Origin of the sequence: Halomonas pelophila (assembly GCF_040196315.1) — a bacterium.
GTDB lineage: Bacteria > Pseudomonadota > Gammaproteobacteria > Pseudomonadales > Halomonadaceae > Halomonas > Halomonas pelophila.
In genome coordinates this window covers 1-56,541 of the sequence record NZ_JBEGCI010000017.1, presented here as the reverse complement: position 1 = coordinate 56,541, position 56,541 = coordinate 1, and the positions used below count along the sequence as shown (strand labels likewise).

Annotated in this window: 49 protein-coding genes (1 of these 49 only partly in view); 28 read left to right on the top strand and 21 right to left on the bottom strand. The window is 69.0% G+C overall.

Annotated elements, in window-relative coordinates; translation table 11 throughout:
* Positions 1-353, bottom strand: partial view of a gamma carbonic anhydrase family protein gene (locus tag ABE957_RS16110; RefSeq protein ID WP_349759688.1) — the 5' portion only. 196 nt of this gene lie to the left of the window's left edge; 353 of the gene's 549 nt are visible here — the first part of the coding sequence; the start codon lies at positions 351-353; its stop codon lies off the left edge, out of view.
* Positions 354-409: 56 nt separating this feature from the next.
* A complete protein-coding gene (locus tag ABE957_RS16105; protein WP_349759687.1) occupies positions 410-1,750 on the bottom strand; it encodes a sodium-dependent transporter in 1,341 nt (446 codons plus the stop codon).
* Between the two features lie 105 nt (positions 1,751-1,855).
* Between ABE957_RS16105 and prlC the strand changes: the two genes are divergently transcribed.
* The 5 genes from prlC to ABE957_RS16080 all read left to right on the top strand — a co-directional run bounded on the left by prlC (position 1,856) and on the right by ABE957_RS16080 (position 9,644).
* Complete coding sequence (prlC, locus tag ABE957_RS16100) at positions 1,856-3,904, top strand: oligopeptidase A (protein ID WP_349759686.1); 2,049 nt, start codon at positions 1,856-1,858, stop codon at positions 3,902-3,904.
* 188 nt (positions 3,905-4,092) lie between these two features.
* The gene (locus ABE957_RS16095; RefSeq protein ID WP_349759685.1) at positions 4,093-4,338 is read left to right on the top strand and encodes a YheV family putative zinc ribbon protein; all 246 of its coding nucleotides are present in this window, start codon (positions 4,093-4,095) and stop codon (positions 4,336-4,338) included.
* A gap of 7 nt (positions 4,339-4,345) precedes the next feature.
* Positions 4,346-6,064, top strand: coding sequence for a Na/Pi cotransporter family protein (locus ABE957_RS16090; protein WP_349759684.1), 1,719 nt, complete (start codon positions 4,346-4,348; stop codon positions 6,062-6,064).
* A 306-nt stretch (positions 6,065-6,370) separates the two neighbouring features.
* On the top strand, positions 6,371-7,369 hold the full coding sequence (locus tag ABE957_RS16085; protein ID WP_349759683.1) for a TAXI family TRAP transporter solute-binding subunit: 999 nt from the start codon (positions 6,371-6,373) through the stop codon (positions 7,367-7,369).
* 88 nt (positions 7,370-7,457) lie between these two features.
* Positions 7,458-9,644: a TRAP transporter permease gene (locus ABE957_RS16080; RefSeq protein WP_349759682.1), complete on the top strand. Its 2,187-nt coding sequence runs from the start codon at positions 7,458-7,460 to the stop codon at positions 9,642-9,644.
* A 305-nt stretch (positions 9,645-9,949) separates the two neighbouring features.
* On the opposite strand, the gene metF is transcribed toward ABE957_RS16080, so the two are convergent.
* On the bottom strand, positions 9,950-10,798 hold the full coding sequence (metF, locus tag ABE957_RS16075) for a methylenetetrahydrofolate reductase [NAD(P)H] (RefSeq protein ID WP_349759681.1): 849 nt from the start codon (positions 10,796-10,798) through the stop codon (positions 9,950-9,952).
* Between the two features lie 140 nt (positions 10,799-10,938).
* Here metF and ABE957_RS16070 point away from each other — a divergent pair, with 140 nt between their 5' ends.
* The gene (locus ABE957_RS16070) at positions 10,939-11,877 is read left to right on the top strand and encodes an AEC family transporter (RefSeq protein WP_349759680.1); all 939 of its coding nucleotides are present in this window, start codon (positions 10,939-10,941) and stop codon (positions 11,875-11,877) included.
* 22 nt (positions 11,878-11,899) lie between these two features.
* Here the strand turns inward: ABE957_RS16070 and ahcY are convergent, their stop codons facing one another.
* From ahcY to metK, 3 genes are all read right to left on the bottom strand, one after another.
* Positions 11,900-13,309 carry an adenosylhomocysteinase gene (ahcY, locus tag ABE957_RS16065; protein WP_349759679.1) on the bottom strand — a complete coding sequence of 470 codons (1,410 nt, stop codon included), beginning with the start codon at positions 13,307-13,309 and terminating at the stop codon, positions 11,900-11,902.
* Positions 13,310-13,450: 141 nt separating this feature from the next.
* Entirely contained in the window at positions 13,451-15,169 is a 1,719-nt protein-coding gene (ligB, locus tag ABE957_RS16060; RefSeq protein ID WP_349759678.1) for an NAD-dependent DNA ligase LigB, read from the bottom strand.
* A gap of 101 nt (positions 15,170-15,270) precedes the next feature.
* Positions 15,271-16,491, bottom strand: a complete 1,221-nt coding sequence (gene metK / locus ABE957_RS16055) for a methionine adenosyltransferase (RefSeq protein WP_349759677.1) — start codon at positions 16,489-16,491, stop codon at positions 15,271-15,273.
* A gap of 231 nt (positions 16,492-16,722) precedes the next feature.
* On the opposite strand from metK, the gene tkt reads away from it, so the two are divergent.
* Positions 16,723-18,726 (top strand): transketolase, encoded by a 2,004-nt coding sequence (gene tkt, locus ABE957_RS16050; RefSeq protein WP_349759676.1) that lies wholly within the window; start codon positions 16,723-16,725, stop codon positions 18,724-18,726.
* Positions 18,727-18,838: 112 nt separating this feature from the next.
* Here tkt and ABE957_RS16045 read toward each other — a convergent pair whose 3' ends face one another.
* From ABE957_RS16045 to ABE957_RS16035, 3 genes are all read right to left on the bottom strand, one after another.
* Positions 18,839-19,891: a class I fructose-bisphosphate aldolase gene (locus ABE957_RS16045; RefSeq protein WP_349759675.1), complete on the bottom strand. Its 1,053-nt coding sequence runs from the start codon at positions 19,889-19,891 to the stop codon at positions 18,839-18,841.
* A gap of 141 nt (positions 19,892-20,032) precedes the next feature.
* The gene (locus ABE957_RS16040; protein WP_349759674.1) at positions 20,033-20,407 is read right to left on the bottom strand and encodes an Hsp20/alpha crystallin family protein; all 375 of its coding nucleotides are present in this window, start codon (positions 20,405-20,407) and stop codon (positions 20,033-20,035) included.
* 39 nt (positions 20,408-20,446) lie between these two features.
* Positions 20,447-20,905 carry an Hsp20/alpha crystallin family protein gene (locus tag ABE957_RS16035; RefSeq protein ID WP_349759699.1) on the bottom strand — a complete coding sequence of 153 codons (459 nt, stop codon included), beginning with the start codon at positions 20,903-20,905 and terminating at the stop codon, positions 20,447-20,449.
* 169 nt (positions 20,906-21,074) lie between these two features.
* Here ABE957_RS16035 and ABE957_RS16030 point away from each other — a divergent pair, with 169 nt between their 5' ends.
* The 6 genes from ABE957_RS16030 (at position 21,075) to fba (ending at position 25,631) form a co-directional block, all read left to right on the top strand.
* Positions 21,075-21,440 (top strand): CidA/LrgA family protein, encoded by a 366-nt coding sequence (locus tag ABE957_RS16030; RefSeq protein WP_349759673.1) that lies wholly within the window; start codon positions 21,075-21,077, stop codon positions 21,438-21,440.
* Positions 21,437-21,646, top strand: coding sequence for a hypothetical protein (locus tag ABE957_RS16025; protein ID WP_349759672.1), 210 nt, complete (start codon positions 21,437-21,439; stop codon positions 21,644-21,646). Before ABE957_RS16030 ends, ABE957_RS16025 begins: the two co-directional genes overlap by 4 nt.
* On the top strand, positions 21,589-22,146 hold the full coding sequence (locus tag ABE957_RS16020) for an LrgB family protein (protein ID WP_349759671.1): 558 nt from the start codon (positions 21,589-21,591) through the stop codon (positions 22,144-22,146). The genes ABE957_RS16025 and ABE957_RS16020 overlap by 58 nt, the downstream gene beginning before the upstream one ends.
* Positions 22,147-22,237: 91 nt before the next feature.
* The gene (locus ABE957_RS16015; protein ID WP_349759670.1) at positions 22,238-23,293 is read left to right on the top strand and encodes a type I glyceraldehyde-3-phosphate dehydrogenase; all 1,056 of its coding nucleotides are present in this window, start codon (positions 22,238-22,240) and stop codon (positions 23,291-23,293) included.
* Between the two features lie 37 nt (positions 23,294-23,330).
* A complete protein-coding gene (locus tag ABE957_RS16010) occupies positions 23,331-24,494 on the top strand; it encodes a phosphoglycerate kinase (protein ID WP_349759669.1) in 1,164 nt (387 codons plus the stop codon).
* Positions 24,495-24,566: 72 nt separating this feature from the next.
* Positions 24,567-25,631 carry a class II fructose-bisphosphate aldolase gene (gene fba / locus ABE957_RS16005; protein WP_349759668.1) on the top strand — a complete coding sequence of 355 codons (1,065 nt, stop codon included), beginning with the start codon at positions 24,567-24,569 and terminating at the stop codon, positions 25,629-25,631.
* A gap of 66 nt (positions 25,632-25,697) precedes the next feature.
* Here fba and ABE957_RS16000 read toward each other — a convergent pair whose 3' ends face one another.
* Positions 25,698-26,282: a histidine phosphatase family protein gene (locus tag ABE957_RS16000; RefSeq protein ID WP_349759667.1), complete on the bottom strand. Its 585-nt coding sequence runs from the start codon at positions 26,280-26,282 to the stop codon at positions 25,698-25,700.
* A gap of 269 nt (positions 26,283-26,551) precedes the next feature.
* Here ABE957_RS16000 and ABE957_RS15995 point away from each other — a divergent pair, with 269 nt between their 5' ends.
* Positions 26,552-27,589, top strand: a complete 1,038-nt coding sequence (locus ABE957_RS15995; RefSeq protein ID WP_349759666.1) for a sodium:calcium antiporter — start codon at positions 26,552-26,554, stop codon at positions 27,587-27,589.
* An 87-nt stretch (positions 27,590-27,676) separates the two neighbouring features.
* On the opposite strand, the gene ABE957_RS15990 is transcribed toward ABE957_RS15995, so the two are convergent.
* Entirely contained in the window at positions 27,677-29,410 is a 1,734-nt protein-coding gene (locus tag ABE957_RS15990) for a potassium channel family protein (RefSeq protein ID WP_349759665.1), read from the bottom strand.
* 93 nt (positions 29,411-29,503) lie between these two features.
* Positions 29,504-29,887, bottom strand: coding sequence for a DUF6394 family protein (locus ABE957_RS15985; protein ID WP_349759664.1), 384 nt, complete (start codon positions 29,885-29,887; stop codon positions 29,504-29,506).
* A 193-nt stretch (positions 29,888-30,080) separates the two neighbouring features.
* Between ABE957_RS15985 and ABE957_RS15980 the strand changes: the two genes are divergently transcribed.
* Both ABE957_RS15980 and ABE957_RS15975 read left to right on the top strand, forming a co-directional pair.
* Positions 30,081-30,764, top strand: a complete 684-nt coding sequence (locus ABE957_RS15980; RefSeq protein ID WP_349759663.1) for an HAD family hydrolase — start codon at positions 30,081-30,083, stop codon at positions 30,762-30,764.
* 184 nt (positions 30,765-30,948) lie between these two features.
* Positions 30,949-31,323 carry a translation initiation factor Sui1 gene (locus ABE957_RS15975; RefSeq protein WP_349759662.1) on the top strand — a complete coding sequence of 125 codons (375 nt, stop codon included), beginning with the start codon at positions 30,949-30,951 and terminating at the stop codon, positions 31,321-31,323.
* Here ABE957_RS15975 and ABE957_RS15970 read toward each other — a convergent pair.
* Entirely contained in the window at positions 31,304-32,200 is an 897-nt protein-coding gene (locus ABE957_RS15970) for an NAD-dependent protein deacetylase (protein WP_349759661.1), read from the bottom strand. The two genes, ABE957_RS15975 and ABE957_RS15970, sit on opposite strands and share 20 nt — an antisense overlap.
* A 113-nt stretch (positions 32,201-32,313) precedes the next feature.
* Between ABE957_RS15970 and ABE957_RS15965 the strand changes: the two genes are divergently transcribed.
* Positions 32,314-33,213, top strand: a complete 900-nt coding sequence (locus ABE957_RS15965; RefSeq protein ID WP_349759660.1) for a nuclease-related domain-containing protein — start codon at positions 32,314-32,316, stop codon at positions 33,211-33,213.
* Positions 33,214-33,251: 38 nt separating this feature from the next.
* Here ABE957_RS15965 and ABE957_RS15960 read toward each other — a convergent pair whose 3' ends face one another.
* Both ABE957_RS15960 and ABE957_RS15955 read right to left on the bottom strand, forming a co-directional pair.
* A complete protein-coding gene (locus ABE957_RS15960; RefSeq protein ID WP_349759659.1) occupies positions 33,252-34,109 on the bottom strand; it encodes a ribonuclease T2 family protein in 858 nt (285 codons plus the stop codon).
* Complete coding sequence (locus ABE957_RS15955) at positions 34,106-35,458, bottom strand: deoxyguanosinetriphosphate triphosphohydrolase (RefSeq protein ID WP_349759658.1); 1,353 nt, start codon at positions 35,456-35,458, stop codon at positions 34,106-34,108. Before ABE957_RS15955 ends, ABE957_RS15960 begins: the two co-directional genes overlap by 4 nt.
* A gap of 259 nt (positions 35,459-35,717) precedes the next feature.
* Here ABE957_RS15955 and ABE957_RS15950 point away from each other — a divergent pair, with 259 nt between their 5' ends.
* Positions 35,718-37,298 carry a peptide MFS transporter gene (locus ABE957_RS15950; RefSeq protein WP_349759657.1) on the top strand — a complete coding sequence of 527 codons (1,581 nt, stop codon included), beginning with the start codon at positions 35,718-35,720 and terminating at the stop codon, positions 37,296-37,298.
* A 1-nt stretch (position 37,299) separates the two neighbouring features.
* Positions 37,300-39,114 (top strand): aminopeptidase P family protein, encoded by a 1,815-nt coding sequence (locus tag ABE957_RS15945; protein ID WP_349759656.1) that lies wholly within the window; start codon positions 37,300-37,302, stop codon positions 39,112-39,114.
* Between the two features lie 117 nt (positions 39,115-39,231).
* Here ABE957_RS15945 and glnG read toward each other — a convergent pair whose 3' ends face one another.
* From glnG to ABE957_RS15930, 3 genes are all read right to left on the bottom strand, one after another.
* Positions 39,232-40,641: a nitrogen regulation protein NR(I) gene (gene glnG / locus ABE957_RS15940; protein ID WP_349759655.1), complete on the bottom strand. Its 1,410-nt coding sequence runs from the start codon at positions 40,639-40,641 to the stop codon at positions 39,232-39,234.
* Positions 40,634-41,680, bottom strand: coding sequence for a nitrogen regulation protein NR(II) (gene glnL, locus ABE957_RS15935; protein ID WP_349759654.1), 1,047 nt, complete (start codon positions 41,678-41,680; stop codon positions 40,634-40,636). Before glnL ends, glnG begins: the two co-directional genes overlap by 8 nt.
* Positions 41,681-42,300: 620 nt before the next feature.
* Entirely contained in the window at positions 42,301-42,879 is a 579-nt protein-coding gene (locus tag ABE957_RS15930; protein WP_349759653.1) for a DUF4124 domain-containing protein, read from the bottom strand.
* 151 nt (positions 42,880-43,030) lie between these two features.
* Here ABE957_RS15930 and ABE957_RS15925 point away from each other — a divergent pair, with 151 nt between their 5' ends.
* Positions 43,031-43,744, top strand: a complete 714-nt coding sequence (locus ABE957_RS15925) for a ZIP family metal transporter (protein WP_349759652.1) — start codon at positions 43,031-43,033, stop codon at positions 43,742-43,744.
* A 125-nt stretch (positions 43,745-43,869) separates the two neighbouring features.
* Here the strand turns inward: ABE957_RS15925 and glnA are convergent, their stop codons facing one another.
* Positions 43,870-45,276 carry a glutamate--ammonia ligase gene (glnA, locus tag ABE957_RS15920; RefSeq protein WP_349759651.1) on the bottom strand — a complete coding sequence of 469 codons (1,407 nt, stop codon included), beginning with the start codon at positions 45,274-45,276 and terminating at the stop codon, positions 43,870-43,872.
* Positions 45,277-45,862: 586 nt separating this feature from the next.
* Here glnA and ABE957_RS15915 point away from each other — a divergent pair.
* The 8 genes from ABE957_RS15915 (at position 45,863) to ABE957_RS15880 (ending at position 54,364) form a co-directional block, all read left to right on the top strand.
* Entirely contained in the window at positions 45,863-46,402 is a 540-nt protein-coding gene (locus tag ABE957_RS15915) for a glycosyltransferase family A protein (RefSeq protein WP_349759650.1), read from the top strand.
* Between the two features lie 139 nt (positions 46,403-46,541).
* Positions 46,542-48,368, top strand: a complete 1,827-nt coding sequence (gene typA, locus ABE957_RS15910; protein ID WP_349759649.1) for a translational GTPase TypA — start codon at positions 46,542-46,544, stop codon at positions 48,366-48,368.
* A gap of 126 nt (positions 48,369-48,494) precedes the next feature.
* Positions 48,495-48,833 carry a hypothetical protein gene (locus tag ABE957_RS15905; RefSeq protein ID WP_349759648.1) on the top strand — a complete coding sequence of 113 codons (339 nt, stop codon included), beginning with the start codon at positions 48,495-48,497 and terminating at the stop codon, positions 48,831-48,833.
* A gap of 129 nt (positions 48,834-48,962) precedes the next feature.
* Positions 48,963-50,408, top strand: coding sequence for a sodium-dependent transporter (locus tag ABE957_RS15900; RefSeq protein WP_349759647.1), 1,446 nt, complete (start codon positions 48,963-48,965; stop codon positions 50,406-50,408).
* 79 nt (positions 50,409-50,487) lie between these two features.
* Entirely contained in the window at positions 50,488-51,255 is a 768-nt protein-coding gene (locus tag ABE957_RS15895; RefSeq protein WP_349759646.1) for an ABC transporter ATP-binding protein, read from the top strand.
* Between the two features lie 69 nt (positions 51,256-51,324).
* Positions 51,325-52,029, top strand: a complete 705-nt coding sequence (locus ABE957_RS15890) for an ABC transporter ATP-binding protein (RefSeq protein WP_349759645.1) — start codon at positions 51,325-51,327, stop codon at positions 52,027-52,029.
* A 29-nt stretch (positions 52,030-52,058) separates the two neighbouring features.
* Entirely contained in the window at positions 52,059-53,063 is a 1,005-nt protein-coding gene (locus ABE957_RS15885) for a branched-chain amino acid ABC transporter permease (protein ID WP_349759644.1), read from the top strand.
* Positions 53,063-54,364, top strand: a complete 1,302-nt coding sequence (locus tag ABE957_RS15880) for a branched-chain amino acid ABC transporter permease (RefSeq protein ID WP_349759643.1) — start codon at positions 53,063-53,065, stop codon at positions 54,362-54,364. Before ABE957_RS15885 ends, ABE957_RS15880 begins: the two co-directional genes overlap by 1 nt.
* 100 nt (positions 54,365-54,464) lie before the next feature.
* Here ABE957_RS15880 and ABE957_RS15875 read toward each other — a convergent pair whose 3' ends face one another.
* Both ABE957_RS15875 and ABE957_RS15870 read right to left on the bottom strand, forming a co-directional pair.
* Entirely contained in the window at positions 54,465-56,198 is a 1,734-nt protein-coding gene (locus ABE957_RS15875; protein ID WP_349759642.1) for a methyl-accepting chemotaxis protein, read from the bottom strand.
* 145 nt (positions 56,199-56,343) lie between these two features.
* The coding region (locus ABE957_RS15870) for a hypothetical protein (RefSeq protein ID WP_349759641.1) at positions 56,344-56,541 on the bottom strand (198 nt) is incomplete at its 5' end.

The following is a 56,541-nucleotide window of genomic DNA, read 5'->3' as shown; positions in this document are numbered from 1 at the left end:
GCGCCGTCCATCACGATGGCGCCCATGCCGACCAGGATGCGGTTGCCCAGGGTACAGCCGTGCAGGATCGCCTTGTGGCCGATGGTCACGTCGTCGCCGATGGTCAGCGGGAAGCCATCGGGGTTGAAGTCGCTGGCGTGGGTGATGTGCAGCACGCTGCCGTCCTGCACGCTGACCCGCGCGCCGATGCGGATGCGGTGCATGTCGCCGCGGATCACCGTCATCGGCCACACCGAGCAGTCATCGCCCAGCACCACGTCGCCCAGCACCATGCAGGCCGGGTCGATGTAGACCCGCTCGCCCAGCTGCGGTTCATGGCCCTGCCAGGGCCGCAGGCACCTTGCCTCGCTCATCGCTCACCTCTTGTCGTCGGGTCGGGTTGTCGAGTCTTGTTGTTGGATCAGGCCGATCAGATCAGTCCGGCTCCCAATACTACCAGCGTCAGCGGGATCGACACCCAGCGCAGCAGCGCGCGCCAGAAGCGGAAGCCGTTGGGGCCGGCATCCAGCGCCCGCAGGGCGGCCTGCTCGGGCATCACCCAGGCGGCGAAGATCGCGATCAAGAGTCCGCCCAGCGGCAGGAAGATCTCCGGCGGGATGGTGCTGACCAGCTCGAAGGGATTCATGCCGAACAGCACCCGGGTCTCGGCCAGGCTCGAGAAGGAGAGCACCGAGAGCATGCCCAGCCCCCAGACCGCGACGCCTACCGCGGCCGAGGCCTGGCCGCGCTTTAGCCCCCAGCCCTGCAGGGTGGCGACCATCGGCTCGGCAAGGTTGATCGAGGAGGTCCAGGTCGCCAGCAGCAGCAGCAGGAAGAACAGCGACAGCCACAGCGGCCCGCCGGGCAACTCGGCGAAGGCCACCGGCAGCGTCACGAACATCAGTCCCGGCCCCTCGCCCGGGTCCATGCCCTGGGCGAACACCACCGAGAAGATGGCGATGCCGGCCAGCAGCGCCACCGCCACGTCGAGCACCGCCACCGCGGCGGCGGCGCGCGGCAGGCTCTGGTGGTCGGGCATGTAGGCGCCGTAGGCCATCAGCGCGCAGGCGCCCACCGCCAGGGTGAAGAAGGCGTGACCCATGGCCTGCAGCATCACCAGGGGCGTCACCGCCGAGACGTCGGGCAGGAACAGCCAGGAAAGCGCCGGGCCGAAGCCGTCGGTGGTGGCGGCATAGCCCGCCAGCACCAGCAGCAGCGCGTAGAGCATCGGCATCAGCAAGTTGTTGAGCTTCTCGAGCCCCTTGGTCACCCCGGCGGCGACCACCAGCATGGTCATCACCAGGAAGAGGGTGTGGTTGAAGGTCAGCCGCCCGGGGTCGGCGAGGAAGGCGTCGAAGCCGGCGCCGATTTCGGCCGCACTGCGCCCGACGAAGTCGCCGTTGATGGAGGCCACCAGGAATTCGATGGACCAGCCCGACACGACCGAGTAGAAGGAGAGGATGCAGAAGACCGTGAAGGCGCCGAACAGCCCCAGCCATCGCCAGTGACGCGACGCCCCGGCCTGGCTGGCCAGGTGGCCGATCGACTGCATGGGACTGCGCCGCCCGGCCCGGCCGACCAGGATCTCGGCCATCATCATCGGCAGCCCCAGCAGCAGCACGAAGGCCACGTAAAGCAGCAGGAAGACGGCGCCGCCGTTCTCTCCGGTGATGTAGGGGAAGCGCCAGATGTTGCCCAGCCCCACCGCCGCTCCGGTCACCGCCACGATAAAGGCACGTCGCGTGCCCCAGCGTTCCAGCGTCTCGTTCATCGGTCACATCCTGCGAGCCTGAAAAGGGCGCAAGCCTAGCATATTGAAAGCCGGCACGACCGCCCGCATCTACGACACATCCATCATTCCCGATCCGAGGTGCGCATGCCCAGCAACCCCTTGCTCGACTCCCACGACCTGCCCCCTTTCGACGCGATCCGGCCCGAGCATGTGGTGCCGGCCGTGGAGGAACTGCTGGCGGAGAATCGCGCCGCCATCGAGGCGCTCGTGGCGAGCGCCGAGCAGACGCCCCCGACCTGGGAGAACCTGGCCGCCCCGCTGGAGGCCCTGAACGACCAGCTGGCTCGCGCCTGGTCGCCGGTCTCGCACCTCAACGGCACCATGAACAGCCCCGAGCTGCGCGAGGCCTATCAGGCTTGCCTGGGCAAGCTCTCCGACTACAGCACCTGGATCGGCCAGCACGAGGGGCTCTTCCGCGCCTGGCAGGCGCTGCAAAACGGTCCGGCCTGGGAGACCCTCGACGAGGGCCAGCGGCGCACCGTGGAGAACGCCCTGCGCGACTTCCGCCTGGCCGGCGTCGACCTGCCCGCCGAGCGGAAGCAGCGCTACGGTGAGATCAAGGCGCGCCTCTCCGAGCTCTCCAACACCTTCTCCAACCAGCTGCTGGACGCCACCCAGGCCTGGCAGCTGGACCTCGCCGACGACAGCCGCCTGGCCGGGCTGCCCGAGAGCGCCCTGGCGACCCTCAAGGCCAACGCCGAGGCCAAGGGCCTCGCCGGCTATCGCATCACCCTGGACTTCCCGAGCTTCTTCCCGGTGATGACCTACGCCGAGGATCGCGCGCTGCGCCGCGAGGTCTACACCGCCTTCGTCACCCGCGCCTCGGATCAGGGCCCTCACGCCGGCGAGTACGACAACGCCCCGGTGATGGAGGAGATCCTCGCCCTGCGTCACGAGCTAGCCGAGCTGCTGGGCTTCGTCGACTACGCCGACTACTCGCTCTCCACCAAGATGGCCGAGTCCCCCGAGCAGGTGATCACCTTCCTCGAGGACCTGGCCGCACGCGCCGTGCCCCAGGCCCGCGAGGAGTACGCCGAGCTTGCCACCTTCGCCCGCGACGAGCTGGGCATGGAGGCGCTCGAGCCCTGGGACGTGGGCTTCGCCAGCGAGAAGCTGCGCGAGGCGCGCTACGCCATCTCCGATGAGCAGCTGCGCCCCTACTTCCCGGCCCCCCAGGTGGTGGACGGCCTGTTCCGGGTGGTCGAGCGCCTCTACGAGGTCAGCTTCGTCGAGGACGAGACGGCGCCCCGCTATCACCCCGACGTGCGCTACTTCCAGATCCTCGAGCAGGGCACGCCCATCGCCGGCTTCTACCTCGACCTCTACGCCCGCGAGGGCAAGCGCGGCGGCGCCTGGATGGACGAGTGCCGGGTGCGCCGCCTGGAGGAGGGCGAGGTCCAGCTGCCGGTGGCCTACCTGACCTGCAACTTCACCCGCCCGGTCGGCGACGCCCCGGCGCTGCTGACCCACGACGAGGTGACCACCCTCTTCCACGAGTTCGGCCATGGCCTGCACCATATGCTGACGCGCCAGACCGTCGCCGACATCTCCGGCATCAACGGCGTGGCCTGGGACGCCGTGGAGCTGCCCAGCCAGTTCATGGAGAACTTCTGCTGGGAGCGCGAGGGCCTGGACCTGATCGCCGCCCACGTCGACACCGGCGAGCCGCTGCCCGAGGCACTGTTCAAGAAGCTGATTGCGGCCAAGAACTTCCAGTCCGCCATGGGCATGGTGCGCCAGCTGGAGTTCTCGCTGTTCGACTTCCGCCTGCACCGGGACAAGGCCGCGCCCTCGGCCGCCGAGATCCAGGCGCTGCTCGACGCGGTGCGCGACGCCATCTCGGTGGTGCCGCGGGCCGACTTCAACCGCTTCCAGAACGGCTTCGGGCACATCTTCGCCGGCGGCTATGCGGCGGGCTACTACAGCTACAAGTGGGCCGAGGTGCTCTCGGCGGATGCCTGGAGCGCCTTCGAGGAGGCCGGCATCTTCGACCCCGAGACCGGGCGGCGCTTTCGCACCGAGATCCTCGAGCGCGGCGGCTCCCGCGACGCCGCCGAGCTGTTCCGCGCCTTCCGCGGCCGCGAGCCCAGCGTCGAGCCGCTGCTTCGCCACAGCGGCATCAGAGCTGCCTGAGACGGCAGCCTGAGCGACCCGACCGCCGGGGCCTCCCGGCGGTCATCCCCATGGAGACGACACAAGTGTCGTCTCCCGCTTTTTACCGGCGCCATCTACCCGCGCTTTCTGCCCGATCTGCGCCGAGGCAGAATGGCAGCACATCCGCGCCGCCTGAACGCGCCATCCCCCATCGACCGGAGCCCTTCATGACCGTCCAGAAACGCTTTATCGCCGGCGCCATCTGCCCGCGCTGCGCCGAGATGGATCGCATCCGCGCCTGGGAGCAGAACGGCGTGCGCTACCGCGACTGCGTCAGCTGCGACTTCTTCGAGCAGCTGCCCATCGAGGACGAGGCGCCCCCCGAGCTCGAGACCCGGGTCAATCGCGAGCGCGAGGAGCAGCAGACCTCCGACCTGCAGACCGTCAAGATCCTCGACCCCAAGGGACGCTGAGGCGCACATGGGCCAGGGAGCGAGCGCGGCCCTCACCGCCCGGCGCCCGATGCTGGAACTGCTCGGGCTCGCCACCGCGGCGGCCCTGCTGGTCGCGCGACTGGACATCGCCACCCTGGCCGCCGGGCTGGGGCTCTTCCTGTGGGGCATGACCCACCTGGAGCAGGCCATCAAGCGCCTCTCCGGCGGCACCCTGGATCGCTGGCTCCATGCCGCCACCCGGCGCACTTCGCGGGCCATCGCCGTGGGCGCCCTGGCCACCGCCCTGGTGCAGTCCAGCTCGCTGGTCACCCTGCTGGCGATGTCCTTCGTCGGCGCCGGCCTGGTGGCGCTGCCGGCCGGCATCGCCCTGCTGTTCGGCGCCAATCTCGGCACCACCACTGGCGCCTGGCTGATCGCCGGCCTCGGCCTGAAGGCGAGCCTCGCCCAGTACGCCATGCCGTTACTGGCCCTGGGGCTGCTGGGCTCGCGGCTGCTGCAGGGCAGTCGCGCCGGCCTCGCCGGCCTGCTGCTCGGCGTGGGCCTGCTGCTGCTCGGCATCGACTTCATGAAGCTCGGCTTCGAGACCTGGCAGGACGGCCTGTCGCTCGACGGCCTGGCCGGCGAGCGCCTCTGGCACTGGCCGCTGCTGGTGCTGTTCGGCGTCACGGCCACCGTGGTCATGCAGTCCAGCCACGCCACCCTGCTGATCACCCTCACCGCGCTGGCCTCCGGCCAGCTGCCCTACCTGCCGGCGCTGGCCATCGCCATCGGCGCCAACATCGGCACCACCGTGACCGCAGTAATCGGCGCCTTCGGTGCCAGCACGGCCGGCCGCCGCCTGGCCGGGGCCCACGTGATCTTCAATCTGGTCACGGCGGCCGTGGCCCTGGCGCTGCTGCTGCCGATGGCCGGGCTGGTGGACCGGATCGCCGAGCTGATCGGGCTCGCCCCCGACGCCTGGCCGCTGAAACTGGCGCTCTTTCACACCCTCTTCAATGGGCTGGGCATCGTGCTGATGCTGCCCTTCATTCCAAGGCTCGCGGCGCGCCTGGAGCGCCTCTTTCCCGAGCCGGCGCGGCTCTCGCCGTCCCAGGCGCGCTACCTGGACGCCACCGCCCTGCAGCACGCCGATACGGCGCTGGCGGCCATCGAGCAGGAGTGCCGGCGCCTGGAGCGACGCACCTACCACCTGCTCGGTTCGGCCCTGCTGGTACCGAGCGGCGAGGTGATCGGCCATCCGCCCAGCCGTGCCGTGATCGAGGCGCCCATCGATCCCGAGGCCTGGTCGCCGGTGAACACGCGCTACCACGAGCGCATCAAGCCGCTGATGGCGGAGATCCTCGACTTCTACTCGCGCATCGACATGCCCCTCACCGAGGCCCAAGAGGCACGCCTCGAGGCCCTCTATGCCCGCACGCTGCGCCTGGTCGAGGCGGTGCGCTTCGGCGAGGTGCTGCAGCGCAGCCTGCTGCGCCATGCCGCGGCGTCGAGCCCCCTGCGCGAGGCCCATGACGACTTGCGCCTGGCCGTCGCCGAGGGCCTCACCCGGCTGGCCAACGACCCGACCGCCGCCGATATCGGCGCGCCCCTCGAGGAGGTCCGCCGCCACTGGCAGCACGAGCTGGCCGAGCGGCTGCGCCACCAGCGCCTGGATCCCTGGCTCGCCTCCTCGCTGATGAACGACCTCCATCAGGCCAGCCGCCTGACCGCCGCGCTGGCCTCGCCCCCCGCCATCGCGGCCTGACCTCCATTGCGCCCCGCCCTGCCGTGCGGATATCCGCACACTTCGAGGCCCGCCCCGTGCGGGATCCCGGCCCCGACGCGCCTGCCTCGCTTCGACCAAGGTCGAACGACATCTTCTTAAATCACTGAATATAAAATAATAAAACCACTCGGGCACGGCGATTGCTGCTGTAGGGGCGTTGATGCCACACCGGCCTGGATCACGGCAGGTCACCCACCCGGTGACCATACTGGGGCCGACGGCATGCAGCACCGGGACCGAACGCCCGGGCACTCAACAAGAGCAACGCCTAACAGGAGATACGCCATGCGCAACGCAACCTCACGGATCCTCGTCGGCACCCTGGCCGGAACGCTGGCCGGCACCCTGCTGGTGACCGCCTCGGCCTCGGCCCAGTCGGATCGCAGCGACTGGCCGGAGAGCTTCACCGTGGGCACCGCCAGCCAGGGCGGCACCTACTTCGTCTACGGCTCCGGCTGGGCCAACCTGATCGCCGACGAGCTCGGCATCTCCGGCGGCGGCGAGGTCACCGGCGGCCCGACCCAGAACATGGCGCTGGTGCATGGCGGCGACGTCGCCCTGGGCCTGACTACCATGGGGCCGGCCGCCGAGGCACTGGCCGGCGAGAGCCCGCTCGCCCCCGGCCTGTCCATGGACAACGTCTGTGCGCTCTTCCCGATGTATGAGACGCCCTTCTCGATCACCGCGCTGGCCGACAGCGGCATCACCTCGATCGACGACATCCCGGACGGCGCGCGCATCGGCTTCGGCCCGGCGGCCTCCACCTCCGACACCTACTTCCCGGCCATGCTCGAGACCCTGGGCGTGGAGTTCGATCGCCGCAACGGCGGCTGGTCCGACCTCGGCGGCCAGCTGCAGGACGGCCTGATCGACGTCATCGCCTTCGCCGCCGGCATCCCGATCCCGGCCGTCAGCCAGCTCGAAGTGCAGACCGACGTCAACATCATCGAGTTCACCGAGGAGGAGCAGCAGACGGTGCTCGAGGCCTTCCCGGTCTCCGAGTTCCAGATCCCGGCCAGCACCTACCAGACCCTCGGAGAGGATGCCCGCGCCGTGTCCATGTGGAACTTCACCATCGCCAACTGCGGCCTGCCGGAGGACTTCGTCTACGAGGTCACCAAGCTGAGCATGGAGAACAACGACCGCATGCGCGACGTCCACCGCAGCGCCGCGACCAGCATCCCGGAGAACATCAAGTACAACAAGGTACTGCCCTTCCACCCGGGCGCCGTGCGCTGGTACGAGGAGAACGGTTACGAGATCCCGGCCGACCTGAAGCTCTGATCTGCTGACCCGACCGGCCCCGTCGCGCCACGAGCGCGGCGGGGCACCGTTCCCTTGCTCCTCCGACAACCCCTCAAGGGTGCCATCCATGTCCCATACCCCCGAATCCCGTGACGACGCCCCGCATGACGACGTCGTCGAGACGGTCAACGCCGAGGGCGTCGACGACGCCGCCGTGGAGTCCAACAGGCGACTCTATACCGGCTGGCAGTGGCTGCTCTTCGGTGCCCTGGCCATCGCCTACTCCAGCTTTCACCTGATCTCGCTGAACGTCTATCCGCTGGAGACCTGGTCGTTTCGCATCGTGCACATCGCCGGCGCGCTGATCCTCGGCTACGGCCTCTACGCCGGCACGCGCTTCGCCGACGAGGAGCACCGCCCCTCGCCCGCCTGGCTCTCCTGGGTGAGCTATGCGCTGCTGATCCCGGCCGTCTATGCCCTGGTGCGGGTGGTGATGATGTACCAGGCGATGAGCGGCGGTGCCATGCGCATCGATCCGGCGATCGAGGCCTGGCACTTCGGCTACCCGCTGATCCTCGCCACCGTGGCCGGCATCCTGCTCTCCTGGAGCTATCGCCAGTTCCGCCACCGCCTGTCGCCGGCCGACCTGGTGCTGATGGTCTGTGCGCTGGCCGTGGCCGGCTACCTGCTGGTGATGTTCAACAGCCCCCTGCGCGCCGCCACCGGCACCTCCTTCGCGCCGATGGGCATCTCCTACGCCGCCATCGCCGGCTCGCTGCTGATCCTCGAGCTGACCCGCCGCGTCGCCGGCCTGGCACTGGTGGTGATCTCCGCCATCTTCCTGATCTACGTCTTCGCCGGCCCCTACCTGCCGGGTTTCCTCGGCTACCCTGGGCTCTCGGTGGGCCGTTTCTTCAGCCAGGTCTACACCGACGCCGGCATTCTCGGGCCGACCACCGCGGTCTCCTCGACCTACATCATCCTGTTCATCATCTTCGCCGCCTTCCTGCAGGCCTCGAAGGTCGGTGACTACTTCGTCAACTTCGCCTTTGCCGCCGCCGGCCGGGCCCGTGGCGGCCCCGCCAAGGTGTCGATCTTCGCCTCGGGCCTGATGGGCATGATCAACGGCACCAGCGCCGGCAACGTGGTCTCCACCGGCTCGCTGACCATCCCGCTGATGAAGAAGGTCGGCTACCCGGCCAGAAGCGCCGGGGCCATCGAGGCCGCCGCCTCCACCGGCGGGCAGATCATGCCGCCGATCATGGGCGCCGGCGCCTTCATCATGGCCGAGATCACCGGCATTCCCTACACCGAGATCGCCGTGGCGGCGCTGATTCCCGCCATCCTCTACTTCCTGTCGATCTACTGCATGGTCGACTTCGAGGCGGCCCGCAAGGGCATGCGCGGCATGCGCAAGGAGGAGATCCCGCTGTTCTCCAGGCTCATCAAGCAGGTCTACCTGTTCGCGCCGATCATCATCCTGATCGCCGCGCTGTTCATGGGCTACTCGGTGATCCGCGCCGGCACCCTGGCCACCGCCTCGGCCGCCGTGGTGAGCTGGTTCTCGCCCCACAAGATGGGCATCCCGGCGATTCTGCGCGCGCTGCAGCTGGCCGGCACCATGGCCATCCAGATCATCGCCGTGTGCGCCTGCGCCGGGCTGATCGTCGGCGTGATCTCGCTGACCGGGGTCGGCGCGCGCTTCTCCTCGCTGCTGCTCGGCCTCGCCGGCGTCAGCCAGCTGCTGGCGCTGATCTTCGCCATGTGCATCTCGATCCTGCTGGGCATGGGTATGCCGACCACCGCCGCCTACGCGGTGGCCGCCTCGGTGGTCGCCCCGGGCCTGATCAACATCGGCATCCAGCCGCTGGTGGCGCACTTCTTCGTGTTCTACTTCGCGGTGGTCTCGGCGATCACCCCGCCGGTGGCGCTGGCCTCCTACGCGGCGGCGGGCATCTCCGGCGACAACGCCATGGGCACCTCGGTGGCCTCGTTCAAGATCGGCCTGGCGGCCTTCATCGTGCCCTTCATGTTCTTCTACAGCCCGGCGATGCTGATGGAGGGCTCCTGGATGCAGATCCTGCGCGTGGGCGTGACTGCGACGCTCGGCATCGTGATGCTGGCCGCCACCGTGCAGGCCTGGTTCTTCGGGCCGGTCAAGGCCTGGCAGCGGCTGGTGATGCTGATCGGCGCCGTATGCATGATCTACGGCGGCATCTACTCGGACGTCGCTGGGCTGGCCATCGGCGCGCTGATGTTCTTCCTGCAGCGCGGCCGCCACGGCGGGGGCGACAAGGCCGTCGCCACCGGCTGAGCGCAGCCCGGCTGAGGGCGGTGAGCGCTGAAACGCAGCGCCCTTGAACGCAACGGGCCCCGCCACTGGCGGGGCCCGTTGCGTTGCGACATAGCAGCGTCAGCCGGTGATGTTGTCGAGGATACCCAGCACCGGCTTCGCCTGGTTGAGGCCGACGTAGAAAGGGAAGTGCAGCCGGCCTGCACGCCCGGCCATGACTCCCTCAACCTGTGATGTTATCGAGGATGCGCAGGCAAGGGGCCGCCTGGTTGAGGCCGACGTAGAAAGGGAAGTGCAGCCGGCCTCCACGCCCGGCCATGACTCCCTCAGCCGGTGATGTTGTCGAGGATGCGCAGGCAGGGGGTCGCCTGGTTGAGGGTATAGAAGTGCAGGCCCGGGGCACCGCCGTCGAGCAGGCGCTGGCAGAGCCGCGAGATCACCTCCTCGCCGAAGGCCGCGATCGCCTCGCCGTCGTCGCCGTAGGCCTCGAGCTGTTTGCGGATCCAGCGCGGGATCTCGGCCCCGCAGGCGTCCGAGAAGCGCGCCAGCTTGGCGTAGTTGGTGATCGGCATGATGCCCGGCACGATGGGCGCCTCGACGCCCAGGGCGCGGGCCCGCTCGACGAAGTGGAAGTAGGCCTCGGCGCTGAAGAAGTACTGGGTGATGGCGAGGTTGGCGCCGGCCTTCACCTTGCGGGCGAAGTTCTCCAGGTCGCGTTCGAAGTTCGGCGCCTGGGGGTGGGACTCGGGGTAGGCGGCCACGGCGATCTCGAAGTGGTCGCCGGTCTCCTCACGGATGAACTCGACCAGCTCGTTGGCATAGCGCAGCTGGCCGACGCCGCTTCCGCCCATGCCGGAGGGCAGGTCGCCGCGCAGCGCCACCAGGCTGTCGATGCCGTCCTCCCGGTAGTGCGCCAGCAGCTCGCGCAGTGCGCCCTTGTCGCTGCCGATGCAGGAGAGGTGCGGCGCGGTGGTGAAGCCCGACTCGCGCACCCTGCGCACGGTATCCAGGGTGCGCGCCTGGGTGGAGCCCCCGGCGCCGTAGGTGACCGAGAAGAAGCGCGGCGCGCGCTCGGCCAGGGCATCGCGGACGCCGAGGAGCTTCTCGCGCCCGGCGTCGGTGTTGGGCGGGAAGAACTCGAAGCTGATCCCCAGCGGGTGTTCCTGCGTGCTCATCGGCTGACCTCATGAAAACGGTGCATATTGAGGCTATTCTGACCCCTGGCCGATCCGCCGACTAATGAAAGATACGCGACGCAACATCAATCCTTTTCATACAGAGACGCGCACGCGACCGCCATGAGCCAAGGAAGGACATGACCTCGATCGACCCCGGCACCCTGATGGGCCCCCTCTGGACGCTGCTCGCCTACATCGGCCTGGGCTGGCTGGCCGCCCGCCGCCTGGCGGTGGACCCGCGCCCCGTCGCCACCCTGCTGATCTACCTGATCGCCCCGCTGACTTTCTTCCGCGGTCTGGTGCTGGGCGGCCCCACGCCCGGCTACCTGCTGCTGACCGCCGCGCTGTTCGCGGTGGCGAGCCTGATCGCGGTGGTCGTCCACCGGCTGGCGAGACACGGCTTCGCCGCCCAGGAGAGCGCCCTGCTGGCCTTCTCCTCCGGCACCGGCAACACCGGCTACTTCGGCCTGCCGGTGGCGCTGGTGCTGCTGCCGCCCCAGGGAGTGACGCTCTATCTCTTCGGCGTGCTGGGGGTGACCCTCTACGAGTTCACGGTGGGCTTCTACCTGAGCGCCCGGGGGCAGTTCTCGGTGCGCCAGAGCCTGACCAAGATCGCCCGGCTGCCGCTGATCTACGCCTTCCTCGCCGCGCTGCTGGTCAGCGGGGCGGACATCACCCTGCCCGACGCGGTGCTGGAGGGACTGGCGGCCTTCCCCGCCACCTACACCCTGCTCGGCATGATGATCATCGGCATGACGCTGGGACGGGTGAGCATTCGCCAGCTCGACTGGCGCTTCATCGGCGCCTGCCTGGCGATCCGCTACGGCTTCTGGCCACTGCTGGCGCTCGCCGGGGTGATGGGGCTCCAGGCGTTCGTCCCGCTGCCGGGCGAGCTGGCTCTGGCGCTGCTGCTGATCGGGGTGGTCCCCATGGCCGCCAACGTGGTGGTGGTGGCCATGGAGCTCGGCATCGCACCGGAGAAGGGGGCCCTGGCGGTGCTGATCACCACCCTGGCCGCGCCGCTGCTGATCCCGTTCTACCTGACGCTGATGATGCGCGTCGCCGGGCTCTCGTGATTCGCCTGGCGACCGCGCGCCATCAGTAGCGGTAGGCGTCGGGCTTGTAGGGGCCGTCGACGGCCACGCCGGTGTAGTCGGCCTGCTCCTCGGTGAGGCGCGTGACCACCCCACCGAAGCCCTCGACCATGTAGCGCGCCACCTCCTCGTCGAGGTGACGCGGCAGCACCGAGACGCCGAGGGCATCGCGGCGATCCCCTTCGGGCAGCTCGGCGAAGCGCCCGTCATAGAGGTGGATCTGCGCCAGCACCTGGTTGGCGAAGGAGCCGTCCATCACCCGCGAGGGGTGGCCGGTGGCGTTACCGAGGTTCACCAGGCGCCCCTCGGCGAGCAGGATCAGATAGTCGCGGCTGTCGGGGTCGAACTGGCCCGGCTTGGCGTCGCGATAGATCTGGTGCACCTGGGGCTTCACCTCCTCCCAGTGCCAATGGCGACGCATGTAGGCGGTATCGATCTCGCTGTCGAAGTGGCCGATGTTGCAGACCACCGCGCCCCGCTTCAGGGCCCGGAGCATGGCCGCGTCGCAGGCGTGGATATTGCCGGTGGCGGTCACCACCAGGTCGATGCGCGCGAGCAGCTCGCCATCGATGCTCGCCTCGCCCCGGTTGATCCCCTCCCGGTAGGGCGAGACCACCTCGAAGCCATCCATGCAGGCCTGCATGGCGCAGATCGGGTCGATCTCGACGATGCGCACGATCATGCCCTCCTGGCGCAGCGAGGCGGCCGAGCCCTTGCCCACGTCGCCATAGCCCACCACCAGCGCCTGCTTGCCGGCCAGCAGATGGTCGGTGGCGCGCTTGATGGCGTCGTTCAGCGAGTGGCGACAGCCGTACTTGTTGTCGTTCTTGGACTTGGTGACGGCATCGTTGACGTTGATCGCCGGCACCCTGAGCAGGCCGTCGCGCAGCATCTCCTGCAGGCGATGCACGCCGGTGGTGGTCTCCTCGCTGATGCCGTGGATGGCATCCAGGAGCTCCGGGCGCTTCTCGTGGAGCAGCGCCGTCAGGTCACCGCCGTCGTCGAGCACCAGGTTGGGCGTCCAGCCATCGGGGCCCTCCACGGTCTGCTCGATGCACCACCAGAACTCCTCCTCGCTCTCGCCCTTCCAGGCGAACACCGGGATGCCCGCGGCGGCGATGGCGGCGGCGGCGTGGTCCTGGGTGGAGAAGATGTTGCACGACGACCAGCGCACCGTGGCGCCCAGGTCCACCAGGGTCTCGATCAGCACCGCGGTCTGGATGGTCATGTGGATGCAGCCGGCGATGCGCGCCTCGGCCAGCGGCTGCTGGTCGCGGTACTGCTCGCGCAGGGTCATCAGCGCGGGCATCTCGGTCTCGGCGATGCGGATCTCGCGGCGGCCCCAGTCGGCGAGCGCAAGGTCGGCGACCTTGCAGTCGTTGGTGAGGGGGGCGGATACGGCGGGGTGGTTCATGCGTCACCTCTTTCCCGGTGAAGAGCGTGACCTTCACTATAGGCAGTGAGCGGAATCCCGGACAACCAACGCAGGGCTTCCTCCTGGCGCCCCAAAAAGGGACCCGGCTAAAAGCCCTTCCGCCCTAGAAACCGTCCCGCCTTAGAAACCGTCAGTACCCGCCTCGCCCAGTCGCCGCGCCAGCGCCCGCACCTCGGGATGGGCGAAGAAGTCGACCAGCGTCGCGGCGCGATCGGGTCCCACACCGGGCAGCGCCCGCCAGTCACGACGGCGCCATGCCGTCAGCGTCGTCCAGTCCGCCGGCAGGGCGGCCTCGACGCCGGGCGGAGCGCCCAGCGCCTGCAGCCAGCGAGAAAACGGCGCCGCACGCGTGCCCGTGAAGGCCGCCACCAGGGCCGCGGCTCGCGCCTCGCCGATGCCGTGGGCGCGGCGCAACGCCGGCGCGTCCAGGGCCCGCCAGTCCAGCAGGTTGGTGATCAGCCCCGCCTCGATCAGGGCGGACCAGGTGCCGGGGCCAACGCCTCGCAGGTCGAGCCCCTCGGGGCCGCCGAGCCAGGCGAGGCGCTCGAGGAACTGCGCCTCGCAGCCGGGCGCGTGCCGCCAGCAGCTCAGCGCATGGTAGTCCGCCGCCGCGGGCGGCGAGAGGCTCGGGCGTGTGGTGGCGCGCCACACCACGCCGTCGAGTCGGGGGATGGTCAGGCCGGCCAGGGCGATGACCACCCGATCCCCGGGGCGGATGTCGAGCTCGCGCCAGCGCTCCAGCGAGCCGGCGCTGACTCGGCGGATCGTGCGGCCGTCCAGGGCGACGGGCATCAGGTGCAGCAGCGGCGTGATGCGCCCGGTGCGACCGATGCGAAATTCCACCCCGCGCACCTCGGCCAAGGCCTCCCGCGGCGGATGCTTCCAGGCCGCGGCCCAGTCCGGCGACTCGGCCTGCCACTCCTTTCCGGCCGGGCGGCTGCCCCGGCGCAGCACCACGCCGTCGGTGGCGAAGGGCAGCGGGCCGCGATACCAGCGCTCCCGCCAGCGGCTCACCTCCTCAAAGGTCGTGACCCGATGTGTTAGCGCGACGCTCTCGGCGAAACCCAGGCGCTCGAGCCCCGCGAGACGCTCGCGCATGGCGGACGGACCGTCCGGCCAGTCCCAGACGAAGAGCCCGATGCGCGCCGCCGCCTTATTGGACAGCGCTTCGCGGGCCAGCCACCCGGTCACCTCGCTGCGCGCCCCGACGCCGCCCGCCTCGGCCTGGACATGATCCTCGAGGCGCCGATAGAGCTCGCCCTGCAGCAGCGCATCGACCGCCTCCGGCAGCCGCGCGGGCACGGTGGGAATGCGCCGTGCCGCCGCCGTCCAGTCCTGGCCGTGGCGGCCATCGCCGCGGCTGATCGCCCGGACCAGCCGGCCGTCGCGATAGACCAGGGTCACCGCCACACCGTCCACCTTGGGCTGCAGCCAGACGTCGTCGCGGCGCGCCAGCCAGCGGCGCACCGCGGCCGCGTCCTCGAGCTTGGCGAGCCCGGTCTGGGCGACGGGATGGCGCGCCTCACCCTCGAGGTGGCTCGGCACCGACGCCTCGGTTGCCCGGTCGGGAAAGCAGCGCCGCCAGGCCTCGAACTGCCGACGGGCCTGGTCATAGAGGGCGTCGCTGACCGGGGACTCGCCGCGGCGATAGTAGGCGTCGTCCCACTCGGCCAGCCGCTCCGCCAGGGCGACGACCTCGGCCTCGGCCGGCGCCTCCGCCCCGGCACCGCCCGGGCAGGTCGCGGCCCGCGCCGGAAGGCTCGCCAGGACGAAGGCAAGTACCAGGGACAGAATCAGAGAAAAGGCCAGCAAACGACCGGCCGGGACTCGGGAGGCCATGGCGGCTCCTGCTAATGGACTGCCTTGACCATAGCACTCGACCAACGAAACGGGCCCCGCCGGCAGTGCCAGCGGGGCCCGTCATCGTCTCGGGCGATCGCCTAGAGGCCGGCGGCCTGACGCAGGGCGGCGGCCCGGTCGGTCTTCTCCCAAGGGAAGGCCATGAAGGTCTCGATGTGCTCCTCACCCTGGGTATCGATCCAGCGGTAGCTCGCCTCGAAGGGCTCGCGACCGAAGTGGCCGTAGGCCGCGGTCAGCTGATACATGGGGTGCAGCAGGTCGAGCATGCGGGTGATGGCGTTGGGGCGCAGATCGAAGTGCTGGCGCACCAGCTCGATGATCCGGGCGTCGTCGACCTTGCCGGTGCCAAAGGTGTTGACGGAGACCGAGGTGGGCTCGGCCACGCCGATGGCGTAGGAGACCTGGATCTCGCACTTGTCGGCGAGCCCGGCGGCGACCAGGTTCTTGGCCACGTAGCGACCGGCATAGGCGGCGCTACGGTCGACCTTGGAGGGGTCCTTGCCGGAGAAGGCGCCGCCGCCGTGGCGGGCCATGCCGCCGTAGGTGTCGACGATGATCTTGCGCCCGGTCAGGCCGCAGTCGCCCACCGGCCCGCCGATCACGAAGGTGCCGGTGGGATTGATATGGTAGCGGGTGGCCTCGGTCAGCCACTCGGCGGGGATCACCTCCTCGATGATCTCGCGCTTGACCATCTCACGCAGCTCCTCCTGGTCGACCTCGGGGTCGTGCTGGGTGGAGAGCACCACCGCGTCCACGGCGCAGGGCTTGCCCTGCTCGTCGTAGCGGAAGGTGAGCTGGCTCTTGGCGTCCGGGCGCAGCCAGGGCAGCAGGCCGTGGCGGCGCAGCTCGGCCTGACGCTCCACCAGCCGATGCGCGTAGTGGATCGGCGCCGGCATGTAGGAGTCGGTCTCGTTGGTGGCATAGCCGAACATCAGGCCCTGATCGCCGGCGCCCTGATCCTCGGGCTTGGCGCGGTCGACGCCCTGGGCGATGTCCACGCTCTGCTTGCCGATCAGGTTGAGCACGCCACAGGTCATGCCGTCGAAGCCGACGTCCGAGGAGGTATAGCCGATGCCGGTGATCACCTCGCGCACCAGCGCCTCGAGGTCGACCCAGGCCGAGGTGGTGATCTCGCCGGCGACGATTGCCACGCCGGTCTTGACCAGCGTCTCGCAGGCCACCCGGGCGTTCTTGTCCCGGGCGATGATGGCATCGAGCACCGCATCGGAAATCTGGTCCGCGATCTTGTCCGGATGTCCCTCGGACACGGATTCGGAGGTGAACAGGGAGTATTCGCTCATGGCGTCCTCGGCCCTCTTTATATCGGCAATAGGCAGTCGCGAAGTCTACACGCTGCGGCCCCCCCGGGCATCCGCGATTTGATGCAGGGCGGCAAGTCGGCGACAATAGCCGCCCGAATTTGACCGCGCCGCCCCGTCCCGCGGCGTCACCCAGCCAGAAGCCACGTCCGGCCACTCCCCCTGGCCCGACCGTGTCGTGGCCTTCATTCTGCCGCAGGCGAGGAGCTTCCCATGCCGTCCCGTTTCGAACTGGCCAATGCCGTACGTGCCCTGTCCATGGATGCCGTCCAGAAGGCCAATTCCGGCCATCCCGGCGCGCCCATGGGCATGGCCGACATCGCCGAGGTGCTGTGGAACGACTATCTCGTCCACAACCCGGCCGATCCGCAGTGGCCCAACCGCGACCGTTTCGTGCTCTCCAACGGCCACGGCTCGATGCTGCTCTACTCGCTGCTGCACCTGACCGGCTACGAGCTGGGCCTCGAGGAGCTGCAGAATTTCCGCCAGTTGCATGCCAAGACCGCCGGCCACCCGGAGTACGGCTACGCGCCGGGCGTCGAGACCACCACCGGCCCGCTTGGCCAGGGCCTGGCCAACGCCGTGGGCATGGCGCTCGCCGAGCGCACCCTGGCGGCGCAGTTCAACCGCCCCGGTCACAGCGTCGTCGATCACCACACCTGGTGCTTCGTCGGCGACGGCTGCCTGATGGAAGGCATCTCCCACGAGGTCGCTTCGCTGGCCGGCACCCAGAAGCTGGGCAAGCTGATCACCTTCTATGACGACAACGGCATCTCCATCGACGGCGAGGTGGAAGGCTGGTTCACCGACGACACCGCCAAGCGCTTCGAGGCCTACGGCTGGCACGTGGTGCCCAACGTCGACGGCCACAAGCCCGAGGAGATCAAGGCCGCCATCGAGCTGGCCAAGAGCCACGACGACAAGCCGAGCCTGATCATCTGCAAGACCATTATCGGCTTCGGCGCGCCCAACAAGCAGGGCAAGGAGGAGTGCCACGGCGCCGCGCTGGGCGAGGAGGAAGTGGCCGCCGCCCGCAAGCGGCTCGACTGGCCCCACGCCCCCTTCCACGTGCCCGAGGAGATCTACCGGGGCTGGGACGCCACCGAAAGCGGCCAGGCCCGCCAGGACGCCTGGGACGAGCGTTTCGCGCGCTACGCCGAGGCCTTCCCCGAGGAGGCTCGCGAGCTGCAGCGCCGCCTCAAGGGCGAGCTGCCGGCGGCGCTGACCAGCGAGGCGATGGTCGAGGAGGCCCAGGCCAAGGGCGAGAGCGTCGCCAGCCGCAAGGCATCGCTCGCCTGCCTCAACGAGCTCGGCCCGCAGCTGCCTGAGCTGCTCGGCGGCAGCGCCGACCTGGCGCCCTCCAACCTGACCTTCTGGAAGGGTGCCCAGGCGATCAGCGCCGAGGCCCCCGACGGCAACTACCTGCACTACGGCGTGCGCGAGTTCGGCATGGCCGCGATCATGAACGGCATCGCCCTGCACGGCGGCTTCGTGCCCTACGGCGCGACCTTCCTGATCTTCTCCGAGTACATGCGCAACGCCGTGCGCATGGCCGCGCTGATGAAGCAGCAGGCCATCCACGTCTTCACCCATGACTCCATCGGCCTGGGCGAGGACGGCCCCACCCACCAGCCGATCGAGCAGCTGACCGCCCTGCGCTCCACGCCCAACCTGGCCACCTGGCGTCCCTGTGACGCCGTGGAGACCGCTGCGGCGTGGAACGCCGCCCTCAAGCGTCGCTCCGGCCCCACCGCGCTGATCTTCTCGCGCCAGGGCCTGCCCCACCAGGCGCGCAGCAAGCAGCAGCTGGCCGACATCCAGCGCGGCGGCTATGTCCTGAAGGACAGCGAAGGCACGCCGGAGCTGATCCTGATCGCCACCGGCTCCGAGATCGGCCTGGCCATGGACGCCGCGGAGCGGCTCGAGGCGCAGGGTCGCGCGGTGCGCGTGGTCTCCATGCCCTCCACCGACGCCTTCGATCGCCAGGACGCCGCCTACCGCCAGCAGGTGCTGCCGGCCGAGGTGGGCAACCGCATCGCCATCGAGGCCGGCCACCGCGACTTCTGGTACAAGTACGTGGGCCTCGAGGGTCGCATCCTCGGCATGGACACCTTCGGCGAGTCCGCGCCGGCCGGCGACCTGTTCCAGCACTTCGGCTTCACCGTGGAGAACCTGGTGAACGAGGCCGAGCAGCTGCTGGACGACGCCGAGGACTGATCGCGGCGCCAGCGCAGAGCGAAAAAAGGGCACGGCACACGCCGTGCCCTTTTTCGTGGGCCTCTGCCCTTGAGCCTGAAAGCGGATGCCCGGCCCCTCCGAACCGGCGCCCTCAGGCGAGGGTGATGGCCTCGTCCAGGTAGACGTCCTGGATGGCGTTGAGCAGCGCGATGCCCTCGGCGGTGGGCTTCTGGAAGGCCTTGCGCCCGGAGATCAGCCCCATGCCGCCGGCGCGCTTGTTGATCACCGCGGTGCGCACCGCCTCGCCGAGATCGGAGGCGCCCTTGGAGCCGCCGCCGGAATTGATCAGGCCGGCGCGCCCCAGATAGCAGTTGGCCACCTGGTAGCGGGCCAGGTCGATGGGGTGATCCGAGGTCAGGTCGCTGTAGACCCGCTCGTGGGTGTGCCCGAAGCCGATCTCCCGATAGCCGGCGTTGGTCTCGGGCAGCTTCTGCTTGACGATGTCCGCCTTGAGCGTGGCGGCCAGATGATTGGCCTGGCCGGTGAGGTCGGCGGCCAGGTGGTAGTCGGTGCCCTCGTGCTTGAAGGCGGGATTGCGCAGGTAGGCCCACAGCACGGTGACCAGGCCCAGCTCATGGGCGCGCTCGAAGGCCTCGCTGACCTCCTGGATCTGGCGGCGGCTCTCGTGGGAGCCGAAGTAGATGGTCGCCCCCACCGCCACACAGCCCATCTCGAAGGCCTGATCGACCTGGGCGAATGGCGTCTGGTCGTAGATCGCCGGATAGCTCAGCGTCTCGTTGTGGTTGAGCTTGAGGATCATCGGGATCCGGTGGGCATAGCGGCGCGCCACCGAGGCCAGCCCACCAAGGGTCGAGGCCACGGCGTTGCAGCCGCCCTCGAGGGCTAGCTCAACGATGTTGGCCGGGTCGAAGTAGCGCGGATTCGGCGCGAAGGAGGCCCCTGCCGAGTGCTCGATGCCCTGATCCACCGGCAGGATGCTGAGGTAGCCGGTACCGGCCAGGCGGCCGTGGTCGAACAGCGCCTGCATGTTGCGCAGCACGTGGGGACGGCGGTCGCTCTGGGCCATCACCCGGTCGACGAAGTCCGGGCCGGGCGGGTGGATCGTCTCGGCGGGCACGCCGCGGCAGACGTGCCCCAGCAGGTCGTCGGCCTCGTCGCCGAGCCGCGTGATGATATCGCTCATGGTGGTCCTCTCCGTGGTGCGTGACGTTCTGGTGTGCGACGTCGCCCTTTCCAGCCTAGGAGAAAACCATCGCGCAAGGAGAGCCGACGGGCACCTGACCGCTCTGACCAGGCCCCCGACGGCTCCCGGGTTAGCGCCCGCTCAAGCCGCCGTGACCTCGATGCGACGCCGGCGATGGGTGCGCTTGCGCGGCAGCACCAGCGTCACCACGCCGTTGTCGATGCGCGCCTGGATGGCCTCGGCATCGATCTCATGGCTCAGGGTGAAGCGGCGCGCGTAGCGCTGGGCGCGCAGCTCGGCGTAGATCGCGCTCAGCCCCTCGGGCATCTCGAGGCGCACCTCGCCCTCCAGGCTCAGCACGTCGTTGTCCACCTCAACCCGCAGCGACTCAAGGGTCACGCCAGGCATGTCGGCCACCAAGTGCAGCGCGTCGTCCTCCTCGAAGATATCCACCGGGGGCAGCAGGGCTTCCTCGGCCGGCGCCTGGGAAGCCTCATGGCGAGTCACATCGTTCATCTCGTTCACCTCCTAGGACTAAGTGATCACACGACCCGTCTACGACGCCTGGATCTCGATGCGCCGCGGCTTGAGCTCCTCGCGCTTGGGCAGCAGCACCTCGCACACCCCGTCGCGGAAGCGCGCCTCGGCCCGCTCGACGTCCAGGCCCTCCGGCAGCGCCAGGGAACGGCTGAACTCGCCCTGGAAGCGCTCCCGGCGAAAGTCGGTACGCGAGCCTTCGCCCGCATCCGCGACCGCCGACTCGCGCCGGCCCGAGACGGTCAGCACGTTGTCCTGCACGCTCACCTCGAGCGCCTCGGCGGTGAGGCCGGGAGCGAACACGTAGACCCGAACCGCATCGTCGGTGCGCCCCACGTTGATCATCGGGAAGCTGCCGCGGGGCACCGAGCGGATATGCGCGGCCCCCGCCTCGGGCAGCATCCCGTCCAGCCATTGCCGGAACCAGTCCTCGCCCTGGGGCCGGCGGGTATCGAAACGCCTGAGATCTCCGAACATCACGAACACCTCCTACGCTGAGTGACCTCGTGTCGATGATCGGGGGAAGCGCCATGACGGCTGACATCGCCCCGATAATCTGCACAATAGGAGCGCTTCGACGCTTTTCAAGGGGGCGCGAGGCGCCCGCCACCCGCGTTGCCAACGCGCACCAAGACAAGGACCTGCCATGCCCGCTCTGCGCGGCTTCCTGTGGCTGCTCGGCTTTCTGCTGCTCGGCGAGTCCCTGGTCACCCTTACCGGCCTGCCGGTCTCCGCCGGGGTGGTCGGCCTGCTGCTGCTCACCGCCTGGCTGCGGTTCCACGGCGGGGGCCTGGACGACATCGCCGCCGCCCAGCCGCTGATCGCGGTGCTGGCGCTGCTGATCCTGCCCGGGGTGGTGGGGGTCTTCTTCCTACTCGACGCGCTCGAGGGCCAGTGGACGGCGATCCTCGCCGCCCTGATCGGCGGCACCCTGCTCAGCGTGATGACGACCCTCGCGCTGATGCGCCGCCTGATGGGCGAGCCGCCCGCTGCCAAGGAGGGCGACGCATGACGGCGCTGCTCGATCACCTGCTCACCACGCCGCTGCTGGCCATCGCCCTGACCCTCGCCGCCCAGGCGGCTGGCGCCCGGCTGCTCCGGGCCCTCGGTGCGCCCGCCTGGTGCCCGTCGATCCTCGCCGCCGCGCTGCTGCTCGCGGTGTGCTGGCGCTGCTCTCCATCGACTACGCGGACTACCGCCGCGGCGCCGCCTGGCTGATGCTCCTGCTGGGGCCGGCCACCGTGGCGCTGGGCCTGCCGCTGCACCAGCAGATGCCCCGCATCCTCGCCCTGTGGCGCCCGCTGCTGGCCTGCCTGCCGGCGGCGGTGGCGCTCGCCGCGGCCTACGCCGTGGGCATCGCCTGGTGGCTGGGCGCCCCGCCCGAGATCCTCTCCGCGCTCGCCCCCAAGCCGGTCACCGCGCCCATCGCGCTGGGCATCAACGCCCAGATCGGCGGCCCGGTCTCGCTGATGATGGGCGGCCTGCTGATCACCGGGGTGGCGGCCGTCGGCTTCGTGAGCCTGGGCGCGCGGCTGCTCAGCATCCGCGACGAGCGCCTCATCGGTCTGGCCCTAGGGCTCAACGGCCACGCCATCGGCACGGTGCGCGCCTTCGAGATCGGCCCGGTCGCCGGCGCCTTCGCCTCGCTGGGCATGAGCCTGACCGGCCTGTTGAGCGCACTCTTCCTGCCGCTGGCCTGGCGGCTGATGGGCGGCTGAGCGGCTCTCGGCCCATGCAGCAGACGCTCGGGGGCGAGATGCGCTAGAATCGCCGTTTCTGTTTCCCGGCTACGGAGTCCCTCGCCCCCTCATGGCCCTTCGCATCGCCATCAACGGTTACGGCCGCATCGGCCAGTGCGTGCTGCGCGCCCTGATCGAGGGGGAGGCGGTCCGCCACGACGGCCCGGCCCTGGAGATCGTGGCGATCAACGAGCTCTCGGACCTCGCCACCATCGCCTATCTGACCCGCTACGACACCACCCACGGCCGCTTCCCGGGCAGCGTCGAGGTCGACGGCGACCGGCTGGTGATCAACGGCCGGTCGATCCGCGTGCTCTGCGAGCCCGACCCGACGCGGCTGCCCTGGGGCGAACTCGGCATCGACCTGGTGCTGGAGTGTTCCGGCAGCTTCAAGGATCGCGCCACCGCCGAGGCCCACCTGGCCGCCGGCGCCGGGCGGCTGCTGTTCTCGCAGCCCGCCGAGAGCGACGTCGACGCCACCATCGTCACCGGCATCAACGATGCCGACCTGACGGCCGCGTGCCGCATCGTCTCGGCGGCCTCCTGCACCACCAACTGCCTGGTGCCGGTGCTCACCGTGCTCGACGAGGCGCTGGGCATCGAGCACGGCGTCACTACCACCATCCACTCGGCGATGAACGACCAGCCGGTGATCGACGCCTACCACCAGACCGACCTGCGCCTGACCCGCTCGGCGATGCACTCCATCGTGCCGGTCGACACGGGCCTCGCACGCGGTATCAATCGCCTGATGCCCCACCTGGCGGGACGCTTCGAGTGCCTGCACGTGCGCGTGCCGACGATCAACGTCTCGACCATGGACCTGTCGATCTGCGTGCGCCGCGACACCTCGGCCGAGGTGGTCAACGCCCTGCTGCGCGAGGCGAGTCGCGGGCGGCTCTCGGGGCTGCTCGGCTACACCGAGGAGCCGGTGGCCTCGGTCGACTTCAACCACGATCCGCGCTCCGGTATCGTGGACGCCACCCAGACCCGGGTGGCCGGCGGCCACCTGATCAAGCTGCTGTGCTGGTTCGACAACGAGTGGGGCTTCGCCAGCCGCATGCTCGATGTCACCCGGCGGCTGGCCCGCCTTCCCCCGGCCCCGACCGGTTCCCCCGACAGATGACATCCCTTCGGCTTTTCCAGACGAGGAACCTGCTTCCATGAACGTGCGCAAGATGACCGACCTCGACCTCAGCGGCCAGCGAGTGCTGATCCGCGAGGACCTGAACGTGCCCGTCAAGCACGGCAAGGTGACCAGCGATGCCCGCCTGCGGGCCAGCCTGCCGACCATCCAGGCGGCGCTCGAGGCCGGCGCCCGGGTGATGCTGATGAGCCACCTGGGCCGCCCCACCGAGGGCGAGCCCGCCGAGGAGTTCTCCCTGGCCCCGGTGGCCGACCACCTGGGCGAGCTGCTGGGTCGCCCGGTGCGCCTGGTCGCGGACTACCTGGACGGCGGGCTCGAGGTGGCCGACGGCGAGGTGGTGCTGCTCGAGAACGTGCGCTTCAACCGCGGCGAGAAGAAGGACGACGAGGCCCTGGCCAAGCGCTACGCCGCGCTGTGCGACGTCTTCGTGATGGACGCCTTCGGCACCGCCCACCGCGCCCAGGCCTCCACCCACGGCGTGGCGCGCTTCGCGCCGACCGCCTGCGCCGGCCCGCTGCTGGCCGCCGAGCTCGACGCCCTCGAGAAGGCGCTGGCCACCCCGAAGCGGCCGATGGCGGCGATCGTCGGCGGCTCCAAGGTTTCCACCAAGCTCGAGGTGCTCAACGCCCTCTCCGAGAAGTGCGACCAGCTGATCGTCGGCGGCGGCATCGCCAACACCTTCATCGCCGCGGCCGGCTACAACGTCGGCAAGTCGCTCCACGAGGCCGACCTGATCGAGACGGCCAAGGCGCTGATGGCCAAGGTCGAGATCCCGCTGCCCACCGACGTGGTGGTGGCCACCGAATTCTCCGAGCACGCCGAGGCGGTGGTCAAGCCCGTCGACCAGGTGGGCGATGACGAGATGATCCTCGACATCGGCCCCGAGACCGCCGGGCGCCTGGGCGGCCTGCTCAAGGACGCCGGCACCATCCTCTGGAACGGCCCGGTCGGGGTGTTCGAGATCGACCAGTTCGGCCACGGCACCGAGGCGCTGTCCCGGGCCATCGCCGAGAGCGCCGGCTTCTCCATCGCCGGCGGCGGCGACACCCTCGCGGCCATCGACAAGTACGGCATCGAGGACCGCGTCTCCTACATCTCCACCGGCGGCGGCGCCTTCCTCGAGTACGTGGAAGGCAAGACCCTGCCCGCGGTGGCCGCCCTGGAAGACGCCGCCCGCTGAGGCCCGCCCCCCGCTATCCGGCGCGGCCCAAGCCGCCGCGCCGTCACGACCCGACAGACAACAGGAGCCCCCATGGCACTGATCAGCATGCGCCAGATGCTGGACCACGCCGCCGAATACGGCTACGGCGTGCCGGCCTTCAACGTCAACAACCTCGAGCAGATGCGCGCCATCATGGAGGCCGCCGACGAGACCGACTCCCCGGTGATCGTCCAGGCCTCCGCCGGCGCCCGCAAGTACGCCGGCGCACCCTTCCTGCGCCACCTGATCCTGGCCGCCGTCGAGGAGTTCCCGCATATCCCGGTGGTCATGCACCAGGACCACGGCACCAGCCCCGCGGTGTGCCAGCGCTCCATCCAGCTGGGCTTCTCCTCGGTGATGATGGACGGCTCGCTCAAGGAAGACGGCAAGACCCCGGCCGACTACGCCTACAACGTCGACGTCACCCGTCGCACCGTCGAGATGGCCCACGCCTGCGGCGTCTCCGTCGAGGGTGAGCTGGGCTGCCTGGGCAGCCTCGAGACCGGCATGGCCGGCGAGGAAGACGGCGTCGGCGCCGAGGGCAAGCTCGACATGGAGCAGCTGCTCACCGACCCGGAAGAGGCTGCCGAGTTCGTCAAGGCGACCCACGTCGACGCCCTGGCCATCGCCATCGGCACCAGCCACGGCGCCTACAAGTTCACCCAGCCGCCCACCGGCGACACCCTCTCCATCCAGCGCATCAAGGAGATCCACGCCCGCATCCCCGAGACCCACCTGGTGATGCACGGCTCCTCCTCGGTGCCCCAGGAGTGGCTGGCGATCATCAACGAGTTCGGCGGCGCCATCCCCGAGACCTACGGCGTGCCGGTCGAGGAGATCGTCGAGGGCATCAAGCACGGCGTGCGCAAGGTCAACATCGACACCGACCTGCGCCTGGCCTCCACCGGCGCCGTGCGTCGCTTCCTGGCCGAGAACCCGGCCGAGTTCGACCCGCGCAAGTTCCTCAAGGTCAGCACCGCGGCCATGAAGGAGGTCTGCAAGGCCCGCTACGAGGCCTTCGGCACCGCCGGCAACGCCAGCAAGATCAAGCCGATCAACCTCGAGGAGATGTTCCTGCGCTACGAGCGCGGCGAGCTCAATCCGCGGGTGAAGTGATCAGGGCGGATTGATCGAAAAGGGGCGGCCACGGGCCGCCCCTGTCGTTTCCGGCATCGCTCTCGCTCAGCGCAGGCTGCCGACGCGGACCAGGCCGGCGTCGTCCGCCCGGACCACGATGATCTCCCCGGAGCCGACGCCGCCCCCCACCAGGGCGGTGATGTTCACCTGATGGGTGACCAGCACCAGGGTGCCCTCGCCGCTCCAGCCGCGAATCAGGGCGCGGGTCGCGTCGGTCTGGCGCTCAGCCGTCGCGCGATCGCGGAAGAAGGAGTCCAGCGCCGGGGTGGGGATGACGTCGCCGAGCCCGAGTAGCCGGGCGGTCTCCCGGCATCGGCACCAGCGGCTGGAGCGAACCTCGCCGACCTCGATCCCCCGTTCGCGAAACCGCTCACCGATCCGTCGCGCCTGCTCACGCCCGGCCTCCGACAGGTTGCGCTGGGTCGTGCAGTCGCCGAGGCGGAAGTCGGCCGGGTCTCCGATGCCGGGGGCCAGGGCGTGACGCATCAGCGCGACATGGCCGCCCCGGGCTAGCGCCGCCCAGGCGGCGTCGCCATCCTGCCCCTGCGCCATGGCCGGGCGAGATGCGATCAAGGCCGTGACCAGCAGTAGCAGGAGCAGCCGCGTCGGTATCCAGTGAACTCGGGGCATAGTGACCTCGTGGGCGATGGCGAAGACCGACAGCGCGGTGACCCGTTCAGACTAGCCCATCGCGCCGCCCATCGACGCAAGGCCCCTCCCGCGACGGGGCAGTGCTCCTCCCTGCCCACGCGGGGCATTCCACGTTACGCTCGTTACGCTCGTTACGCCCTACGCCCTACGCCCTACGCCCTACGCCCTACGCCCTACCCCAAGGAGCCTGCCATGGAACGCGCGCCACGCTCGCCCCACCCGACGGCCAGAACCGGGACGCGCCACCCATGAGCGCGCTGCTGAACGATCTCTCTCTCGGCATGGCCCTGGCGCTGTTCGCCGGCTGCGCCCTGGTGATCGGCGTGGTGGGCACCCGGCTGACCGGCATCGTCGATGACCTGGCGGATCGCACCGGCCTCGGCGAGGCCATCGCCGGCACGCTACTGCTGGGCATGGCCACCTCGCTGTCGGGGCTGATGGTCTCGGCCTCGGCGGCGTTGGCCGATCGGCCGACCCTGGCGATGAGCAATGCGCTGGGCGGCATCGCCGTGCAGACGCTGTTCCTGACCGTCGCCGACATCACGCACCGGCGCGCCAACCTGGAGCACGCCGCCGCCTCGCTCAGCAACCTGCTGCAGGGGGGGCTGCTGCTGTGCCTGCTGTCGCTGGTGCTGGTCGGTCGCTTCGCCCCCGACTGGACGCTCTGGCAGGTGCATCCCGTTACCCCGCTGCTGCTGCTTGGCTACCTGTTCGGCCTGCGCCTGGTGGCCCTCAGCCGCGACAACCCCATGTGGCGCCCCGCCCAGACCCGCGACACCGCGCCCGACGTGCCCGACGAGCAGGCCATGGGCCGCTCGGCGACACGACTGTGGCTCGCCTTCGCGGGGCTGGCGGCGCTGCTCGGCGTGAGCGGCTGGCTGCTGGAGCGCTGCGCGGCGGTGATCGCCGAACAGACCGGCCTCGGGCAGTCGGTGGTAGGTGCGCTGATGACCGCGGTGGTGACCTCGCTGCCGGAGCTGGTCACCTCGATCGCGGCGGTGCGCCGCGGCGCCCTGACCCTGGCCGTGGCGGGGATCATCGGCGGCAACGCCTTCGACACCCTGTTCGTGGCGGCCTCGGACATCGCCTACCGCGGCGGCTCGATCTACCACGCCATGCCCGACGCGGTCTCGCTGTGGGTCGCCCTGGCGATGCTGATGACCGCCATCCTGATGGTCGGGATGCTCCATCGCGAGCGCCAGGGCCCGGCGCGCATCGGCTTCGAGAGCGTCGGCATCATCGCCTGCTACCTGGCCGGGGCGCTCACCCTGCTGCTCTCACCCTGAAGGGCCAGGCGCTCCGAGCGAGCCGGCTTGCGTCGCCTCCCCGGCCGATGCTCGCAGGGCCGCTCATGGCGGAGGCCGACGACGGGGCTAGGAGTCAGCGCCGCGACGCCGCCGACGCGCGTCGAGCCAGGCGAACAGATAGCCACGCGTCTCATCGACGCCCGTGACGACATAGCGAAGCGTGTAGGGGTTATGGAGGGTCGCCTGGAGCATCGACTCCGACCAGGGGGTACCGCAGAGGAGGATCTCGTCGCCGACGCCGAGCGAAAAGTCCGTATCCGGCAACATGATCGACTCCCCGGCTCGGTGAACGGCCAGCGCTTCACACGGCAGCCTTGCCGGGAACGCACGCGCGTCGCCGCACAGCGGCCCCAGGGCCAGGCTCCCCCCGGCCTCCAGATAGTCGATCACCGCCGGCGCTTCGCTCGGGACCAGCCCGATCGACCACAGGTGGGGGGGCTCCTTGCCTACGGCCGCCTTGAGCCGGGCTACCAGGGCTCGCGTCTGGGCCGGGTCGCGCTCCGCGAGCCAGTCGATCAGTTCCTGAACGAGGGGCGAGATCAAAAGCTTCAATATCCGGCGCGCCGTGGTCAGGCTGTGCTGGAGGACCAGATCGGCCCGCGCGGCATCGAAGGCGACCTGATTCTCGTGACTGTTCTGGCGCACGATGCGAAACGCCTGGGGATTGAGCTCCGTGACCGAGAGCAGGGTGCTGAGGTTGTCGGCATCGCGATTCGTCGCGGCGATGACCCCGGCGGCGTCATCGATCCCCGCGGTCATCAGGGCCGCATGATCGGCATGCGCCCGGACGATGACCGTCCCCTGGTCGACCTGGTTGGCGTCCACCTCCGGATCGATGATGCGCACGTCGAGGCCGTGAGCCTGGAGATTGCGATGGATCCAGCGCCCCATCCGTCCGTACCCGCAGAGGATCCAGTTGCCCCGCGGCACCTGGACCGGTGCGCCGAGTTCGACACCGCGTGTCCCCACGAACCAGGCGTTGAGGTTATGCAGCTCGGAGCGCGCGATCGCCCGGGAGACGAGCTGGGCGAAGATCTCGAACGGATCGACGACCGTGACATTGTCCAGCGCCCGCAGATTGGCCTCGTGACGGGCCGAGGTCGAACGACAGATGACCCGCAGCCGCGGGTTGAGGTGACGTGCCATCACCGCGATCTTGAGGTTGATATCGTCATCGTTGGTCAGGGCGACCAGGGCCCGGCAGGCCGAGTGTTCCACCCCTGCGGCCAGCAGGTGTTTCGGTGCACTGGCGTCCGCGTGGAGGCCCGGCATCGGGACCGTATAGTCGCGCACGCCCAGGGCCTTGATGCGCTCCGGGTCGGCATCGAGGATCACCGCGCGCATCCGGTGATCGCTCAAGCCCCGGGCCAGCAGGCTGCCGGCATCGCCAAACCCGCAGAGGATGACGAAGGGTTCCGCGTTGCCCTTGACCTTGCGGGCGAACCGAAACCCGTCCATGGCCTGGATGAAATGCGGATTCTGCACCAGCTTGATCAGCGAGCCGATCGCATAGAACCAGGCGATGACGCCGGTATAGAGGCAGAAGATCGTCCACAGCCGCTGCTCCTCGCTGAAGCCGTTCGGCAGTTCGCCGAAGCCGGTCGTGGTCGCCGTGTAGGTGAAGAAATAGAACGCATGGAAGAGGTTCATGTGGGTCGCCTCACCCTCGACGACCTTTCCTGGCATCAGGGCCATGCCCATGATGCCCACCGAATAGACGAACAGCAGCACGAACAGCGGCCGGCGCATGTAGCGCAGGACGATCATCGCCACCCGGTCGAGATCGGAGGTCGGCGTCATGGGGTCAACCCTCCCTGTGCCTGTCCCGGATAGCGGCGGACACGCTGGACCGACTCATGTGCCGATCTCAAGCACCGTATCTGCCGCGCCGTGTCATCGCCGCGAGAGCAGCGTATCGCCGACCAGGATCACCGTCGCGATGATGTTCGCGACCAGCGCCCCCGTGGCGATCGAGACGATATCGGCCATCTCGCCCGGCCCCGGTCCACTACCGCCCTCGGGGTCTGCGACGATCCAGACAATGCGCGCCGTGATCAGCAGCAGGCCGGCCACCAGGCCGGACGCCAGCAGCAGGGCCCCGGTCTGGGAGCGGTCCCCCAGTTTCAGGCCGATGGCGACCAGGTTGACGATGATGGTGAAGGTGAGGATCCAGACATTATGGTGGGCGGCCGTCTCGACGCCCCCCGCCACGAAGGCGGCATTGAGGCTCAGGGTGAGGATGACGAAGAAACCGAAAACGACGCGTTCGAGATTCATGAACCTGCTCCAGACCGGGGCGCGCCGTCAGTATAGGCATGAGTGCTTATATAGCGCGACCGGCACAGACGGATGCCAAGAATTCGAGAACACTGTTCACAAAATACGGAAACTGGGCTTTACTATTGGGCAGGACGCCGCGATATCTGTAACAATGACGTTATAACTTTTTGATTCCCCATGAGGCCCGGTGATGCCACGCCCCCTCTGCCTGCTCTTCGATTGTGACGGCACCCTGGTCGACAGCGAACCGCTGCTCGCCGACGAGATGTCCTCGAGCCTCACCGAGGCCGGCCTGCCGTTTCGCACCAGCGACTACATGGGTGAGTTTCGCGGCGCCCGCTTTCGCCGCATCGTCGCCGCGCTGGAGCAGCGCTACGGCAGCGTCGACCCCGAGCGACTCGATGCCCTCGAGTGCCGCATGCGCGCCAACCTCAACCGGCGCCTGGCCAGCGAACTGATCGCCATCGACGGCGCCGCCGAGGCGCTGGCCGCCCTCTCCCATCACCCCATGGGCGTGGTCTCCAACGGCCCGGAGAACAAGATCCGCACGTCGCTGGATGCCACCGGCCTCTCCGCGATGTTCGGCGACCACCTGTTCAGCGCCTATACCGCCCAGTGCTGGAAGCCCGACCCCTGCCTCTTCCACCATGCCGCGAGCCGGATGGGCTTCGCCGCGGAGGAGTGCGTGGTCATCGACGACGCCATGGTCGGCGTGCGCGGCGCCCTGGCGGCCGGCATGACGGTGATCCACCTCAACCGCTTCCCCGACGTCGAGCAGACCCCCGCCGGGGCGATCATGATCAGCAACATGTTCCAGCTGCCCACCGTCATCGCCCACCTGGAAACGAGCCGCGCCCTGGCCGCCCACGCCTGATCGCCGCGACCCGCGGGTCAGCACGTCCATCCACACCGCCTGTCCACACCCCCGGATCACACTTGCTATCCACAGCCTGCGATGCCTCCCGTGTCTTGCATGCGGCTGTGGACAGTCTGGCGGATGCAGCGCGCCGCCGGGATGGCTATCATCGCAGCGACACACGACAGCGCGAGGAGGCCCCATGGCATCCCTGAAGGAGCAGCTCGGCGGGCTGGTCTATTCCACCGAACATGGCGATACCTGCCCGGAGTGCCGCCGCCCCCTGGCCGAGTGCGCCTGTGCCGAGCAGGCCGAGGCCAAGCGTCTGGCCGAGCTCGACGGCACGGTGCGCATTCGCCGCGAGACCAGCGGCCGCAAGGGCAAGGGCGTGACCACCCTGGAGGGCATCCCGCTGCCGGCCGACGAGCTCAAGACCCTGGCCAAGGCGCTCAAGAAGCGCTGCGGCACGGGCGGCGCCGTCAAGGAGGGCGTCATCGAGATCCAGGGCGACCAGCGCGAGGTACTCAAGGCCGAGCTCGAGCAGCGCGGCTACCGGGTCAAGCTGGCCGGCGGGTGACCGAGCCAAGCGGGCCGGCGTCCAGCACCTCGCAGAGCCCGACCAAGGCGTCGGCGGAGGCCTCTACCTTCAGGGCATAGAGGTCGTCGGCACGGGTGCGGCCCAGGTTGAGGCAGGCGATGGGCCGCCCCTCCTTGGCCGCGGCCCGGGCGAAGCGGAACCCGGAGAAGACCATCAGCGACGAGCCCACCACCAGCAGAGCATCGCTCTCGCCAACCAGATCGAAGGCGGACTCCACGGTGGCGCGCGGCACGCTGTCGCCGAAGAACACCACGTCGGGCTTGTAGATGCCGTCGCCGCAGCGCGTGCAGTCCGGCACCCGGAAATCGGCGAAGTCGGTCTCGAGGTCCGCGTCGCCGTCGGGCCCCGCCCGGGCGCCGACCTCTCGCCAGTGGGGATTGCGCTCGGCCAGTTCGGCGTGCAGATCGTGGCGCATGCGCCGGGCGCCGCAGCCCATGCAGCGTACCCGATCGGCCCGGCCGTGCAGGTCGATCACCCGCCGCGACCCGGCCCGCTGGTGCAGGCCGTCGACGTTCTGGGTGATCACGCCGTTCACGTGGCCCAGCGCCTCGAGCCGGGCCAGCGCCGCGTGGGCGACGTTGGGCGTCGCCTCCTGCAGGGTGCGAAAGCCGATCAGCGCCCGCGCCCAGTAGCGCTGGCGGGCCGCGTGACTGCCCATGAAGGCCTGGTGCTGCATCGGCGGCGGACGCTTCCAGTCGCCCTGATCGTCGCGGTAGTCGGGGATGCCGCTGGCCGTGCTGATGCCGGCGCCCGTGAGCACGGCGAGCCGCGGATGCCGATGGACGAAGGCCGCCAGGGCCTCGAGGTCAGGGTCGTTGCCTGCCACGCTGCTCTTCCTCACGCTGCGGTGTCTCACGTCTGCCTCCTCGCGCCCATGTCCCGCGCCTCGCCGAACACGCCAAATGAGCATGGCCCCCCGGGGGGCAGGTTGTCTAGAATGGAGCCTCTCCCTCAGGGCAAGGACACCCGATGGCCTGGCTGGAATACCTGCTGCCGCTGATCTTCCTGTTTCCGCTGGCGGCCACCGCCGTCATCGTGCTGGCGCTGCGCAACCTGCACGATGCCCGGGTGCACTCGCCCTTCGACGCCCATCCGCTGAAGGAGCCCGGCCAGGGCCTGCGCGACCGCCTCGATCGCGCCTTCGCCGGCCTGTTCCTCGACGGCGCCCTGGGCCCCATCGTCGTCCTGGCGCCGCTGGTCTACGGCATGGGCCGCATGCTCTTCGCCAACGAGCAGAACTGGATCGAGTGGGCGCTCTACGGCGCGCTGAGCACCGTGCTGGTGCTGGTATTCTGCTTGCTGCTGATCCGCGACTTCCAGCGCATCCGCCGGCTCAAGCTGGGGCTCGCCTGCGAGCTCGCCGTGGGTCAGGAGCTCGAGCGGCTGATCCGCCCCGAGGAGCATCCCTACTTCGTGTTCCACGACGTGCCGGGCGACGGCCGGTCCCTCGATCACGTGGCGGTCACCCCCCACGGCATCTTCGTGGTCGAGACGCGCGCCCGCCCGCCGGCCCTCTCGCCCGGCGGCCAGGAGGACAACCACGTCGTCGTCGAGGCCGAGCGGCTGCGCTTTCCCGGATGGAGCGAGCGCCTGCCGATGCGCAAGACGCGCGAGGCCGCGCAGTGGCTTTCGACATGGCTGGAGGGCCAGGTGGGCGAGGCGGTGCCGGTCAAGGGGGTGCTGGCCCTACCCGGCTGGCGGGTCGAGGAGGATAGCGCGATGGATGACCTGCTGGTGGTCAACGGCGAGGATCTGGCGCGGCGCCTCAGCGAGAGCTCGCAGGGGGAGATCGATACCGCCCTGCACGACGCCTGCCTCGTCGCCCTGCGCCAGCGCGCCAGCCTGGCGAGCCCACCTCCCGCGGCCTGAGCCGCTGACGACCCTTCGCTCCATCGCAGGCCATCCATTCACTCGAACCGGGCGATGCGCACCCGCGTCGCGCAGCGACCGCGCGCCTGACGCACCAGGCTATCGGCCGCCGGGAAGTCCGCCAGCCGGTCGGCGGCGATGCCGATGCGCACCTCAGTGAGCAGGCGATTGCCCCGCCCGCCGCAGGTCAGCCGCAGCGTCCGCCCGCTCTGCTCGCCGAAGGCCGCCTCGAAGGCATCGATCAGCGCGTTGCGCGCCACCTCGCCGCCTTGATTCAGGGTCACGAAGGCACCGAAGGCGCTCTCGTTGACCGCCTCGACCATCGCCACAGAGGCCGCGAAGTAGGCGGCCTCGGGCAGTGCCAGGCAAGCGGCATGCTTGGCGTACTGATAGCGATCCAGGCAGCTGGCACGCCCCGGCATCGCCGCCTCGAGGCGCCGGTCCAGCTCCGCCGGCAGGTTCAGCGGCGGGTGGGCGCGACAGAAGCTTCCATCGGCTCGGGGCGTCTCGAGAAAGCAGCCGTCGCGCCACCAGCGGCGCCGGTCGACGCCCCGCTCTACGAAGCGCTCGGGCAGCGAGGGCCACAGGCCGTGCAGCACGAAACCGCGATCGGTGCCCTCGCGCAGGGCCGGGTCGCGGCACTCCTGCGGTGGACGCGAGCGGCTCGCGCAGAAGCCGGGATGCCAGGTCAGCGCCAGGGTGTAGTGCTCGAAGCCCTCGCCCGATAGCCCCGCGAGCGGGGCTGTTTCTTTCGCGCCCGATGCCTGCGCCCCCTCAACGCGCGAGGCCTGAGCATTCTCCGCGCCCGCCCCCTGCGCGACAAAAGCCGCCGCGACGCTGACCAGCAGCGCCATCGCCAGCCTCTGCCATGGGCGATGCCAGGCTCGCAAGCTCATCGATCCCCTCTCAGTCGGCCGCCCATCTCCTGGGCCAGGTCCACCGCGTAGTGGTCGGTCATGCCACCGATGAAGTCGAGCATGCGCCGGTAGCTGTCGTAGAGGCTCCAGGAGGGGCGCGGGGTGTTCTCGCCGATCAGCGCCAGCACCCGCTGATGCTTGAAGGTGGAGCGCCCCTGGTAGTGCAGCTCGTGGGCGGCGCCGATGAAAGCCTCGAGCAGGATGCCGAGGGTGGTGTAGGCGCCGATCTCCAGCTTGGCCTTGCGCTCGTTCTGGAAGATCCGCTGGCGGGCCAGCTGCTTGGCCGTATTCACCCCCCAGCCGAGGTCCGGGTGACACAGCTCCAGCAGGTCCTCCTGGAGGCGACCGCCCAGGAGTTCCGCCTCGTGCTGCACGAAGACCGCGCCGACGTCGCTCACCGCGCGCTCCATGGCGGCCCCGCGCAGGGCGGCGATGCGCCGGCGCTGGGAGACGCCGCTCTGCTGCATCTCGGCGTAGTCCGGCGGCACGCCGCCGGCGATCTGGGTAAGGATCTCGGCCACCTCGTCGAAGCCGAGGATGCCCATCTCCAGGCCATCCTCGAGGTCGAGCAGCGCGTAGCAGATGTCATCGGCCGCCTCGACCAGCCAGGCCAGCGGGTGGCGACACCAGCGATCCTGGCCGCGGGGCAGCAGGCCGAGCCGGTCGGCCACCTCCTCGAGCAGCGCGCGTTCGCTCTGGTAGCAGCCGAACTTGCCGGCCGCCCCGCCGTGCTCGACGGTCCAGGGATACTTGAGCAGGGTGCCTAGCGTCGCGGTGGTCAGGCGCATGCCGCCGCGGAACTGGTTGTACTCGACCTGGGTGACGATGCGAAAACCCTGGGCGTTGCCCTCGTAGGTGAGCAGGTCCTCGCGCTCGCGCGCCGACAGCCCGTCGAGCAGCCCGCTGCCATCGACCTCGGCGCGGGCGAACCAGTCGCGGATGGCGTACTCGCCGGCGTGGCCGAAGGGCGGGTTGCCGATGTCGTGCCCCAGGCACGCCGCCTGGACGATCACCCCCAGGTCGGCCGGGGTGATCCAGGCCGGCAGGCGCTCGCTGAGCCGCTCGCCGACGATCATGCCGAGCGAGCGCCCCACGCAGCCTACCTCCAGCGAATGGGTCAGGCGGGTGTGGATATGATCGTTGTCGGTCAGCGGGTGCACCTGGGTCTTGCGCCCAAGGCGGCGGAAGGAGCCGGCGAAGACGATCCGGTCGTGATCCTTGTGGAAGGGGCTGCGGCCGATCTCGCCGCGCCCGCTTCCGGGGCGTAAGCCGCGGCGGTCGTGCAGCCGCCCCGGGTCGAGCAGCCGCTCCCAGCTCATCTGCGTCATGGGCAATCTCTCCTTGGAGGCTCCATTCTGGCACCGGGACGCGCGACATTGCCATCGCCGCACCGCAGGCTTGCCGGATAGCGACGCTCGATCGCCATATCGTTTCGCCGACTAACAAATTTCCATAGAATCGCCTGCATACGCCGTGCCTTTCAGTAAAAAAAATCAGATAAAAGCGGGTTAGGCCACAGGGTCGCCTGACATTATCCGAATCGGCACGGTCCGTGACGCCACCACCACCTCACAAGGCAGACGATTCATGTCCTCAACCTTCGATGCCCCCGACGCGACGTCCCGACGGGATCACGGCTTCTTCGGCCACCCCCGTCCGCTGGGTTCGCTGTTCTTCACCGAGATGTGGGAGCGCTTCTCCTACTACGGCATTCGCCCGCTGCTGGTGCTGTTCATGGCCGCCGGCCTCGCCGAGGGCGGCCTGGGCTTCAGCCGCGAGGACGCCGCGGCCATCGTCGGCATCTACGCCGGCGCCATCTACCTTTCCGCCCTGCCCGGCGGCTGGCTGGCCGACAACTGGCTCGGCCAGCGCCGCGCCGTCTGGTACGGCTCGATCCTGATCGCCCTGGGCCACCTGGCCATCGCCCTCTCGGCGCTGTGGGGCGCCACCGCCTTCTTCGTCGGCCTGCTGCTGATCGTGCTGGGCTCGGGGCTGTTCAAGACCTGCATCACCGTGATGGTGGGTAGCCTCTACGACGAGGGCGATGCGCGCCGCGACGGCGGCTTCGCGATCTTCTACATGGGCATCAACCTGGGCGCCCTGCTGGCCCCGCTGATGACCGGGCTGCTGATCGAGAGCGGCGGCTGGCACTGGGGCTTCGGCATCGGCGGCCTGGGCATGCTGGCCGCGCTGCTGATCTTCCGCCTCTGGGCGATTCCCGCCATGCGCCGCGCCGACCGCCAGCAGGGCCGCGACTCCAGTTGGGACGCCCCGGCCGTGCAGCGCCGCGGCGTGGGCCTGGCGGTCTCGGGGCTGTCGCTCCTCGCCGCCGCCCTGGTCGGCCTCACGGCCAGCGGCATGATCCAGCTGCAGCCGGTGGCGATCGCCGAGGCCATGACCAGCGTGATCATCGTCTGCGCGCTGGGCTTCTTCGTCTACCTGATGGCCTTCGCCGGCCTCGACGCCCGGGAGCGCGCCCGAGTGGTGGTGGCCTTCCTGCTGATCGTCGCCTCGGCCTTCTTCTGGGCCTCCTTCGAGCAGCAGCCCACCTCCTACAACCTCTTCGCCAACGACTACACCGACCGCGCGCTATTCGGCGGCTGGGAAGTCCCCACGGTCTGGTTCCAGTCGCTCAACGCGGTCTTCATCATCCTGCTCGGCCCGCTGTTCGGCTGGCTGTGGCCCGCCCTGGGCCGCCGCGGCCTGGAGCCGAGCAGCGCCACCAAGTTCGTGATGGGCCTCTTGTTCGCCGCCGCCGGCTTCGGCCTGATGATGCTCGCCGCGCGCCAGGTGCTGGTCGGCGACGGCCTGGTCTCGCCGCTGTGGATCAGCGCCAGCCTGCTGCTGCTGACCCTCGGCGAGATGTGCCTGAGCCCGGTGGGTCTCTCCACCATGAGCACCCTGGCACCGCAGCGCATCCGCGGGCAGCTGATGGGCCTATGGTTCACCTCGCTGGCGCTGGGCAACCTGGTGGCCGGCCTGATCGGCGGCAACGTCAGCGCCGACAAGCTCACCGAGCTGCCGGCGCTGTTCGGCCGCTCGGCGGTGGCACTGGTACTCTGTGCCCTGGTGCTGGCGCTGCTGACGCCGCTGATCGGACGCATGCTCAAGGGCAGCCAGCGCGATACCGCCGTCTCCTCTCCCTCTTCTTCCACCACCGGAGCCTGACATGAGCCACGCCCCCTCGACCCCCGCGGCCCGTCTCGCCGCCCTGCGCGACGCCATGCGCGAGCACGCCATCGACGCCTGGTGGCTGCCCTCTTCCGACCCCCACAACTCCGAGTACCTCCCCGAGCACTGGGCCGGCCGCGCCTGGCTCTCCGGCTTCGACGGTTCGGTGGGCACCCTGGTGGTCACCCACGACGCCGCCGGCGTCTGGGTCGACAGCCGCTACTGGGTGCAGGCCGAGGAGCAGCTGGCGGGCAGCGGCATCGAGCTGATGAAGCTGCAGCCCGGCCAGGCCGAGGCGCCGATGCGCTGGCTGGCCGAGCGGCTCGACGAGGGTGCGACGCTGGGCTTCGATGCCGACGTGGTGTCGCTCGCCAACGCGCGCCGACTCGAGGACGCGCTCGCGCCCAAGGGCATCCGCCTGCGCGGCGACCTGGACCTGCTCGACGCCGTCTGGCCCGATCGCCCGGCGCTGCCCGAGGCGCCGCTCTACGCCCACCCCGCCGCCTACCTCGACGAGCGCCGCGGCGAGCGCCTGGCTCGCGTGAGAGCGGCCATGGCCGAACACGGCGCCGACTGGCATCCGATCTCGACGCTGGACGACATCGCCTGGCTGACCCAGCTGCGCGGCGATGACGTCGCGTTCAACCCGGTGTTCCTGGCCCACCTGCTGGTGGGCACCGAGACGGCCACCCTGTTCGTCGCTCCGGGCAAGCTCGACGACGAGCTGACCGCGGGGCTGGCCGCCGACGGCATCGCGGTGGCGGACTACGCCGACTGGCCGCGCAGCCTCAATGCGCTGCCCGGTGAGGCCCGGGTGCTGCTCGACCCGGCCAAGCTGACCCTGGGCACCCGCCAGGCGCTGCCGGCGGGCGTGCCCCTGGTGGAAGCCAGCCAGCCCAGCACCCTGGCCAAGAGCCGCAAGAGCGACGCCGATCTCGACCACGTGCGCGAGGCCATGGCGGAAGACGGCGCCGCGCTGTGCGAGTTCTTCGCCTGGCTGGAGGCGGCCATCGAGCGCGGCGAGACGGTCACCGAGCTGACCGTGGACGAGCGGCTGACCGCCGCCCGCGCCCGGCGCCCCGGCTTCATCAGCCGCAGCTTCTCCACCATCGCCGCCTTCAACGCCAACGGCGCCCTGCCCCACTACCACGCCACCCCGGCGGCCCACGCCACCATCGCGGGCGACGGCCTGCTGCTGATCGACTCCGGCGGCCAGTACCACGGCGGCACCACCGACATCACCCGAGTGGTGCCGGTGGGCGAGATCTCCGATCTTCAGCGCGAGGACTACACCCGGGTGCTCAAGGGCACCATCGCGCTCTCCCGGGCACACTTCCCCTGCGGCATCCCCTCGCCGCACCTGGACGCCATCGCCCGGGCGCCGCTGTGGGCCGGCGGCCGCGACTACGGCCACGGCACCGGCCACGGCGTGGGCTACTTCCTGAATGTCCACGAGGGGCCCCAGGTGATCGCCTGGTCCGCGCCGGCGGCGCCGCACACCGCCATGCAGCCGGGCATGATCACCTCCATCGAGCCCGGCGTGTATCGCCCGGGCGAGTGGGGCATCCGCATCGAGAACCTGGTCGCCAACCGCCCCGCCGCGGCGAGCGACTTCGGCGACTTCCTGCGCTTCGAGACGCTGACCCTGTGCCCCATCGACACCCGGCCCATCGACGTCGCGCTGCTCGACCCCGCCGAGGCCGACTGGCTCGACGCCTACCATGCCGAGGTGCGTGAATGCCTCGCGCCGCGGCTCGAGGGCGACGCCCTGGCCTGGCTCGAGAAACGCACCCGGCCGCTCGACCGCGGCTGATCGGACGTCGCCCACCCGCTGAGCGACGCCCATAAAGCACCGCCCGAGACGACAAGGGGCGCCGGCATGCCGGCGCCCCTTTCCTATGCAGGCTTACTTGATGCTCGCCCTTCGCCGTCAATCCTCCGCCAGCGCCGGCAACAGGGTCTTCAATTTCCGGGTGAGGGTGTTGCGCCCCCAGCCCAGCAGCTCGGCGGCCTCGCCCTTGCGCCCGCCGGTGTGCTTTAGGGCGGTCTCGATCAGGATACGCTCGAAGTCCGGCACGGCCTCCTCGAGCAGGTGGGTGTGGCCGTCGCTCAGCGCCCGGTCGGCCCAGTCGCGGAAGGCGGTGCGCCAGTCGCCCACGCTACCCTCGGTGGCGCCGGGCTCGCGCAGCTCCGGCGGCAGGTCCTCGACCAGCACCTCGCGGCCGGAGGCCATCACGGTCAGCCAGCGGCAGGTGTTCTCGAGCTGGCGGACGTTGCCCGGCCAGGGAAGCCGGGTGATGTGAGCCTCGGCCTCGGGGGTGAGCACCTTGATGTCGGTGGCGAGCTCCTTGGCCGCCTCGGAGAGGAAGTGGCGCGCCAGCCGCGGAATATCCTCGCGGCGCTGGGACAGGGTGGGCAGGTGGACGCGTATCACGTTGAGGCGATGGAACAGATCCTCACGGAAGCGCCCGTCCTCCACCAGGGTCTCGAGGTTCTGGTGGGTGGCGGCGATGATGCGCACATCCACCTTCACCGAGGTGTGGCCGCCCACCCGATAGAACTCGCCGTCGGCCAGCACCCGCAGCAGGCGGGTCTGGGTCTCGGCAGGCATGTCACCGATCTCGTCGAGGAACAGGGTGCCGCCGTTGGCCTGCTCGAAGCGCCCCTGGCGCTGGGCCGTGGCGCCGGTGAAGGCGCCCTTCTCGTGGCCGAACAGCTCCGACTCGATCAGGTCCTTGGGGATCGCCGCCATGTTCAACGCGATGAAGGGCTTGCCGGCGCGCGGGCTGTGCTGGTGCAGGGCCCGGGCGACGCGCTCCTTGCCGGTACCTGACTCGCCGTTGATCAGCACCGTGATATGCGAGTGCGACAGTCGGCCGATGGCGCGAAACACCTCCTGCATGGCCGGCGCCTCGCCGATGATCTCGGCATCCAGCCCCTCGGGCACGCTGACCGGGCGCTTACGCTCGCGGGCATGGGCCACCGCCCGGCGCACCAGGGCCAGCGCCTCGTCGACATCGAAGGGCTTGGGCAGGTACTCGAAGGCGCCGCCCTGATAGGAGGCCACGGCGCTGTCCAGGTCGGAGTGGGCGGTCATCACGATCACCGGCAGCTCCGGGTGGGCCTCGCGCACTCGGGCCATCAGGTCCAGGCCGTCGATCCCCGGCATGCGGATATCGGTGACCAGCACCTCGGGCGGGTCCTCGAGCAGGCGCTCGAGGGCGTGATCGGCGCGTTCGTGCGCCTCGACCTGGAGGTCGGGCTGGGCCAGGGCACGCTCCAGCACCCAGCGAATGGCGCGGTCGTCGTCGACGACCACGACGCGGGCGACATCAGTCATGGCGCTTCTCCAGCGGAATCAGCAGTCGGAATTGGGTGTGGCCGGGGATCGAATCGCACTCGATCAGCCCCTGGTGCTGGTGCAGGATCGACTGGGCGATCGAGAGTCCCAGGCCGCTGCCCTCGGCGCGACCGGAGACCATGGGGTAGAAGAGCGTCTCGCGCAGCGATTCGGGGATCCCCGGGCCGTTGTCGATGATCGCCACCTCGCAGACCAGCCGATGGCGTTCGGCGCCCAGGGTGAACTGGCGCCGGGCGCGGGTGCGCAGCGTGAGCCGCGGCGAGACGGTGCCGGCCTCGGTCATCGCCTCCACGGCGTTGCGCGCCACGTTGAGCAGGGCCTGGATCATCTGCGCCTCGTCGCCGGAGAGCTCCGGCAGGCTGGGGTCGTAGTCGCGCTCGATCCACACGGCCGGGTGCTCGACGATCAGCAGCGCGCGGACCCGCTCAAGCACCTTGTGAATATTCAGCGGCTCGTGGCGGATCATGCGGTTGGGTCCCAGCATCGAATCGACGAGATCGCGCAGGCGATCAACCTCCTCGATGATGATGCGGGTGAATTCCTGCAGGCCGGGATCGTCGAGATCCCGCTCCAGCAGCTGGGCCGCCCCACGGATGCCGCCCAGGGGGTTCTTGACCTCGTGGGCCAACCCGCGGGCCAGCACCTTGATGGTCTCCTGGCGGGTCTGCAGCGCCTCCTCCCGGGAGATCCGCAGCAGCCGGTCGCGGGGCTCCACCTCGAGCAGCAGCTCGTCGGCGCCGAGCGGCGACACCGTGTAGTCGACGGTCAGGACCTCGCCGGTGGTCAGCGTCAGGCGCGCCTCGCGCTGGGTGAAGGGGTGGAATTCATCACGGGCCTTGGCCAGCAGTCCGCCGATATCCTCCTCCCCGTCTACCAGGGCGGGCAGGGGCTGGCCCTTGAGGCGGCTGAGGCTGATCGCCAGCAGCGCCTCCGCGGCCGGGTTCATCCAGCGCAGGCGCAGCTCGCCATCGAGCAGCAGCACCGCGGTGGTGAGATGTTCCATCAAGCGTCGATACATGAAGCCGTCCTGCCCGATCCGGTGAGCGCCTCCCGGAGAAGCGCCGTGAGCCTGCATGGGAGAGGACCTGCAAGAAGCGCGCCACCTCATGAGGCGGCTGGCGGCGCCTTTCAGGGGCAGGACCGTCCCACCTTGGCGCACCACTTTAGTGCATACGACCGTCGAACGCCCGTTTGCGTGCAGCCCATTACTTGCAACCAAGGGGCGCCGCCCGGTACCGCCCCCGACCTGGACCACCGGAGCGCGACCGGTCAGGGGGCATCGCGAGGCGCCGGGCGGTGCACACGCCGATCGATCGAGAAGTGCTCGCGCGTCGAGGGATCGCGCCGGTGATGCGGGGGAGGCGGATAGTGGGGCAAGGGATGCCGGGGCGGCGGGTAATGGGGCTTGGGGGGATGGGTCGGCGGATGATGAGTCGGCGGATGATGGGGCGGGCGAGAGGAGGGCTCCCCCCTTCGCCCGTCACGCAGCCGGTCGAGGTGCTCGAAGGCGCGCCCCTCCTTCACCCGGTCGGCATGATCGAAGGCATCGAAGCGGCCGTCGTCGCGGGGCGGGGGCTCGCGACAGGGCCGGTAGGTGCCGTCCGGACACAGCGGCCGATGTATCCGGCGAGGGGCGAGCTAACCGCTCGGGTTATTGGGGTTGCTGGGCAGGTTGACGCTGGCCCGCTGCACATAGAGGGTCACCGGCGAGCTGCGATGACGCACCGCCCCGCCGCCATCCAGCAGCTCGGCCTGCAGCACGTGCTCGCCGCGCTCCAGGTTGTTGAGCAGGAAGGTATCGGTGTGCATGGCCGACTGGCTGACCCGCCCGTCCACCAGCAGGCGCACCCGATGGTCCTCGCGCAGTTCCGGCTGGATGCCCAGGGTCACCTGGACGTTGCCGGCCGCCCCGGTGGGCAGGGTCTCCTCCTGGCCGGGCGAGAGGATGCCGAAGCGATCGTAGGGCATGAACGGCTGCCCCGGCGCTGCCGTGTCGGGCTCGCCCTGTCCGCCCTGGACCACGGGTGCCATGCTCGCCGTCTCGCCGGGGCTGGGCACCACGGTGAGCGGATCGAGCGTCACCTCCTGGCCGCCGCCCTCGGGATTGTCGGTGAACACCACGTTGCCCTGGGCGTCGGTGGTGCGGTAGATGGTCTGGGCGTGAGCCGCCAGGCTCAACGACAGCCCCAGCGCCACCACTGCCAGTGCCTTGTTCATGCGCCGATTCCTGCGTTGCCAATGGGTTTCCCTTTATGATGCAAGACTAGCGCAGAAGCGACCCCACGAGGAACGCGGATGACGCCTCCGGAGTGAGATCGACGCCAACGCCGGAAAGACGACCGGTCCCGATGGACAGAGGAGACGACGCATGGACGCCTGGCAGACGGTGATCGTCCTCACGCTGATGGCCGGCATGGCGATGCCGATGGGCGCCTGGCTGGCGCGAGTGGAGTGCATTCCGATCGACTGGCTCGAGAACGAGCTGCGCCACGGCATCATCGCCTTCGGCGGCGGCGCCCTGCTCTCCGCGGTGGCGCTGGTGCTGGTGCCGGACAGCCTGCCGGCCCTCGGCATCGCCACCGCCACGGGCTGCTTCGTGGCCGGCGGGCTGGCGTTCATGGCCCTGGACATCGCCCTGAACCGCAGCGGCACCTCGGCCAGCCAGCTCGCGGCCATGCTCGCGGACTTCGTGCCCGAGGCCCTGGCCCTGGGGGCGGCCTTCGCCCATGGCAGCAGCGGCAGCCTGCTGCTCGCCGGCCTGATGGCGCTGCAGAACCTGCCCGAGGGCTTCAACGCCTACCACGAACTGCGCAGCACCACCCCCTACTCGAGCCGCCGGCTGATCGGGCTCTTCTTCGCCATGGCCTGGCTGGGACCGCTGGCGGGGCTCGGCGGCTTCCTGTGGCTGGCGCCGTACCCCACGGCAGTGGCGATGATCATGCTGTTCGCCGCCGGCGGCATCCTCTATTCGGTGTTCCAGGACCTCGCGCCCCAGGCCAGGCTCGAGCGCCACTGGGGACCGCCCCTGGGCGCGGTGCTGGGCTTCGCGCTGGGCCTCATCGGCCATATGCTGCTGGTCTAGCGGCCGCCGCCAGGCCCCTTCATGAGGCCCTGTCACATCGCCCTCGCCATCCGCCACGCACAAAAAGAGGCACGCCCGGGGGCGTGCCTCTTGCGATGCTGAACGCGGCGCCAGGCGCCGCGGGATCAGCAGCTGTAGTACATGTCGAACTCGATCGGATGCGTGGTCATGCGGATGCGCTCCACGTCCTCGCTGAGCAGCTCGATGTAGGCATCGATCATGTCGTCGGTGAAGACGCCACCCTCGGTGAGGAAGCTGCGGTCGGCGTCCAGCGCCTCGAGGGCCTGGTCCAGGCTCTCGGCCACGGTCGGGATCGACTTGCCTTCTTCCGGCGGCAGGTCATAGAGGTTCTTGTCCATGGCATCGCCGGGGTGGATCTTGTTGCGGATGCCGTCGATGCCGGCCATCAGCATCGCCGCGAAGCACAGGTAGGGGTTGGCGGTCGGGTCCGGGAAACGGGTCTCGACGCGCTTGCCCTTGGGGCTGGCGGTGTAGGGGATGCGGATGGAGGCGGAGCGGTTGCGGGCGCTGTAGGCCAGCATCACCGGCGCCTCGAAGCCCGGCACCAGACGCTTGTAGGAGTTGGTGGAGGCGTTGGCGAAGGCGTTCAGGGCGCGCGCGTGCTTGATGATGCCGCCGATGTAGTAGAGCGCCATCTCGGAGAGACCCGCGTACTCGTCGCCGGCGAACTGGTTGGTGCCGTCCTTCCAGAACGACTGGTGCACGTGCATGCCGCTGCCGTTGTCGCCGACCAGCGGCTTGGGCATGAAGGTCGCGGTCTTGCCATAAGCGTGAGCCACGTTGTGGATCACGTACTTCATCTCCTGGACCTCGTCGGCCTTCTTGACCAGGGTGTTGAACTTCACGCCGATCTCGTTCTGGCCGGCGTTGGCCACCTCGTGGTGGTGCACCTCGACCGACTGGCCGATGGCCTCCAGGGTGTTACACATCGCGCCGCGGATGTCGTGGAAGCTGTCCACCGGCGGAACCGGGAAGTAGCCGCCCTTGACGCGCGGGCGGTGAGCCAGGTTGCCGCCCTCTACCGGACGATCCGTGGACCAGGCGCCCTCTTCGGAGGAGATCTTGTACATGGAGCCCTCGATATCGGACTTCCAGTGCACCTCGTCGAAGATGAAGAACTCGGGCTCCGGGCCGAAGAAGGCGGTGTCGCCCAGGCCAGAGGACTGCAGGAAGGCCTCGGCGCGCTTGGCGATAGAGCGCGGGTCGCGCTCGTAGCCCTGCATGGTGGCCGGCTCGATGATGTCGCAGCGCAGCACCAGGGTGGCGTCTTCGGTGAAGGGGTCGAGGAAGCCGGAGCCGTCCTCCGGACGCAGGATCATGTCGGACTCGTTGATGCCCTTCCAGCCGGAGATGGAGGAGCCATCGAACATCTGACCGTTCTCGAAGAACTCCTCATCGACGTCACGGGCCGGGATGGTCACGTGCTGTTCCTTGCCGCGCGTGTCAGTAAAGCGCAGGTCGATCCACTTCACGTCGTGTTCTTCAATCAGGGCGAGCGTCTTCTCGGACATAAGGTCCTCCACAGTGAGCTGGGCTGAAAAGCTTGAACGGTTGCAGGGCGATGGCGGGGCTGGTGCCCACGACGTTGTAGCATGCCGTCGGGCCGGTGCCCACGGCCACCCTGCCGCAACATGGCCTTGCCAAGGGGAATGCAGGCAACGTGCCAATCTTGCACCACCGAGCGGCATGACAATGACAAGCCATTGATGAAGAAAGGCTTTATTCGAACCACCTTCTCCAACCCATGCACCAGGATCGCCATTCCTCTCGACAGGGTGTCGGCTCGGCCGCATCTTCGCACCATAAAAGTGCATAAAGAACGCCTGCCGCACCAGATTGGATCGCACGCCGCCGGCCGAAATGTGATGGCCTGCCGAAAAGCGATGATCTCCCTCATGCCTGGAACAGTCGGAAGGTCATATCCGCAACACAGAAATATCAGTCCGGCATCCGTTGATACGTGTTAACACCAAAAACTACACTCGTTTACATGGCGGCGCCGACCGGGATGGCGCTGGCTCCGGAGAGGTGGCGCGGGTTCTGGAGTGTGGGCCATCTCCGTGTGACCCGCGCCCTACCATGGGAGCCGACCCGAGCATGATCGTCTGCAGCATCCTCCTCGATGCCCGCGCCTCGGGTGCCGGCCTGCCGCGCCGCCTGGCGGCGCTGAGGCCCCTGAGACAGCGCCGCGACCTGCGGCTCGAGGTGCTGTTGTCCGACGATACCGGCGATTCACGCCTGTTGCGCCTGGCCAGTCGCCACGATGTCCGCCGTGTCGCCACCGAGGGCACCCCGCTTGGCGACCGGCTCAACACGGCGGTGGCCCACAGCCAGGGGCAGGTGCTGCTGTTCCCGGCCTCGGGACGACCCATCTCTCCGGGCTGGCTGGTAGATACCCTGGCCGACATCGAGCACCACCGCCGGGACGCCGTGGTGCTGACCACCGCGCACCCCAGCCGACTGACGCTGCTCTGGCAGCGCCTGCGCCACCAGACCCTCACCGACACCCTCTGCGTCTCGCGCGCCTGGTTCGAGCGCATCGGCGGCTGCGACCCGTCGCTGGACTACGGGGCCCTGTCCGACCTGATCACCCGCCTGCATGCCTGCCAGGCGCGCGTCACCGCCGTCGAGGCCTGAATGGCTCGCTCACGCCCCCTTCGGCAGCTCCCAAGCCACTGATATCTGGTCGTGACGGAAGATTCACGGCGACAAAGCTGGTAGCCGTGATCCCCCTGCCCCTATAATACGTCCCCAATTTTGTCAGCAGGATCCCGTCGTGATCGAGAATCTTCGCAACATCGCCATCATCGCTCACGTCGACCACGGCAAGACCACCCTGGTCGACAAACTGCTCAGCCAGTCCGGCACTCTCGACCGCAAGGCCGAGGGGCAGGAGCGCATCATGGACTCCAATGACCAGGAGAAGGAGCGTGGCATCACGATCCTGGCCAAGAACACGGCGATCCGCTGGCAGGCCCCCGACGGCCAGGACTACCACATTAACATCGTCGACACCCCCGGACACGCCGACTTCGGCGGCGAAGTCGAGCGTGTGATGTCGATGGTCGACTCCGTGCTGCTGCTGGTCGACGCGGTCGACGGCCCCATGCCGCAGACCCGCTTCGTGACCCAGAAGGCCTTCGATCAGGGCCTCAAGCCGATCGTCGTGGTCAACAAGATCGATCGTCCCGGCGCGCGCCCCGACTACGTCATCGACCAGATTTTCGACCTGTTCGACAACCTCGGCGCCTCTGATGACCAGCTCGACTTCCCGATCATCTACTGCTCGGCCCTGAACGGCATCGCCGGGCCGGAGCCGGAGCAGCTGGCCGACGACATGACGCCGATGTTCCAGTCCATCGTCGACATCGTCGAGCCGCCAAAGGTCGAGCTCGACGGTCCCTTCCAGATGCAGATCTCGGCGCTGGACTACTCCAGCTACGTCGGCGTCATCGGCCTGGGCCGCATCAGGCGCGGCTCGGTCAAGCCGAACCAGCAGATCACCGTGATCAGCAAGGAAGGCAAGGAGCGCAAGGGCAAGATCGGCCAGGTCATGACGCACCTGGGCCTGGAGCGGGTGCAGACCGACGAGGCCACCGCCGGCGACATCATCTGCATCACCGGTATCGACAACCTGGCGATCTCCGACACCCTGTGCGACCCGGCCGCCGTCGAGGCGCTGCCGGCGCTGACCGTCGATGAGCCGACCGTCTCGATGACCTTCCAGGTCAACGACTCGCCCTTCGCCGGCAAGGAAGGCAAGTTCGTCACCAGCCGCAACATCAAGGATCGCCTCGACCAGGAGCTGATCCATAACGTGGCGCTGCGCGTCGAGCAGGGCGACAGCCCGGAGAAGTTCATCGTCTCCGGTCGCGGCGAGCTGCACCTCTCGGTGCTGATCGAGAGCATGCGCCGCGAGGGCTTCGAGCTGGCCGTGGGCCGTCCCGAGGTGATCATCCGCGAGATCGACGGGGAGAAGCAGGAGCCCTACGAGGAAGTGATCATCGACTGTGAGGAGCAGCACCAGGGCTCCGTCATGGAAGAGCTCGGCTACCGCAAGGGTGAGCTGGTCAACATGAACCCGGATGGCAAGGGCCGCGTGCGCCTGGACTTCATCATCCCCGCCCGCGGGCTGATCGGCTTCCGTGGCCAGTTCCTGACCCTGACCTCCGGCACCGGCATCCTCACCAGCCGCTTCGATCACTACGGCCCGCTCAAGCCCGACGCCTCCATCGAGCGGCGCAACGGCGTGCTGGTCTCCATGGTCCCCGGCAAGGCGCTGGCCTACGCGCTCTACGCCCTGCAGGACCGCGGCAAGCTGATCATCGACCATGCCACCGAGGTCTACGAGGGCATGCTGATCGGTATCAACAACCGCGCCAACGACATGGTGGTCAACCCCACCAAGGGCAAGAAGCTCGACAACATGCGCTCCACGGGCAACGACGAGAACATCGTGCTGACCCCGCCGATCAACTTCACCCTCGAGCAGGCCATCGAATTCCTCGATTCCGATGAGCTGGTGGAAGTCACCCCCAGCCACATCCGCCTGCGCAAGAAGCACCTGACCGAGAACGAGCGCAAGCGCGCCAGCAAGAAGTAAGTCGGCCCGCCTCCGCCCAGAGCCCGCCTATTCGGCGGGCTCTGTCGTTTGTGGCCGCCGCTCACGGCCCTGTGCCCCGGCGACGGCTATGCTGGAGGCTGAATCACCCACCCAAGGAGTACCGTCATGCACAAGCACGTGGAATGGGACGATCCCGGCGAGCGGAGCGTCCTGCGTTACTATGCCGACCATCCCGACGACTACCGCCCGCCCGAGCGCGGCAGCATTCTCTCGGCCAGCTACCGGGGGTTCACTGTCAGGGTGAAGGTCGCGGCCCGGGTCGAGGAGACCAGCATCGGCGAGGTGGTGGCGCTGATCGCCGACGACAACGGGCGGCGCCAGCAGGCCGCCGGGGATCTCTCGCTGGGCGACACGGTGCGCCTGCCCGACGCTTACCGGGCCCTCGAACCTCGTCACCCAGAGGAGTCGGAAGAGCCAGAAGAGCCAGAAGAGCCCGAAGACTGATCCCGGCGGCGGTGACCACCGGGTGCCGCCAACGCCTGCTAAACGCTGGCCCACTAGCCAGCAAGGCCCTCGTGCCGCAAAGTTGGCGGCACAGGCTCACAAGGCCCACTTAGGCAATCCTGGATTTCCATGAGCACGCACAACGTCTGGACCCACAAGGGCACCTTCCTGCTGGCCGCAGTCGGCTCGGCCGTCGGACTCGGCAACCTCTGGCGCTTTCCCTACCTGACCGGCGAGAACGGCGGCGGCGCCTTCATCCTGGTCTACGCCCTGACCATCTTCGCCGTGGGCATCCCCATCCTGATCGCCGAGATCATGCTCGGCCGCAACAGCCGGCGCAGCCCGATCATGGGCATGCGCTTTCTCACCCGCACCCATCAGACCTCCCGCGCCTGGGAGTCCATCGGCTGGCTGGGGGCCGTCTCCGCCTTCCTGATCCTGAGTTTCTACTCGGTGATCGCCGGCTGGGCGATCCACTACACCGGGCTGATGCTGACCGGCGGGATGGCCGAGATCGACGCCGCCGGCGCCGGCCAGAGCTTCGATGCGCTGCTCGCCTCGCCGATGCTGCTGACGCTCTATCACACCCTGTTCATCGCCGCCTCGGCGCTGATCGTGGGCCTCGGCATCCACAAGGGCATCGAGGCGGGCCTGCGCCTGCTGATGCCGTCGCTGTTCGTGATCCTGCTGGTGGTGCTGGGCTATGGTGCCGTGGTCGGCGACATCGGCGCCGCGGCGAACTTCCTGTTCACCTTCAACCTGGCCGACTTGAGCCTCGAGGGCTGGCTCGAGGCGATGGGGCAGTCGTTCTTCACCCTGAGCCTCGGCATGGGCGCGATCATGGCCTACGGCGCCTACATGCCGGGCGAGTCGTCGCTGACCCGCACCGCCTTCGCCATCGCCATCGTGGATACCGCGGTGGCCATGGTGGCCGGCCTGGCGATCTTCTCGCTGGTCTTCGGCTCCGGCCTGAACCCCGGCGAGGGCCCCGGCCTGATGTTCGTCACCCTGCCGCTGGCCTTCGCCGAGATGCCGGGCGGCGCCCTGGTCGGCGGGGTCTTCTTCATCCTGGTGCTGGGCGCGGCAATCAGCTCGTCGATCTCGCTGATCGAGCCGGTGGCGGCCTTCCTGGTCGAGCGCTTCGACCTGACCCGCCCTCAGGCGGTGACGCTGATGGTCATCGCCAGCTGGGCGCTGGGGCTGCTCACCGTGGTCAGCTTCAACCTGTGGGCCGAGGGCACCCTCTTCCATACCCTGTTCGGACGCAGCGCTTTCGGCTTCATCGAGATGCTGACCAACATCTTCATGCCGCTGGGCGGCCTGATGATCGCGTTGTTCGCCGGCTGGGCGCTGACCCACTCCGAGGTGATGAAGGAGATGCACACCAACGAGCGCTGGTTCCGCATCTGGCGCTTCCTGGTGCGCTTCGTGGCGCCGGCGGCGGTGGCCTTCGTCTTCCTGCGCAGCATTCCCCAGGTGGAGGGCTACCTGATCCCGGCCATCGGCGCCGTGGTGATCGTCGGCGCCTTCGCCGCGGGGCGCACCTTCCTCGCCGACGACAGCCAGCAGCAGTAGGCGCCGGCGCCGCCGAAGGGAACGTCAGGACCGCCACGTCAGCGCAGCACAGCCACAACAACAACCAACGGAATCCGCCATGGCTGCCATCATCGAGGTACAGCACGTCAACAAGGCCTTCGGGGGCCTCAAGGTCATCAATGACTGCTCGATCCAGGTGGAGAAGGGCTCGATCACCGGCCTGATCGGCCCCAACGGGGCCGGCAAGTCGACGCTGTTCAACATCATCGCCGGCGCCCTGCCGCTGGACAGCGGCCGGGTCCTGCTCGACGGCGACGACATCACCAACCAGCCGGCCAACGCGCTGTTCCACCGCGGCCTGCTGCGCACCTTCCAGATCGCCCACGAGTTCTCCCAACTGACGGCGCTGGAGAACCTGATGATGGTGCCGCCGGCGCAGTCCGGCGAGAGCCTGTTCGCCGCCTGGTTCACGCCGGGCCTGGTGCACCGCGAGGAGACCGAGGTGCGCCGTAGGGCGCTGGAGGTGATCGATTTCATCGGCCTGCACCACGTGCGCAACGAGCTCGCTGGCAACCTCTCCGGCGGCCAGAAGAAGCTCCTCGAGCTCGGCCGCACCATGATGACCGACGCCCGGGTGGTGCTGCTCGACGAGATCGCCGCCGGGGTCAACCGCACCCTGCTCGGCGACCTGGTCACCAACATCGAGCGGCTCAATCGCGAGATGGGCTACACCTTCCTGGTCATCGAGCACGACATGGACATGATCGCCCGGCTCTGCGACCCGGTGATCGTGCTGGCCCAGGGCAGCGTGATGGTCGAGGGCAGCATCGAGGAGATCCAGAACAACCCCGAGGTCATCGAGGCCTACTTCGGCGCCGCCAGCTGACCGGGACGGCCAGGGGTCCCGAGGCGGGACGCCTCCAATAACGATAACGAACGCAGAGAACGACTGACCATGCCATTACTCGACGCACGCAACGTGCACGGTGGCTACGGCGGCATGAACATCCTCAACGGGGTGGACATGGCCATCGAGTCCGACCAGATCGGCGTGATCGTCGGTCCCAACGGGGCCGGCAAGTCCACCATGCTCAAGGCCGTCTTCGGCCTGCTCCACGTCAGCCAGGGCGAGATCCTGCTGCGCGGCGAGCCGATCCACAACCTGCCCCCCAACCAGCTGGTGCAGAAGGGGATGGGCTTCGTGCCCCAGGAGAACAACGTCTTCCCGAGCCTCACGGTGAAGGAGAACCTGGAGATGGGCGCCTTCCTCAAACCGGGCAACGTCAAGCGCATGCTGGCCCAGGTCTACGACTTCTTCCCACCGCTCCGTGAGAAGCGCCACCAGCCGGCCGGCGAGCTCTCCGGCGGCCAGCGCCAGATGGTGGCCATGGGCCGGGCGCTGATGGCCGAACCCAGCCTGCTGCTGCTCGACGAGCCCACCGCCGGCCTCTCGCCGCTCTACATGAACGAGATCTTCGAGCAGGTGAAGCTGGTCAACTCGGCCGGCGTGGGCATCCTGATGGTCGAGCAGAACGCCAAGCAGGCGCTCGGCATCGCCGACAAGGGCTTCGTGCTGGCCGCCGGCCAGAATCGCTTCACCGATACCGGGGCCGCCCTGCTGGCCGACCCGGACGTCGCCAAGAGCTTCCTCGGCGGCTAGTCCCGGCGCCCGACCTGGAGAATCCATCCGTGAACGAACTCGTCTTCTTCATCAACAACGTGGTGATCGCCGGCAGCGTGACCGGATCGATCTACGCCATCGGCGCGGTGGGCGTGACGCTGATCTTCAGCATCATGCGCTTCGCCCACTTCGCCCATGGCGACATGATGACCTTCGGCGCCTTCATGGTGCTGCTGCTGGCCAGCGCCTTCCCGGGCGCCGGGGCGGCCTTCGGCGTGCCCGCCGCGCTGGTGCTGCTGCCGGTGGCCATGGCCCTCACCGCGCTGCTCGCGGTGGGCATCGACCGCGCCTTCTACAAGCCGCTGCGCGCCCACGGGGTCAAGCCCATCGTGCTGGTGATCGGCTCGCTGGGGGTGACCCTGATGCTCCAGGGCCTGATCCGGCTGTTCTCGGGCACCGGCGGTGCGAGCCTCTACGTCGATGATCGCAAGGAGATCTTCCGCCTCGCCCTGCCCTTCGAAGGCGTGCGGGCGCCGGTGGTGATCACCGAGCCGCAGCTCTGGCTCTTCGTGATCACCCTCGTCGCCGTGGTGGGGCTGCACTTCTTCCTGACCCGCTCGCGGCTCGGCAAGGCGATGCGCGCCATGTCCGACAACCCCGACCTGGCCCAGGCCTCGGGTATCAACACCAACACCATCGTCGCCGTGACCTGGGTGATCGCCGGCGGGCTCGCCGCCATCGCCGGCACCCTGCTGTCGCTGGACGTGACCTTCAAGCCCGACCTCAGCTTCTTCCTGCTGCTGCCGATCTTCGCCGCCGCCATCGTCGGCGGCGTGGGCCACCCCTTCGGGGCCGTGGCCGGTGGCTTCGTGGTGGGCTTCGCCGAGACCCTGGCGGTGTTCAACTGGAGCGTGCTGCTCCGGCCCTTCCGCGACAGCCTGCCGGAGTGGCTGACCCAGGCCGGCAACCTCGCCTTCGTCGGCACCGAGTACAAGATCGTGGTGCCCTTCTTCATCCTGGTCGTCATCCTGGTGTGGCGCCCCACCGGCATCTTCAAGGGCAAGGTGATCTGATGGATACCAAACGCGCCGATACCGTCGCCGCCCCCAGCCGCCTGCCGCTGCGGGAAATGCTGCTCTTCGTCGCCCTGCTGGCGGCCGTGCTCGGCGTCTACGCCGCGATGGGCAGTGCCTACAGCACCCGCATGCTGGTGGAGGCCGCCTGCTACGCCATCCTGGCCCTCGGCCTGACCATCCAGTGGGGCTACGCGGGCCAGTTCAATGCCGGGGTGATGGGCTTCGTGGCCCTGGGCGGCTTCAGCGCCATGTTCTTCAGCATCCCGGTCAACGAGGCCTTCTGGGACAGCGAGCTGCCCGGCGAACTCGGCCTGGTGTTTGTCTCCATGATCGCCGCCGTCCTGGTGGTGCTTGGCGCCACACGGCTCGACCGGCTCGGCGTGCCCAAGAAGCTGCGCACCGTGATCGCCGTGGTGCTCGGGGTGGTGCTCTACCTGGTGGTGATCAATGCGCTGCGCGGCGTGACCGACGAGATCGAATCCCGGGCCGGTTTCATCGGCGGCCTGGGGCTGCCGGTCGGCGTCGGCTGGATCGTCGGCGGCGCACTGGCCGGCGGCGTGGGCTTCTTCATCGGCCGGGTCTGTCTGGGGCTGCGCAGCGACTACCTGGCGATCGCGACGCTCGGCATCGCCGAGATCATCAAGGCCTTCCTCAAGAACTCCGACTGGCTGACCCGCGGCACCGCCACCGTCTCGCCGCTGCCCTGGCCGGTGCCGGGGCCCGAGGCCGTCGGCTTCACCCTGGCCCGGGCGATGTACCTGTCGGTGACCGCGGTGATGATCGCGGTGATCTTCTTCCTGCTGAGCCGCGCCTACCACGCCCCCTGGGGGCGGATGATCCGCGCCATCCGCGACAACGAGCTCTCGGCCGCCGCCATGGGCAAGGACATCAACCGGCGTCGCCTGGAGATCTTCGTGCTGGGCTGCATCCTGATGGGCATCGGCGGCGCCGCGCTGGGCAGCTTCAACAGCATGTTCGACCCCCAGGGCTACCTGCCGCTCAATCACACCTTCCTGGTGCTGGTGATGGTCATCCTGGGCGGTCCCGGCAACAACCTGGGCACCATCTTCGGCGCCGTGGCGGTCTACATCATCTGGATCATGTCCGAGCCGCTGGCGCTGTTCTTGATGGAGCTGGCCGTCACCTTCGGCGAGGGCGCCTTCGGCTGGGAGGCGCCCACCAACATGGACAGCCGAGCGCTGCAGGCGCGGGTATTCGTGATCGGGCTGCTGATCACCCTGGTGCTGCGCTTCGCGCCCAAGGGACTGCTGCCGGAGAAGGTCAAGCACCACGGCTGAAACGCATCCGGCCCGGGGCAGACACCCCGGGCCGGACACAGCGCTCTCTCGCCACGCTCTGCTCTGGCCCGGTCGTCACTGCCGACCGGGCCAGCTGCCGCTAGAAGGCCTCCCACTCGGGTTCATGCTCCACGGCCCTGGACGAGCGCGGCCGCGACGACGCCTCACCGGGCGACGACGCCGATCCGGCATGGTGGCTGACGTGAAGGGCGCCGCCCTCGCGCTCATCGCCCAGCACGAAGCCGCTGATCAAACCGCTGAGCTGCTCGGCCTGACGGCGCATCTGGGCGGCCGTGTCGGAGCTCTGCTCGACCATGGTGGCATTCTGCTGGGTCATGGTATCGAGCTGATTGACGGCTGTGTTGACCTCCGCGATGCCGGCGCTCTGCTCTCGCGACCCGGCGTTGATCTCGGAGATCACGGCGGTCACCTGCCCCACGCGGTCGAAGATCTCGCGCATCGTCTCACCGGCCTGCTGCACGATCTTGGTACCGTCCTGGGAGAGCGCCACCGACGACTCGATCAGGCCCTTGATCTCGCTGGCCGCCTCCGCCGAGCGCTGGGCAAGCTTGCGCACCTCCTGGGCCACCACGGCGAAGCCGCGACCGTGCTCGCCGGCACGCGCCGCCTCGACCGAGGCGTTGAGCGCCAGGATGTTGGTCTGGAAGGCGATGGAATCGATCATCGACACAATATCGCCGATCTGCGACGACGAGCAATGGATGTCGTCCATCGTCTTCTCGACGCCCTGCATGGCCGCCTGGCCCCGCTGGGCGACGCCGGAGGTGGCGGTGACCAGCTGGTCGGCCTGCTCGGTGTGGCTGGCGTTATTCTCCACCGTGGACGTAATCTCCTCCATGGCCGAGGAGGTCTGCTGCAGGCTGGCCGCGGCCTGGTCGGTGCGTGCCGCCAGCTCCTCGCTGCCCTGGGCGATATCATTGGCCGCCCAGGAGACCGCGTTGGCGCCGTGGCGCACGTCGCGCAGCATCGACTGCATGCGCTCGAGGAAGGCGTTGAACTGCTCGCCCAGCTGACCGATCTCATCGCGACTGCGAACCGTCAGGCGCCGTGTCAGGTCACCCCGGCCGGCCGCCACCTCGCTGGCGATCTCCTTGATGGCGGAAGCCGTGTCGCGCACCTGGTGAACCGTGCGGCGCGCCAGCCACATCGCGAAGGCCGCGATGATCAGGTTGGCCACGGTGCCCAGGCTCCAGAGCCGGACCAGGGAGGCGATGAGCGACGCCTCGGCCGCCGCCTCGATCTCGGCCATGGCCGCATCGATGTCGTGGACGTAGACCCCGGCCCCGATCACCCAGCCCCAGGGCTCAAAGGCGGTGACGTAGGAGTGCTTGGGCTCGGGCTGGCCGGTGTCGGGATCCGGCCACTCATAGCGATAGGAGCCGCCACCCAGCTCGGCCAGCTGGGCCATGTCGCGGATCATGTGAATACCGTTGGCGTCGGAGGCCCCGAGCATGTTGGTGCCCACCGTGTCGGGCGCCGCCGGCTGCACCAGCATCTGGCCGTCCGACGCGAAGGCGAAGATGTAGTTGTCGCCCTCGAAGCGCAGCTTCTCCAGCATCGCCAGGGCGCGCCGTTTCGCCTCTTCGGTGTCGGGCACCGTGGCAGCGATCCGTTCCACCATGGACGTGGCGAGCTCGACGTGGCCCCGCACGCCGCGCTGGCGCGCCTCGAGCAGCAGCTGGCGCTGCTGTTCGACCTGGGCCCGGTTGGCCTGACTGCTGCCGACCCCCTCGAGGAGCAGAAGGCAGGAGGAGGAGAGGATCAGCGGCATGAGGACCAGCAGCAGGATCTTCACCTGCAGGCTGTCGGTCACGCACCGCAGCCACCGAAACCGGGGGGCCGCGCCGGAGGAAGTGTTGTTCATTGTTGGGTCTCTCTGGGACACGATAGTGGCTGGCGCGTCGCCGCCGCACACTGCCCCATTGTCGGGATTGGGCGGTGCCGTCACCTGACGTAAATCAATTTTTGTTGTTATATAAAACCCTAAACCAACGCCCCGAGGGCGATGCCACCACAGAAAGGCCCCGGCGGTGTGAACTGCACCCCGAAAGTTGGACCCCCAATCCAACCTTCGGGGTGTTTTTATGAGCAAACGATACGACGAGTGGTTCAAACTGCAGGTGGCGCAGCAGTGTTTGCACGATGGCACCAGCTTG

Excerpts from the sequence above, each read along its gene's own strand:
- ABE957_RS16105 (WP_349759687.1), bottom strand. The coding sequence starts at position 1,750 with ATGAACGAGACGCTGGAACGCTGGGGCACGCGACGTGCCTTTATCGTG.
- prlC (WP_349759686.1), top strand. The coding sequence starts at position 1,856 with ATGCCCAGCAACCCCTTGCTCGACTCCCACGACCTGCCCCCTTTCGAC.
- ABE957_RS16095 (WP_349759685.1), top strand. The coding sequence starts at position 4,093 with ATGACCGTCCAGAAACGCTTTATCGCCGGCGCCATCTGCCCGCGCTGC.
- ABE957_RS16090 (WP_349759684.1), top strand. The coding sequence starts at position 4,346 with ATGGGCCAGGGAGCGAGCGCGGCCCTCACCGCCCGGCGCCCGATGCTG.
- ABE957_RS16085 (WP_349759683.1), top strand. The coding sequence starts at position 6,371 with ATGCGCAACGCAACCTCACGGATCCTCGTCGGCACCCTGGCCGGAACG.
- ABE957_RS16080 (WP_349759682.1), top strand. The coding sequence starts at position 7,458 with ATGTCCCATACCCCCGAATCCCGTGACGACGCCCCGCATGACGACGTC.
- metF (WP_349759681.1), bottom strand. The coding sequence starts at position 10,798 with ATGAGCACGCAGGAACACCCGCTGGGGATCAGCTTCGAGTTCTTCCCG.
- ABE957_RS16070 (WP_349759680.1), top strand. The coding sequence starts at position 10,939 with ATGACCTCGATCGACCCCGGCACCCTGATGGGCCCCCTCTGGACGCTG.
- ahcY (WP_349759679.1), bottom strand. The coding sequence starts at position 13,309 with ATGAACCACCCCGCCGTATCCGCCCCCCTCACCAACGACTGCAAGGTC.
- ligB (WP_349759678.1), bottom strand. The coding sequence starts at position 15,169 with ATGGCCTCCCGAGTCCCGGCCGGTCGTTTGCTGGCCTTTTCTCTGATT.
- metK (WP_349759677.1), bottom strand. The coding sequence starts at position 16,491 with ATGAGCGAATACTCCCTGTTCACCTCCGAATCCGTGTCCGAGGGACAT.
- tkt (WP_349759676.1), top strand. The coding sequence starts at position 16,723 with ATGCCGTCCCGTTTCGAACTGGCCAATGCCGTACGTGCCCTGTCCATG.
- ABE957_RS16045 (WP_349759675.1), bottom strand. The coding sequence starts at position 19,891 with ATGAGCGATATCATCACGCGGCTCGGCGACGAGGCCGACGACCTGCTG.
- ABE957_RS16040 (WP_349759674.1), bottom strand. The coding sequence starts at position 20,407 with ATGAACGATGTGACTCGCCATGAGGCTTCCCAGGCGCCGGCCGAGGAA.
- ABE957_RS16035 (WP_349759699.1), bottom strand. The coding sequence starts at position 20,905 with ATGTTCGGAGATCTCAGGCGTTTCGATACCCGCCGGCCCCAGGGCGAG.
- ABE957_RS16030 (WP_349759673.1), top strand. The coding sequence starts at position 21,075 with ATGCCCGCTCTGCGCGGCTTCCTGTGGCTGCTCGGCTTTCTGCTGCTC.
- ABE957_RS16025 (WP_349759672.1), top strand. The coding sequence starts at position 21,437 with ATGACGGCGCTGCTCGATCACCTGCTCACCACGCCGCTGCTGGCCATC.
- ABE957_RS16015 (WP_349759670.1), top strand. The coding sequence starts at position 22,238 with ATGGCCCTTCGCATCGCCATCAACGGTTACGGCCGCATCGGCCAGTGC.
- ABE957_RS16010 (WP_349759669.1), top strand. The coding sequence starts at position 23,331 with ATGAACGTGCGCAAGATGACCGACCTCGACCTCAGCGGCCAGCGAGTG.
- fba (WP_349759668.1), top strand. The coding sequence starts at position 24,567 with ATGGCACTGATCAGCATGCGCCAGATGCTGGACCACGCCGCCGAATAC.
- ABE957_RS16000 (WP_349759667.1), bottom strand. The coding sequence starts at position 26,282 with ATGCCCCGAGTTCACTGGATACCGACGCGGCTGCTCCTGCTACTGCTG.
- ABE957_RS15995 (WP_349759666.1), top strand. The coding sequence starts at position 26,552 with ATGAGCGCGCTGCTGAACGATCTCTCTCTCGGCATGGCCCTGGCGCTG.
- ABE957_RS15990 (WP_349759665.1), bottom strand. The coding sequence starts at position 29,410 with ATGACGCCGACCTCCGATCTCGACCGGGTGGCGATGATCGTCCTGCGC.
- ABE957_RS15985 (WP_349759664.1), bottom strand. The coding sequence starts at position 29,887 with ATGAATCTCGAACGCGTCGTTTTCGGTTTCTTCGTCATCCTCACCCTG.
- ABE957_RS15980 (WP_349759663.1), top strand. The coding sequence starts at position 30,081 with ATGCCACGCCCCCTCTGCCTGCTCTTCGATTGTGACGGCACCCTGGTC.
- ABE957_RS15975 (WP_349759662.1), top strand. The coding sequence starts at position 30,949 with ATGGCATCCCTGAAGGAGCAGCTCGGCGGGCTGGTCTATTCCACCGAA.
- ABE957_RS15965 (WP_349759660.1), top strand. The coding sequence starts at position 32,314 with ATGGCCTGGCTGGAATACCTGCTGCCGCTGATCTTCCTGTTTCCGCTG.
- ABE957_RS15960 (WP_349759659.1), bottom strand. The coding sequence starts at position 34,109 with ATGAGCTTGCGAGCCTGGCATCGCCCATGGCAGAGGCTGGCGATGGCG.
- ABE957_RS15955 (WP_349759658.1), bottom strand. The coding sequence starts at position 35,458 with ATGACGCAGATGAGCTGGGAGCGGCTGCTCGACCCGGGGCGGCTGCAC.
- ABE957_RS15950 (WP_349759657.1), top strand. The coding sequence starts at position 35,718 with ATGTCCTCAACCTTCGATGCCCCCGACGCGACGTCCCGACGGGATCAC.
- ABE957_RS15945 (WP_349759656.1), top strand. The coding sequence starts at position 37,300 with ATGAGCCACGCCCCCTCGACCCCCGCGGCCCGTCTCGCCGCCCTGCGC.
- glnG (WP_349759655.1), bottom strand. The coding sequence starts at position 40,641 with ATGACTGATGTCGCCCGCGTCGTGGTCGTCGACGACGACCGCGCCATT.
- glnL (WP_349759654.1), bottom strand. The coding sequence starts at position 41,680 with ATGTATCGACGCTTGATGGAACATCTCACCACCGCGGTGCTGCTGCTC.
- ABE957_RS15930 (WP_349759653.1), bottom strand. The coding sequence starts at position 42,879 with ATGAACAAGGCACTGGCAGTGGTGGCGCTGGGGCTGTCGTTGAGCCTG.
- ABE957_RS15925 (WP_349759652.1), top strand. The coding sequence starts at position 43,031 with ATGGACGCCTGGCAGACGGTGATCGTCCTCACGCTGATGGCCGGCATG.
- glnA (WP_349759651.1), bottom strand. The coding sequence starts at position 45,276 with ATGTCCGAGAAGACGCTCGCCCTGATTGAAGAACACGACGTGAAGTGG.
- ABE957_RS15915 (WP_349759650.1), top strand. The coding sequence starts at position 45,863 with ATGATCGTCTGCAGCATCCTCCTCGATGCCCGCGCCTCGGGTGCCGGC.
- ABE957_RS15905 (WP_349759648.1), top strand. The coding sequence starts at position 48,495 with ATGCACAAGCACGTGGAATGGGACGATCCCGGCGAGCGGAGCGTCCTG.
- ABE957_RS15900 (WP_349759647.1), top strand. The coding sequence starts at position 48,963 with ATGAGCACGCACAACGTCTGGACCCACAAGGGCACCTTCCTGCTGGCC.
- ABE957_RS15895 (WP_349759646.1), top strand. The coding sequence starts at position 50,488 with ATGGCTGCCATCATCGAGGTACAGCACGTCAACAAGGCCTTCGGGGGC.
- ABE957_RS15890 (WP_349759645.1), top strand. The coding sequence starts at position 51,325 with ATGCCATTACTCGACGCACGCAACGTGCACGGTGGCTACGGCGGCATG.
- ABE957_RS15880 (WP_349759643.1), top strand. The coding sequence starts at position 53,063 with ATGGATACCAAACGCGCCGATACCGTCGCCGCCCCCAGCCGCCTGCCG.